This is a genomic window from Methylobacterium sp. DB0501 (genome assembly GCF_011043735.1).
Classification (GTDB): Bacteria; Pseudomonadota; Alphaproteobacteria; order Rhizobiales; family Beijerinckiaceae; genus Methylobacterium; species Methylobacterium alsaeris.
In genome coordinates this window covers 221,868-267,779 of the sequence record NZ_JAAKGV010000009.1, presented here as the reverse complement: position 1 = coordinate 267,779, position 45,912 = coordinate 221,868, and the positions used below count along the sequence as shown (strand labels likewise).

42 protein-coding genes, 1 tRNA gene and 2 rRNA genes (1 of these 45 cut by a window edge) are annotated in these 45,912 nt (G+C 69.0%); 28 read left to right on the top strand and 17 right to left on the bottom strand.

Features of this window, described 5'->3' with window-relative positions; translation table 11 throughout:
- From G4G93_RS15825 to G4G93_RS15815, 3 genes are all read left to right on the top strand, one after another.
- Positions 1-276, top strand: a 23S ribosomal RNA gene (locus G4G93_RS15825); the annotation flags it as partial.
- Between the two features lie 115 nt (positions 277-391).
- Positions 392-507 (top strand): 5S ribosomal RNA (gene rrf, locus G4G93_RS15820).
- A gap of 42 nt (positions 508-549) precedes the next feature.
- A tRNA-Met gene (locus tag G4G93_RS15815) sits at positions 550-626 on the top strand.
- A gap of 47 nt (positions 627-673) precedes the next feature.
- Here the strand turns inward: G4G93_RS15815 and G4G93_RS15810 are convergent.
- Complete coding sequence (locus G4G93_RS15810) at positions 674-1,384, bottom strand: alanyl-tRNA editing protein (protein ID WP_165085369.1); 711 nt, start codon at positions 1,382-1,384, stop codon at positions 674-676.
- Between the two features lie 147 nt (positions 1,385-1,531).
- Between G4G93_RS15810 and G4G93_RS15805 the strand changes: the two genes are divergently transcribed.
- From G4G93_RS15805 to G4G93_RS15770, 8 genes are all read left to right on the top strand, one after another.
- Entirely contained in the window at positions 1,532-2,011 is a 480-nt protein-coding gene (locus G4G93_RS15805) for a response regulator (RefSeq protein WP_048427611.1), read from the top strand.
- Positions 2,012-2,153: 142 nt separating this feature from the next.
- Positions 2,154-3,146, top strand: a complete 993-nt coding sequence (locus G4G93_RS15800; RefSeq protein WP_165085367.1) for an ABC transporter substrate-binding protein — start codon at positions 2,154-2,156, stop codon at positions 3,144-3,146.
- 49 nt (positions 3,147-3,195) lie between these two features.
- Entirely contained in the window at positions 3,196-3,978 is a 783-nt protein-coding gene (locus tag G4G93_RS15795; RefSeq protein WP_206289810.1) for an ABC transporter permease, read from the top strand.
- Positions 3,979-3,980: 2 nt separating this feature from the next.
- The gene (locus G4G93_RS15790; protein ID WP_165085364.1) at positions 3,981-4,823 is read left to right on the top strand and encodes an ABC transporter ATP-binding protein; all 843 of its coding nucleotides are present in this window, start codon (positions 3,981-3,983) and stop codon (positions 4,821-4,823) included.
- 186 nt (positions 4,824-5,009) lie between these two features.
- On the top strand, positions 5,010-6,119 hold the full coding sequence (locus G4G93_RS15785; RefSeq protein WP_165085362.1) for a Ppx/GppA phosphatase family protein: 1,110 nt from the start codon (positions 5,010-5,012) through the stop codon (positions 6,117-6,119).
- An 83-nt stretch (positions 6,120-6,202) separates the two neighbouring features.
- Positions 6,203-6,973, top strand: a complete 771-nt coding sequence (locus tag G4G93_RS15780; protein ID WP_165085361.1) for an RlmE family RNA methyltransferase — start codon at positions 6,203-6,205, stop codon at positions 6,971-6,973.
- The gene (locus G4G93_RS15775; RefSeq protein ID WP_312892025.1) at positions 6,970-7,272 is read left to right on the top strand and encodes a hypothetical protein; all 303 of its coding nucleotides are present in this window, start codon (positions 6,970-6,972) and stop codon (positions 7,270-7,272) included. Before G4G93_RS15780 ends, G4G93_RS15775 begins: the two co-directional genes overlap by 4 nt.
- A 549-nt stretch (positions 7,273-7,821) precedes the next feature.
- Positions 7,822-8,958 carry a hypothetical protein gene (locus G4G93_RS15770; protein WP_165085359.1) on the top strand — a complete coding sequence of 379 codons (1,137 nt, stop codon included), beginning with the start codon at positions 7,822-7,824 and terminating at the stop codon, positions 8,956-8,958.
- Positions 8,959-9,336: 378 nt separating this feature from the next.
- On the opposite strand, the gene recQ is transcribed toward G4G93_RS15770, so the two are convergent.
- Positions 9,337-11,181 carry a DNA helicase RecQ gene (gene recQ / locus G4G93_RS15765; RefSeq protein WP_165085357.1) on the bottom strand — a complete coding sequence of 615 codons (1,845 nt, stop codon included), beginning with the start codon at positions 11,179-11,181 and terminating at the stop codon, positions 9,337-9,339.
- Between the two features lie 87 nt (positions 11,182-11,268).
- Between recQ and G4G93_RS15760 the strand changes: the two genes are divergently transcribed.
- A complete protein-coding gene (locus G4G93_RS15760; protein WP_312892024.1) occupies positions 11,269-11,493 on the top strand; it encodes a type II toxin-antitoxin system VapB family antitoxin in 225 nt (74 codons plus the stop codon).
- Between the two features lie 251 nt (positions 11,494-11,744).
- Here the strand turns inward: G4G93_RS15760 and G4G93_RS15755 are convergent, their stop codons facing one another.
- The 9 genes from G4G93_RS15755 to queE all read right to left on the bottom strand — a co-directional run bounded on the left by G4G93_RS15755 (position 11,745) and on the right by queE (position 23,276).
- Entirely contained in the window at positions 11,745-12,881 is a 1,137-nt protein-coding gene (locus G4G93_RS15755) for a cytochrome P450 (RefSeq protein ID WP_165085355.1), read from the bottom strand.
- Positions 12,882-13,015: 134 nt separating this feature from the next.
- On the bottom strand, positions 13,016-14,725 hold the full coding sequence (locus tag G4G93_RS15750; RefSeq protein ID WP_165085354.1) for a hypothetical protein: 1,710 nt from the start codon (positions 14,723-14,725) through the stop codon (positions 13,016-13,018).
- Entirely contained in the window at positions 14,707-16,206 is a 1,500-nt protein-coding gene (locus G4G93_RS15745) for a hypothetical protein (RefSeq protein ID WP_165085353.1), read from the bottom strand. The genes G4G93_RS15750 and G4G93_RS15745 overlap by 19 nt, the downstream gene beginning before the upstream one ends.
- A 528-nt stretch (positions 16,207-16,734) precedes the next feature.
- Positions 16,735-17,886, bottom strand: coding sequence for a DNA replication/repair protein RecF (recF, locus tag G4G93_RS15740; protein ID WP_165085351.1), 1,152 nt, complete (start codon positions 17,884-17,886; stop codon positions 16,735-16,737).
- Between the two features lie 205 nt (positions 17,887-18,091).
- A complete protein-coding gene (gene dnaN, locus G4G93_RS15735; protein ID WP_048432113.1) occupies positions 18,092-19,213 on the bottom strand; it encodes a DNA polymerase III subunit beta in 1,122 nt (373 codons plus the stop codon).
- Between the two features lie 177 nt (positions 19,214-19,390).
- Entirely contained in the window at positions 19,391-20,893 is a 1,503-nt protein-coding gene (gene dnaA, locus G4G93_RS15730; RefSeq protein WP_165085350.1) for a chromosomal replication initiator protein DnaA, read from the bottom strand.
- Positions 20,894-21,394: 501 nt separating this feature from the next.
- Positions 21,395-22,105, bottom strand: a complete 711-nt coding sequence (locus G4G93_RS15725; protein WP_312892023.1) for a nucleotidyltransferase family protein — start codon at positions 22,103-22,105, stop codon at positions 21,395-21,397.
- A gap of 102 nt (positions 22,106-22,207) precedes the next feature.
- Entirely contained in the window at positions 22,208-22,564 is a 357-nt protein-coding gene (queD, locus tag G4G93_RS15720; protein ID WP_165085348.1) for a 6-carboxytetrahydropterin synthase QueD, read from the bottom strand.
- 79 nt (positions 22,565-22,643) lie between these two features.
- Entirely contained in the window at positions 22,644-23,276 is a 633-nt protein-coding gene (gene queE, locus G4G93_RS15715) for a 7-carboxy-7-deazaguanine synthase (protein WP_165085416.1), read from the bottom strand.
- 347 nt (positions 23,277-23,623) lie between these two features.
- On the opposite strand from queE, the gene G4G93_RS15710 reads away from it, so the two are divergent.
- From G4G93_RS15710 to G4G93_RS15690, 5 genes are all read left to right on the top strand, one after another.
- Positions 23,624-25,138: a D-alanyl-D-alanine carboxypeptidase family protein gene (locus tag G4G93_RS15710; protein WP_165085346.1), complete on the top strand. Its 1,515-nt coding sequence runs from the start codon at positions 23,624-23,626 to the stop codon at positions 25,136-25,138.
- 4 nt (positions 25,139-25,142) lie between these two features.
- Positions 25,143-25,370 carry a hypothetical protein gene (locus tag G4G93_RS15705; protein ID WP_165085345.1) on the top strand — a complete coding sequence of 76 codons (228 nt, stop codon included), beginning with the start codon at positions 25,143-25,145 and terminating at the stop codon, positions 25,368-25,370.
- A gap of 153 nt (positions 25,371-25,523) precedes the next feature.
- The gene (locus G4G93_RS15700; RefSeq protein WP_165085343.1) at positions 25,524-25,964 is read left to right on the top strand and encodes a hypothetical protein; all 441 of its coding nucleotides are present in this window, start codon (positions 25,524-25,526) and stop codon (positions 25,962-25,964) included.
- Complete coding sequence (locus tag G4G93_RS15695; RefSeq protein WP_165085342.1) at positions 25,961-27,052, top strand: GTP-binding protein; 1,092 nt, start codon at positions 25,961-25,963, stop codon at positions 27,050-27,052. Before G4G93_RS15700 ends, G4G93_RS15695 begins: the two co-directional genes overlap by 4 nt.
- Positions 27,053-27,193: 141 nt before the next feature.
- Positions 27,194-28,156 carry a GNAT family N-acetyltransferase gene (locus tag G4G93_RS15690; protein WP_165085341.1) on the top strand — a complete coding sequence of 321 codons (963 nt, stop codon included), beginning with the start codon at positions 27,194-27,196 and terminating at the stop codon, positions 28,154-28,156.
- 108 nt (positions 28,157-28,264) lie between these two features.
- Here G4G93_RS15690 and G4G93_RS15685 read toward each other — a convergent pair whose 3' ends face one another.
- The 5 genes from G4G93_RS15685 to G4G93_RS15665 all read right to left on the bottom strand — a co-directional run bounded on the left by G4G93_RS15685 (position 28,265) and on the right by G4G93_RS15665 (position 32,394).
- Positions 28,265-28,594 carry an HPr family phosphocarrier protein gene (locus G4G93_RS15685; RefSeq protein ID WP_165085339.1) on the bottom strand — a complete coding sequence of 110 codons (330 nt, stop codon included), beginning with the start codon at positions 28,592-28,594 and terminating at the stop codon, positions 28,265-28,267.
- Between the two features lie 235 nt (positions 28,595-28,829).
- A complete protein-coding gene (locus tag G4G93_RS15680; protein ID WP_165085414.1) occupies positions 28,830-29,231 on the bottom strand; it encodes a PTS sugar transporter subunit IIA in 402 nt (133 codons plus the stop codon).
- An 88-nt stretch (positions 29,232-29,319) separates the two neighbouring features.
- Positions 29,320-29,790, bottom strand: coding sequence for an HPr kinase/phosphatase C-terminal domain-containing protein (locus G4G93_RS15675; protein ID WP_312892021.1), 471 nt, complete (start codon positions 29,788-29,790; stop codon positions 29,320-29,322).
- Complete coding sequence (locus G4G93_RS15670; protein WP_395413662.1) at positions 29,787-31,535, bottom strand: stimulus-sensing domain-containing protein; 1,749 nt, start codon at positions 31,533-31,535, stop codon at positions 29,787-29,789. Before G4G93_RS15670 ends, G4G93_RS15675 begins: the two co-directional genes overlap by 4 nt.
- Before the next feature lie 142 nt (positions 31,536-31,677).
- The gene (locus G4G93_RS15665) at positions 31,678-32,394 is read right to left on the bottom strand and encodes a response regulator transcription factor (protein ID WP_048430384.1); all 717 of its coding nucleotides are present in this window, start codon (positions 32,392-32,394) and stop codon (positions 31,678-31,680) included.
- A gap of 388 nt (positions 32,395-32,782) precedes the next feature.
- Between G4G93_RS15665 and G4G93_RS15660 the strand changes: the two genes are divergently transcribed.
- The 5 genes from G4G93_RS15660 (at position 32,783) to G4G93_RS15640 (ending at position 40,489) form a co-directional block, all read left to right on the top strand.
- The gene (locus tag G4G93_RS15660) at positions 32,783-33,550 is read left to right on the top strand and encodes a DUF2470 domain-containing protein (protein ID WP_165085410.1); all 768 of its coding nucleotides are present in this window, start codon (positions 32,783-32,785) and stop codon (positions 33,548-33,550) included.
- A 228-nt stretch (positions 33,551-33,778) separates the two neighbouring features.
- On the top strand, positions 33,779-35,389 hold the full coding sequence (locus tag G4G93_RS15655; RefSeq protein ID WP_165085337.1) for a phosphoenolpyruvate carboxykinase: 1,611 nt from the start codon (positions 33,779-33,781) through the stop codon (positions 35,387-35,389).
- 101 nt (positions 35,390-35,490) lie between these two features.
- Entirely contained in the window at positions 35,491-36,576 is a 1,086-nt protein-coding gene (locus tag G4G93_RS15650; protein ID WP_165085336.1) for an NAD(P)/FAD-dependent oxidoreductase, read from the top strand.
- A 257-nt stretch (positions 36,577-36,833) separates the two neighbouring features.
- Entirely contained in the window at positions 36,834-38,639 is a 1,806-nt protein-coding gene (lepA, locus tag G4G93_RS15645; protein ID WP_165085334.1) for a translation elongation factor 4, read from the top strand.
- 428 nt (positions 38,640-39,067) lie between these two features.
- Positions 39,068-40,489, top strand: coding sequence for a pilus assembly protein TadG-related protein (locus G4G93_RS15640; RefSeq protein ID WP_165085333.1), 1,422 nt, complete (start codon positions 39,068-39,070; stop codon positions 40,487-40,489).
- Positions 40,490-40,579: 90 nt separating this feature from the next.
- Here G4G93_RS15640 and G4G93_RS15635 read toward each other — a convergent pair whose 3' ends face one another.
- Positions 40,580-41,017 carry a translation initiation factor 2 gene (locus G4G93_RS15635; protein ID WP_165085331.1) on the bottom strand — a complete coding sequence of 146 codons (438 nt, stop codon included), beginning with the start codon at positions 41,015-41,017 and terminating at the stop codon, positions 40,580-40,582.
- Positions 41,018-41,362: 345 nt separating this feature from the next.
- Here G4G93_RS15635 and G4G93_RS15630 point away from each other — a divergent pair, with 345 nt between their 5' ends.
- The 6 genes from G4G93_RS15630 to G4G93_RS15605 all read left to right on the top strand — a co-directional run.
- Complete coding sequence (locus G4G93_RS15630) at positions 41,363-42,658, top strand: glutamate-5-semialdehyde dehydrogenase (RefSeq protein ID WP_395411003.1); 1,296 nt, start codon at positions 41,363-41,365, stop codon at positions 42,656-42,658.
- 44 nt (positions 42,659-42,702) lie between these two features.
- Positions 42,703-43,305, top strand: coding sequence for a nicotinate-nucleotide adenylyltransferase (locus G4G93_RS15625; protein WP_165085330.1), 603 nt, complete (start codon positions 42,703-42,705; stop codon positions 43,303-43,305).
- Between the two features lie 303 nt (positions 43,306-43,608).
- Positions 43,609-43,908: a ribosome silencing factor gene (gene rsfS / locus G4G93_RS15620; RefSeq protein ID WP_395413659.1), complete on the top strand. Its 300-nt coding sequence runs from the start codon at positions 43,609-43,611 to the stop codon at positions 43,906-43,908.
- A gap of 31 nt (positions 43,909-43,939) precedes the next feature.
- A complete protein-coding gene (gene rlmH, locus G4G93_RS15615; RefSeq protein ID WP_165085327.1) occupies positions 43,940-44,428 on the top strand; it encodes a 23S rRNA (pseudouridine(1915)-N(3))-methyltransferase RlmH in 489 nt (162 codons plus the stop codon).
- Positions 44,425-45,765, top strand: coding sequence for a murein hydrolase activator EnvC family protein (locus G4G93_RS15610; protein ID WP_395410999.1), 1,341 nt, complete (start codon positions 44,425-44,427; stop codon positions 45,763-45,765). Before rlmH ends, G4G93_RS15610 begins: the two co-directional genes overlap by 4 nt.
- Positions 45,765-45,912: the 5' end (the start) of a S41 family peptidase gene (locus G4G93_RS15605; RefSeq protein ID WP_165085325.1), read on the top strand. 1,181 nt of this gene lie beyond the right edge of the window; the window shows 148 of its 1,329 coding nt (coding positions 1-148); the start codon lies at positions 45,765-45,767; its stop codon lies beyond the right edge, outside the window. The genes G4G93_RS15610 and G4G93_RS15605 overlap by 1 nt, the downstream gene beginning before the upstream one ends.

The following is a 45,912-nucleotide window of genomic DNA, read 5'->3' as shown; positions in this document are numbered from 1 at the left end:
CTATCTGCCGTGGGTGTTGGAGTTCTGAGAGGATCTGTCCCTAGTACGAGAGGACCGGGATGGACGAACCTCTGGTGGACCTGTTGTGGCGCCAGCCGCAGTGCAGGGTAGCTATGTTCGGTCGGGATAACCGCTGAAGGCATCTAAGCGGGAAACCCCCCTTGAAACGAGAACTCCCTTGAGAGCCGTGGAAGACGACCACGTGGATAGGCTGGATGTGCAAGCGCGGTAACGCGCTGAGCTGACCAGTACTAATCGCTCGATCGGCTTGATCGCTCTCATGATCCGTGTCCGGATCAGACACATGAACATGCCACACACGATGAAGACCAGGTGACCCAGCCTCGCGGCTGCCGGTCACGATGCTTGCCGAACGAACGTGCTTGGCCGGTCTGGTGGTCAGAGCGGGGTGTCTCAAACCCGATCCCATCTCGAACTCGGCCGTTAACCGCCCCAGCGCCTATGGTACTGTGTCTCAAGACACGGGAGAGTCGGTCACCGCCAGACCTGCCAAGCACGTCACATTCCCTCTTCCCGACAATACCCTGGCGCGGGGTGGAGCAGCCCGGTAGCTCGTCAGGCTCATAACCTGAAGGTCACAGGTTCAAATCCTGTCCCCGCAACCAACCATACGAAAAACCCCCGCAGGGCTCGACCTGCGGGGGTTTTTCGTTCAAGTCAGGGACAGCCGCACCCGACGATTCTGCTTGCCTTTCTTCTCGATCGCTGTGACCGTCGCCGCGCCGATCTCACCCGTGCACCGGACATGCGTGCCGCCGCAGGGCTGAAGGTCGAGGTCGTCGATTGCCACGAGCCGCACCCGCCCGCTGCCCATCGGCGGCTTCACCGACATCGTCTTGACGAGGCCCGGGTTGGCCAGGAGTTCCTCGTCGCTGATCCAACGTTCCGAAACGGCGGCGTCCTGCCCGATCATCTCGCGCAGCCGCGCCGTGACGGTCTCCTTGTCCAGCCCGGCATCCGGGATATCGAAGTCGAGCCGCCCTTCGCCGTCGCCGATCGAGCCGCCGGTTACCGGATAGGGGAGGGCCACCGAGAGCAGGTGCAAGGCGGTGTGAACCCGCATGCGAGCGTAGCGCAGCGGCCAGTCGAGCATCAGGCGGACTCGTTCGCCGGGCTCCGGCAGCGCACTCCCCGCCGCGATCCGGTGCAGGACCGTCGCCTTGTCCGCCCCGTAGACGGTGTCGAGGATCGCGATCTCGCTGCCGTCCTCCCGCAGCACTCGGCCCCGGTCACCGGGCTGGCCACCGCCTTGCGCGTAGAACAGGGTCCGGTCGAGGACGAGGCCGGTCTCGTCCGCCCCGACGATGCGGGCCTCGGCCTCGCGCAGATAGGCATCGTCGCGGAAGAGGAGTTCGGTAGGCATGAAGATCCTCGGGCATCTGGTCAGGGGGCCGGGAGAGTGGCCCGCCGCCGCGTCGCCGTCGAGGTTCTTTGCAATTAACCATTTCGGTTAGCGAAGCGGCAGGCTCGCCCCCCTAACCTGGGGCGGCGTCCCGAGATCCAGCCCGCGATGATCGCCACACCGACCTTCCCGGACCTCTCGGCCCTCGTGGTCGACGAGAGCCTCTATATCCGCCGCATCGTGCGCGACATGCTGATGCGCGTCGGCATCAAGCGGCTGCTCGAAGCCCCGGACGGCGCCGAGGCGCTGGGCGTCCTGGCGGAGAGCAAGCCCGATCTCGTCGTGCTCGACTGGGATCTCGCGATTCTCTCGGGCGAGGAGTTCATCCGCCTCGCCCGCACGCCGGCGACCTCGCCCGCCCCGACCGTCCCGATCATCCTGATGCTGGCCCAGCCGCGCCGCAACGTGGTCGACCGGGCGATCAATCTCGGCGTCAACGAGATCATCGCCAAGCCGTTCTCGCCCAAGACCCTGTGGTCGCGCCTCGACGAGGTCATCAACCGGCCGCGGCCGTTCTCGCAGGTCAAGAGCCTGCTGCGCCCTCAGCCGCGCCTCGCTGCCGCCGCTGCGGTGAAGGGCATGCTGTGACGCACGCCCCGGGTTTAATCCGCGAGTCTAAAGTCTTATCGCCGACGCCGTAATCCGCCTTCCAGCGGGCACGACCTTTGTCCAGTATCCCTCGCCAAACCGATCCGGCGCCGCGACCGGCCGGGTGGACAGGGAGTGAACCATGCTCAAGCGCCTCGCCGCAGCCGCCACGTTTCTGGCGGCCCTCGCCGGCCCGGCCGCCGCCCAGGACGTCGTCCGTCTCGGCAACCTGAAATTCGCCCATTACGGCGCCATCTCCTACATGAAGGAGATCGCCGGGAAGTATAATCTCAAGATCGACGAGAAGCAGTTCGCCAAGGGCGCCGATATCTACCCGGCGATGGCGGTCGATCAGATCGACATCGCCGCCTCGGGCGCCGACGGTGCGGTCGCGGCGCGCGGCAACGGCGTCAAGCTGCTGGTGGTCGCGGGCTTCGCCAATGGCGGCGTACGCATCCTCGGCCGGCCCGATCTCGGGGCCAAGACACTCGCCGACGTGAAGGGCAAGAAGGTCGCGGTGGTGCGCGGCGGCACCCAGGACCTGATGCTGCTGGCCGAATTGGAGAAGAACGGCCTGACCTGGTCCGAGCGGCCCGGCAAGGACGTGCAGCTCGTCTACTTCAACAACTACGCCGACCTGAACCAGGCGCTGGCGCAGAAATACGTCGACGTGATCTGCCAGAGCGAGCCGCAATCGACGCAAGCGATCTCGAACGGCTGGGGCTATGAAATCGTGAAGCCCTACGACACCCCGGTCGGCGTGCCCTACCGGCCGCTGGTCATGACCGAGAAGATGTACACCGAGAAGCCGGAAGTCGCCGCCCGCGTTCTGAAGCTGTTCGTCGAGGCGACCAAGACCTTCATCGAGAAGCCGGATCTCGCCGAGAAATACGTCCGCGAACAGGTCTTCAAGGGCCAGCTCAGCAGCAAGGATTTCCGCGACTCGATGGAGAACGCGGACTATACCTACGACATGCCGGCGGGCCATATGCAGGTCACCGCCGATCTGATGCACAAGTACGGGCTGGGCAAGATGGTCAATCCACCGAAGGGCGACGCCGAGTGGGTCAAGCTCGACCTGCTCGAGAAGGCGAAGGCCGAACTCGGTGCCAAAACCAGCACGAAGACCAACTGAGCCGGTCCGGAGCCCCTTCGTGAACCGTCTCTCCGCCTTCCGCGGCGCCCTGCTGCCGGTCGGGCTGCTGATCCTCTGGGAGATCGCCAGCCGGGCCGGCCTGTTCTCCGCCGTGGTGCTGCCGCCGCCGAGCGCGGTGGCGACGCGCTGGTTCGCCAGCCTGATCCCGGCGCTTCCCTACGATCCGTCGACCCAGAGCTACACCGCCTGGCTGGTCTCGGGCGAGCTGCCGCACGACGCGGTGGCGAGCCTGAGCCGTGTGATCGCCGGATTCGCCATCGGCGTCGGCTTGGCGCTCCCGGTCGGCCTGCTGATGGGCACGAGCGACCGGCTCTACGGCCTCGTCAACCCGCTCTTGCAGATCCTGCGGCCGATCCCGCCGATCGCCTATATCCCGCTCGCCATCGTGTGGTTCGGCCTCGGCAACCCGCCGGCCCTGTTCCTGATCGCGCTGGGCACCTTCTTCCCGGTTCTCGTCAACACGATCGCAGGGGTGCGGCAGGTCGATTCGATCTATATCCGGGCTGCCCGGAATCTCGGGGCGAATTCCTGGACGATGTTCCGGCGGGTGATCCTGCCGGCGGCGAGCCCCTTCGTGCTTGCCGGCATGCGGATCGGTATCGGCACCGCCTTCATCGTGGTGATCGTCGCCGAGATGATCGCGGTCTCCGACGGGCTCGGCTACCGCATCCTCGAGGCGCGCGAATACATGTGGTCGGACAAGATCATCGGCGGGATGCTGACGATCGGCATCCTCGGCCTCGTCATCGACGGCGCGATGTCGCGCCTGAACGATCACCTGCTGCGCTGGCACCGCGGCCTGGAGCGCTGACCATGACCGCGACCGCAACGCTCCGACGCCCCGAGCCCGTGCCGGCACCGGGCGCCGCCGAGATCGTGATCGACCACGCCTCGAAGGTGTTCGGCTCCGGCACGGGCGCCGTGGTGGCGCTCGAAGACGTCACCGCGACGATCCCGAGCGGGCAGTTCGTCTGCCTTCTCGGGCCCTCGGGCTGCGGCAAGTCCACTCTGCTCAATGCCATCGCGGGCTTCTCGCCCCTGACCACGGGGACGATCCGGATGGCCGGGCGCCCGGTCGTCGATCCGGGCCCCGATCGCGGCATGGTCTTCCAGGAATACGCCCTGTTTCCCTGGATGACGGTGGAGCAGAACATCCGCTTCGGCCTCGACATCAAGGGCGTGGGGCGGGCGGACGCCGACGCCATCGTCGGCCGCATCGCCGAAAAACTCGGCTTGTCCGACTTCCTCGGGCGCTTCCCCAAGGACCTGTCGGGCGGCATGCGCCAGCGCGTGGCCATCGCCCGTATCCTCGCCCTCGATCCGCCAGTGATGCTGATGGACGAGCCGTTCGGCGCCCTCGACGCGCTGACCCGGCGCACGCTCCAGGACGAGCTGCTGCGGATCTGGGCCGAGTATCGCAAGACCATCGTGTTCGTGACCCACTCGATCGAGGAGGCGATCTACCTCGCCGACCGCATCGTCGTGCTCACCTACCGCCCGGGCCGGATGAAGCGCGACCTGATTGTGCCGCTCCCCCGCCCGCGCGACACCGCCTCGGCCGAGTTCAACGCGCTGAAGCGCGAACTCGCCGGGCTGGTGATGGAGGAGCAGCAGCGCTTCACCCAGGCCGAACTGACCGGGTCGGCCGTCGACTGATCGCCGGCCCGCCCGCGATCGATCGGCCGCAACTCTCCCGCACACGTCCGAATCTTCACGGTGAGATGGTACCCGGCGCGGCACGATCGCTGCTTTGCGTTCGGCCCGGAGGCACGTAAGCTTCCCATCATGTGATGGACTTGTCGCCCCACGAGGGTGCGATCATGAAGGATATCGGCACCGCCGATGAGGGATGAGACGGCCGTCTCCGTGCCGGCGCGCGCCGCGGAGTATGCCGAGACAGCGCGTGCGACCGCACCTCCGCCCCGTGGGGCGGAGGATGATACGTCTCGCCGGAGCGAGCGGCGCGCCTACGCGGCGCTTGATCTCGGCACAAACAATTGCCGGCTCCTGATCGCCGAGCCGGCACCCTACGGGTTCCGGGTGATCGACGCCTTCTCGCGCATCGTGCGACTGGGTGAGGGTCTGGGGAGCACCGACCGCCTGAGCGACGACGCCATCGACCGCACGGTCGACGCGCTGGCGGTCTGCCTGGGCAAGATGCGGTCCCGTGGCGTGGTGCGGGCGAAGTCGATCGCCACCGCGGCCTGCCGGCTCGCGGTGAACGGGCCGGCCTTCGTCGACCGGGTCCACCGCGAGGTCGGGCTCGATCTCGAGGTGGTGGACCGGCGGACCGAGGCCTATCTGGCGGTGACCGGCTGCGCCGCGCTCGCCGACCGGCACGCGGAATCGGTGGTGATCTTCGATATCGGCGGCGGCTCGACCGAGATCGTCTGGCTCGACGGCTCGGCCGCGCTCGCCCGCAGCGCCGACCCGACCTTGCGCATCCGTGCCTGGGATTCGCTCCCCGTGGGGGTCGTCACCCTGGCCGAGCGCTATGGCGGGGCCGACGTCACCCGCCCGGTCTTCGAGGGCATGGTCGAGGAGGTCGCCGACCGCCTGACCAAGTTCGCGCTGATTGCAGGCGCCGCCGCGCATGCGCCGAACTTCCACCTGCTCGGCACCTCCGGCACGGTGACGACGCTCGCTGCGACCCATCTGCGCCTGCCGCGCTACGACCGGCGGCGGATCGACGGGTTGTGGATGCGCGACCGCGAGGTCACCGACGCCATCGACGGCCTGCTCTCCACCCGCCTGTCGGACCGGGCGCAGAACCCGTGCATCGGCCGCGACCGGGCCGATCTGGTGCTGGCCGGCTGCGCCATCCTGGAGGCGATCCGCCGCGCCTTCCCGTCGGAGCGCCTGCGCATCGCCGATCGCGGCCTGCGCGAGGGGCTCCTGATGAACATGATGCGCGAGGACGGAGTCTGGCGCCGTGGCGTGCGACCGGGCTGATCCCACCGCTCCGGACTTGCGCAAGCGAGCCTGGGGCGTCATTGGCCTCGAACGGTTTTTTCGGTCATCGAAGGTCAAGGCATATGAGCGATCGTCGCGGCGGCGGCGTCCGGGGAGACCTGAAGCAGCGGGTGAAGACCGGGCGCGGACGCACGGTCTCGTCCAAGATCTGGCTCGAGCGCCAGCTCAACGACCCCTACGTGGCCCGCGCCAAGCGCGAGGGCTACCGATCGCGGGCTGCCTTCAAGCTGATGGAGATCGACGAGCGCTTCCGGCTGCTGCGGCCGGGCCAGCGGGTGGTCGATCTCGGCGCCGCACCGGGCGGCTGGTCGCAGGTGGCCGCCGCCAAGGTCGGCAGCCATCCGGGCGCAGCCTCGCCGCGCGGTCGCGTGGTCGGCATCGACCTCCTGGAGATCGAGCCGATGCCCGGCGTCGATTTCGTCACCCTCGACTTCCTCGATCCGACTGCGCCGGGGCTCCTGACCGAGATGCTGGGCGGGCCGGCCGATGTCGTGATGTCGGACATGGCCGCCAACGCCACCGGCCACAAGAAGACCGATCACCTGCGCATCATGGGGCTGGCCGAGACGGCCTTGGCATTTGCCCGCGAGATCCTGGCGCCGGGCGGCACCTATCTCGCCAAGGTGCTGCAGGGCGGCACCGAGGGCGGCCTGCTCACCGACCTGAAGCGCGATTTTTCGAGCGTTCGGCACGTCAAGCCGGCGGCGAGCCGGGCCGATTCGAGCGAGCTCTACGTGCTGGCGACCGGGTATCGCGGCGCCGAGGCGACCGATGGGCCGTATCGCGAGACCGATGACGGCGACGGGGAGGACGAGGTGGGCTGGCGGCCGTGACGCCGGCGGCAGCCCTCGCCCGGGCGCGGGCGCTCCTCCTGGCGGAAGGTTTTTTCGAGGTCGGGCAGGGGACGCGGGGCGAGAGTTTCTATTTCCGCCTGCCCGATGCCGAGGGGCAGGTGCGGGTCGCGAACCATGCCCGCACGCCGAAGCAGCGGCTCAAGCATCCTGAGGTGGTGGCGAGCCTCGTGGTGACGCGGCCGTTGTCGGAAGCGGCGTTGCGGGAGCGTTTGAGCGCGACGTTGCGGGATTTTCGGGCGCGGCGGGGGCAGCCGATGATGGCGATCACGCCGCCCTGACGCCTGGGAGGTGAATGCGTTTTTCCTCCCCCGTCGAGGCTACGGCGTATACGAATTTGATTCGCGCGAACCACAGGTTGAAACAAGGTCTCGAAACACGCCTTCGAGCGGGCTGATTTCAACCTTAGCTTCAGCTTTGCCGCGCGCTGCAATGCGTTTTTCGGCGAACGACTCAAATCCGTATAGGCCGTAGCCCGTCGAGGGGAGGACCTGCGGATCTACGCCGATCCGCGTGGCTGCGTGAGCGGCCGCTTTTCCCCGTACGCCGATTTCCCACTTCACGCTCGGCCGTACGGAAAACAGGTGTTTTCCGACATCTAAGGTGGTCGGTCGGGCGTGTTGGCTAACATCTGACGCTAACGAGCGCCTCATGGGTCTACTGGCGACCCTTTGCGGACCTGCATCTTGCTAATACTTGTTCATTAGAATCAGGCTTGGTATAGATATATTATTTCATAATCTCTTCTTATGCGAAAATCATTGGTGGCTGGTTCGTAGTTTTAATGATCTCGGACACGATATATTCTAGCCGCTCACAGTGAGGACAGCATGACCGTCAATGCCGCTTACCGCGTAGGCACCGTGCCAGTTCTAATCTCCGATTTCCTTGTGACCACGGAGCCAGGGCGAGCAAGGAGCATCGATCTTCCAAGTTTTCCAAATATTAGTGAAGTAACAGACCCGCTTACGGGCGTTTCCATGGTTGGCCTACAGAGAAAATCTGCTGTCATCGGAAATAGTATTGCAATTACAGGCTCAGGAAATGCCGCTTCTATTAAACAAATAATAAATCGTCTTAGTAAATATATGCAAAAAGATGAATCTATTGACATTCTGAAAGATTACTTAGGCACACAGACAGAATTTAAAGGGGCAAGGTGCTGCATCCTTGTCGGCCACCATGTCGGACAAAAAATCAGTACATTCAGGTGGGACTCTGCGACTGGCGTATTCGCAGCGGGACTGGGTTTCGTTGAAGGTAGCGGCGCAGAAATGTTTAGAAGTGTTGTACCTTTCTTTGACCAACAGGGTGATCCGCATCCTGATTATGTGTTTGACCGATGCGTAGAAGATACCTTGCACGTCACGGCCACACTCTATGCCAACGAGATCGCTCATGGAAACACATTGGAGAGGCATTTCGGTGGTGGGTATGACGTTTTTATATACGTCGATGGCATGTTTCGTCGCATTGAAGAGGTCGTGTATCTTTTTTACCGGCTCAAAATATTAGGGCCCGACACAATGCGGGTTTATCCGCAGCCAGTTTATATCAAGAACATGTACTTTGGCGATGTTGGATTTATCATAAGCTTTCTAACTGACAGCGCAGTGCGAAGAAATGCTGAGCCTCACCAGCGAGTGGCCCGTATAGAGCCGCTGATTACGGGCAATCATCAAGTGCCCAATATACCTATCGAGTCGATATCACTGAATTCTCCTAAGATCGCTATAGGTTTTTTGGGGGAGGCAATAACAGGTGAAGAAGAGGTTTTTACGGCCGTTGTCCAAGGAGATGAAGCCAGACAATTCAACATATTTATAGGTGATAAATGGCAAGGCAAACTGCGAGAGGTACGATTTGAGTGTCCAGAAATTATCATGAACAATATTTCTCAGGCAGCCTTTCTAAAGTTCATTAGGAAAACTGCGGAAGAATTTCTGAGATCGACTGGTGTAAAATAGGTAATATATTTCCTAGAATGAAATTATCGACACACAATCACTACCCTCTACCTGAATTTGAGAGTGCAAGCAAGCTAGAGCGCTTCACGATCGCGTTGCAATCGCGAAGCTTCTCTAGGTCTTTGATTTTGCCGCATTTTCTGCGACCAACCGGTGTCCACTTGGTCGGAAAATGCTCTAGTAGGGCGATCGGTTTCCACTTCATGCGGTCATTCCGCATATCGGGCTCTGGTGTCGGAAAACATGTGTTTAACGACAGAGGCAGCAGCTAACCGCTAAGCACATCGACCGTCGCCGTAGAACACATGCGACAAACTCTGTCGGATTGAGAGGATGCGCGGAAACGCGGCGTGAGGGGTTTTCTGTGAAAAGCTCCTCTCACCCCGCCCGCTTCGCCGCATCCGCCAGAAACTCCGCCACCGCCTCGACGAAGGGCTGACCATAGGCATCCCGCTTGCGCTCGCCGACGCCGTGGACCGAGCGCAGGGCCCAGAGGTCGACGGGCTTGGAGCGGGCCATCTCGATCAGGGTGCGGTCGGGGAAGATCATGTAGGCGGCGACACCCTCCTGGCGGGCCAGCGTCGCGCGCAGGCCGCGCAGATGCTGGAACAGGGCCTCGTCGGTCTCCGACAGGCCGAGCGTGTCGTCGTCCTGGGTGGCGCGGCGGCGCTCCTTCGGGGCCTTCGGCTCGGGATCGGGGCGTAAGCGCACCGGCTCGCGGCCGAACAGGATCGCCTCGCCCTTGTCGGTGAGCGAGAGGCCGCCATAGCCGTCGCCGTTCTCCGCCACCGCGCCGGCCGCGAAGAGCTGGCGCAGGATCGCCCGCCAGGCCGCCACCGGCTTGTCGGCGCCGACCCCGAAGGTCTTGAGCTGGGCGTGACCGTTGCGGCGGATCTGCTCGCTTTCCTTGCCGTGGACGAGATCGCAGATATAGGCCGCGCCGAAGCGCTGGCCGGTGCGCACCACCGCCGAGAGCACCTTCTGGGCCGCCACCGTGCCGTCGATCAGCGAGACGCCGCCGCGGCACAGGTCGCAGCGGCCGCAAGGCTGGCTCTGCTCGCCGAAATAGCCGAGGAGCGACTGGCGACGGCAGGTCGCGCCCTCGCAGAGTGCGATCATCGCCTCGAGCTTGCGGCGCTCGACCCGGCGGCGGTCGTCCGGCACCTCCTTCTCGTCGATCTGGCGCCGGCGGAGCGCCATGTCGTCGAGGCCGTAGAGGGTGAGCGTGTCGGCCGGCAGCCCGTCGCGGCCGGCGCGGCCGATCTCCTGGTAGTAGCTCTCGATGGTCGAGGGCATGTCGGCGTGGCAGACGTAGCGCACGTCGGGCTTGTTGATGCCCATGCCGAAGGCGATGGTCGCCACCACCACGACCCCATCCTCCTGCAGGAAGGTGTCCTGGTTGCGCATTCGGACATTCTGCTCCAGGCCGGCATGGTAGGGCAGCGCGTTGAAGCCGTCCTGGTGCAGGATCTCGGCGATCTGCTCGGTGCGCTTGCGCGAGGAGCAGTAGATGATGCCGCTCTCGGCCTTGCGGGTGCGCAGGAAGCGGGAGAGCTGGCGGGTCGGATGCTCCTTCGGCGCGAAGGTCAGGCGGATGTTCGGCCGGTCGAAGGAGTGGACGAAGAGTTCCGGCTTGCGGCCGCGGGGAAACAGCCGCTCGGAGATGTCGGCCCGGGTCGCGGCATCGGCCGTCGCGGTGAGCGCCACGGTCTGCACGTCGCCGAGCGCCTCGCGGGCGCGGGCGAGGTCGCGGTATTCCGGCCGGAAGTCGTGGCCCCATTGCGAGACGCAATGCGCCTCGTCGACGGCGAGCCGCCGGACGCCGGCGCCCTGCAACGCCTCGATCAATCCCTCCATCAGGAGCCGCTCGGGCGAGACGAAGAGCAGGCGCAAGCTCCCCTGGCGGATGCCGCGCCAGGTCTCGCGGGCGCTCGCTTCCGACACCGTCGAGTTGAGGGTGCCGGCCGCGACGCCGAAGGCCTCCATCTGCTTCACCTGGTCGTGCATCAGCGCGATCAGCGGCGAGACGACGACGGTCAGAGACTGCTCCACCAGGGCGGGGAGCTGGTAGGTCATCGACTTGCCCGAGCCCGTCGGCATCACCGCGAAGACGTCGCGCCCGTCGAGAACGGCGCCGATCACCTCGGCTTGGCCGGGACGAAAATCCTCGTAGCCGAAGGTTTTTCTGAGGGCGGCGCGGGCCTCGTCGAGGCGGTCTGTCATGGTGTTCGTCCGGCTCCGCGCGGCCTTGCGACGAGGCGCGAGGCGTGTAGACATGTTGGCGACGGTGTCTACACAGGACCGCGTCCCATGTCGCTGAACATCCGCAGCCAGGAGGTGAATCGGCTGGCTGACAAATTGGCGACGATGGCGGGCGTGAGCAAGACGGAAGCCGTCCGTCTAGCCCTCGTGGCCGAGATCGCCCGTCGCGAGGAAGCCGCTCCACTCCTCGCACGCATCAAGCCGATTCAGGACGACATCGCGTCGTTTCCTCGCACCGGGTTGAGGGCGGACAAGCCTTCTTCGACGATCTGAACGGTGATTCGTAATATTCGTCGATGCCTCGGCCCTGGTCGCCATCCTGCTCAGCGAAGTCGAGGCGCACGTCCTCACGGGTGCCATCGACGACGCACGGGATCCCGTCACCTCGGCGCCCGCGATCTTCGAGGCGGTGGCCGCGGTCCAAGCGGCATACCGCTTCTGTTTGTCGGAACCGGTTTCAGCCGCACGCCGCCTCCGCCGACGCTCCGATGAGGCCGATACCGGTTGCGACGCCGCGTGCCGCGTCAGGCACCCACCGAGACCAGTAGCCGGTCGGCGAAGGCCCCGCGCTTGCGCAGGTGCCCGTCCACCCCGGGGGCCCGGCCGAGACGCCCCGCGGCGAGCAGGGGCTTCAGCATCCGGTGCAGGGTCGCATGGTTGATGAAGCGGCCGAAGCATTCGTGCAGGCCGTGGCCGAAATGGATGTATTCGTGCGGCAGCCGGTTGGGGTTGAAGACGCCCGGCTCCGGGATGCGGCTCGCATCCATCATGGCGGAGGCGAAGGCGGCGATCACCGTCGCGCCCTCGGGGATCTCCCGCTCGCGGGCGGTGCCGGCGGCGAGCGTGGCTGTCTTCAGCACCTTGCGCGGCAGGCCGGGGGCCAGCGGGTCGAAGCGCATCGCCTCGATGACGATGGCGTGGAGGTCCGCGTCGTCGCCGCGCCGCGCCGCCCGCCGCGCTCGCGCCAGCCAGTCGGGCCGGCGCAGCAGTTGCTCCATCGCCTGCGGCAGCACCATCGGCGGCTGCGGCGGCCCGCCGACGATCATGCAGAGCAGGGCGGTGCGGATCTCGACGTCGCCGTAGCCCGGCACGCCCCTGTCCTGAAGCGCGAGGCAGCGTTCGAGCACGTCGTCGACCCGGCCACGACCGGACTTCCGGGCCTCGATCACCGCGTCGATGTGGGTGCGCAAGGCCGTCGCGATCACCTGGGTCTCATTCCGCCAGGCGGCGTCCGAGACCGATCCGGTGAACTGGAACACGAACAGGCGCGTGCCCCAGGTCGCGAGGCTGCCCCGATCCGGCTCCGGCACGCCGAGATAGTCGCCGAGGAGGCCGAAGGTCACCTGGCGGACGAACGCGACGACGTCGACTTGCGGCCCCGCCCCGGCGAGCAAGGCCGCCGCCCGCGCCTCCGCGGCGTCACCCAGGCGGGCGAGGTCGCCGGGCCGCATCACCGCCTGCATCGCCGCCAGCTGCGCCCGATAGGCCGGCGAGTCGGGCAGGCCGAGGAAGAAGGGCGCCCCACCGGTGATCACCGCCAGGTTCTCGGCGTAGGGAACGCCGAAGACCGAATCGGTGGCGAAGACCTCCCGCACGTCGTCGTAGCGGGTGACGACCCAGAACGCGCCGCGGCCGGCGATCGGCGCGACGTGCCGCAGCACGCCCATCGCGAAGGGGGCGGCGGCGAGGGCCCGGTCGGCGAGCCAGCCGGCCAGGCCGCCGGGCCCCGGCCGGAAGCACTCCGTCGAGTCGAGGATGCTCTCGTGCGTGTCGAGGATGCCGTCGTGGGAACCGGTTACAGCTGCCTCAGATAGGCCAGGGCCGGCATGCTCGGCAGGAAGAAATACTCGCCGCCGCTGAACTGCACGTAGGTCTGCACCGGCACCCGGCGCCGCAGGGGCTCCTGCGGGATGGTGAAGTGGCCCGACGGCCCGACCAGCGGGTCGGATTCACCGTACAGGGTCGAGAAGGTGGTGTTCAAAAGCCAGGTCTGCTGCGTGAACTCGAACTGCCGCTCGATGTCGGTGTTGAGGCACATGAACAGCAGGCCGCGATCGGCCCCGTCGTCGACGCGCTTGTCGGCGATCTTCTCGCCGTACTTGCGGCCGCGTCGCAGGACGCGGTGGTTGTTGGCGGACTGAAGCAGCGTGTCGCGGCTGTCCCGGCTCGGATCCGGAGCCAGCCCGTCCCGCGGGAAGGAGCGGCGGACATGGCTGCCCAGCGGGCAGCCGAGGCCCTTCGGGTCGCGCTCGCGGAACAGGAAGTCGCTGTCGGGCGTGCCGTCGGGCCTCGCCGGCAGCACGCCGCCGCCGGGGCGGAGGAGGTGCCCGTCGAGGTCGCGCCCGACCGCCCGCTCCGCCAGCCACTCGGCGTCGACCGGGCCGATGCTCGGGTCCTTCGCCTTCAGCTGCGCCGCGTTGGCGTCGAAGGAGTTCCAGAACATCGCCACGTCCTGCTTCAACTCCCGCACGACGAGGTAGCTGCCGTTGATCCCGAGATCGGCGAAGCCCTCGGCCAGCGGGTGGGGCTCGAGGCCGGCCGCAACGACGCGCGCATCCTCCTTGCCCTTGTCGGGGCCGTCATCGTGGCTTTGGCTGACGAGGGGCCCGGGCGCCGGCTCGCTGTAGCCGTTCTGGTAGCCCAGCAGGATCTCGCCGAGCGGCACGCCCTGGATCGGGTCGCGCTGGGCCGGCACGCCGGCGAGCGTCACCAGACCCGATTCGTCCTCCGGGATCGGCAGCCCGTAGGGGATCGGCTGCGACAGGGCGTCGGCGAAGCCGAAATGCTCGCGGCTGAAGCCTCCCTGCTTCTCGATGTCGAGATGCAGGTCGAGCTCGCGCACGGTCTCGACCCCGACCCCGCGCAGCAGGGCCTTCACCCGGCCGGACCAGGCCTCGGCCTCCGCCTCGGTCCCGGTGTAGAGCAGCAGCAGGGCATGCACCGTGAGGGGGGTGCGGATATCCTGCTCCTTGTGCAGGTGGGGGACCGAGGTGGCGCTGACCCATTCCGGATCCTGCTGCGACGGATTCCGCAGCGGCACGTTCCCGCTCCAGCGCGGACCGCCGCCGATCACGGTGTCGAGCCAGTAATCGGTGCGGCGGTCGCCGAGCCGGCGCAGGCGGTCCTCCTGGAACATCCCCTCGCGGAACGGCCGCGAGAACGAGGCCAGCGCCCGGTCGTCGAGCCGCATGCGCTTGAGGCCGGTCCAGGTGAAGGCCAGGATCGCGGCCCGCGATCCCTTCTCCATCGGCGCGCCGTGGGTGATCTCGACCTCGGCGTCGAGGGCGTGCAGCCAAGAGCCGCCCTTTGTCCCGCCCTTGGCGCCATCCTCCGCCGCGTCCTCCCACACGAAGTCGAGGAGGAGGGCGCGGCCGAAGGGGAGATGCCCGAAGCCGCTCGCCACGATCCCCTGCGTGAGGGCGTTGATCGGCTCGGCGAGCTTCCAGTTCGGCCGGGACCCGCCCTCGCTCGCCGGTGTCGCAGGGCTCACAGGTCGGCCATCCATGCCTTCGCCTCCTCTTCGCTGATCCGGCGCTTGCGCAGGCCGTTGGCGATCCGGTGATTGCGCTCGATCTGGTCGACGGTCAGATCGGGATAGGCGCTGTACCAGAAGCGGCTGACCGCCCGGGACGCGAGCGCCCAGTTCTTGAACTGCCGCCCGTGGCTGGCTCCGTCATAGAGGAGCATGCGGGTGGGCGGGAAACCGACGCTGGAGCCCCAGGCCAGGGTGAGGCCGACATGCGCCTTCTCGATGAAGTCGTCGAGGTAGCTGCCCCAGCTGTGATCGAAGTTCGAGAAGAACAGCAGGCGGCTGCCGTTGTTGAGGAAGGCCCAGTGCGCGAAGTGCACGGTGCGCATACTGCCGAGATAGCCGGCCCGCGCATCCGGCTGGACCCGCAGCAGGAGGCCGAGGCCGTAATGGCCGGCCCGCAGGATCACCGAGCGCAGGGCGCCGGGCTTGTTCAGCACGATCGAGCCCATGTGGTTCTGGGTGATCCAGTCCTCGTGCCGGGCGATGTCGCGCAGGGTGCGCTCGCTGACCGGCGGTGCGTCCTGGCTGCTGTCGCGCAGCTCGTTGTAGCGCACGGCGTAGAGGAGCAGCGGCAGCGTCAGCACCGTGCTGAGCAGGCCCAGGAGAACGGCCCGTCCGGCGGCGAGGAGCGCCTGCGCCAGGCTCGGCTCGGGCCCGAGGCCGAACAGGAACGCCAGCGCCCGGACGGCGTGGACCGCCAGGATCGCGCCCGACAGGACGGCCACCGCCAGCACCGCGTAGACCGCGACGCCGGCGAGGAACAGCAGGACGCGCCGCGGCTCGAACAGCGTGAGCTTGACGCGGTTGACGACCGGGGGCCCGCGCACCGCCTTGCGCCGGGCGTAGAGCCGCGCGATCACCGCGGCGCCGGCGGCCATGATGATGAGATAGACCTGCCACGAGACCAGCGGGGCGAGCATCACCCCCGGCAGCGACAGGACGAGCAGGGCGAGGACCAGGAACCGGAAGAACCGGACGTAGTCCATGATCGAATCGCGGGTGCTGATCCGCCGGGGCGCCGGCTCGTCGAGCCAGGGAAACCGCGCGTCCATCGCGAGGCGAAGGCGCTTGTGGGCCTCGACGCCGGAATCCAGCCGGTAGGGGCTCGGGCCCGAGCGGATGGGATCGTCGATCTCCTCCTGCAGCGCCCGGAACAGCGCCCGCTCCTGAAGGATGCGGTCGCGGCCGAGGCCCCGGTTGCCGTGGAAGTAGACGCTCGGCTGCTGCGTCCGCGCCTCGAGGAAGGCCGCCAGCGACGCCCGGCTCCCGGGCGCCGTCACGCGGTCGTAGAGATCGCCGGTCTCGTCCCGCGGCCGCTTGCAGCAGCGAATCATCTCGCGGACCTTGTCGCCCATGGCCGCATCGAACTGCGCCCAGAACGGACCCATCTCGCCGTCGAAATTGGCCTCGATGATGAAAATCGGGTCGTACGTCGACGACGCGAAGATGCTCATCGACATGAAATGAAGTAAAGGTATTTTAGTATATATGTTATTGAAATTTGGTATTTCTGTATTACTAAGTTCGTCTTGATCGATCTTGAGTTCGTCGATGAGCGCCGATAAACGGCTGCAGCTTTGCGGCTTGACTTCAAGCGGAACGCTCAACGTGGTTTGTCGCATGATTCGGCGCCAGCCAAGATTTACCTAAACCTTAGGTATCATGGCGATGTGCGCGCCGTCACGCATTTTTTCAGGGAAATCGATTTAGCCTAACTCTGAGATCAAATAGATACGACTTTCTCCATTCAAGATCTAACACACCCGAAATCGTCGGCGAACGGACATTCAAGTCCAAATGTCGAGAGATGTCCCTCAAGGTGGACCAGCCCGCGATGCTGGCCGACGTCTGACGGCCTGCTCGCCGGCGGCGATCCCGCAGACGGGACGAAGCGGCACCACCGAGCGGGCCGGAACGACATTCCCCCGGCTCTGCGCGACGGGCATCCGGGGAAGGGCGCGGGAGTCTCTCCCGTTCGCGGCTCAGGCGGTGCCGCGCACGCCGCCGTCCGCCACCTGGACCATGTCCGCCCGCCCGCCGAGCTCACCGAACAGCAGCGGATCGGCCCCGGTCATCCAGACCTGGCCCGGCAGGGCCTCGAGGGCGTCGAACAGGCCGGCGCGGCGGCGGGGATCGAGATGGGCCGCGACCTCGTCGAGCAGCACCAGGGGAGCCAGCCCGCTCATGCCGGTGACGAGGCGGGCATGGGCGAGCACGAGGCCGATCAGCAGCGCCTTCTGCTCGCCGGTCGAGGCGGTGGCGGCGGGCACGTCCTTGGGGCCGTGGCGTACGACGAGGTCGGAGGCTTGCGGGCCGGCGAGCGTGCGGCCGGCGGCGCGATCGCGAAAGCGGTTCTGGCGCAGGGTCGCGCGGTAGCGGTCCTCGGCATCGACCGCGGGCCACACCGCCACCAGGTCGTCGATGTCGCCTTCCAGCCGCACCCCGGCCCAGGGGAAGGGCGAGGCCTCGTCTCGGGTGGACAGGATCAGGCTGTCGAGGCGCTCCACCGTCTCGCGGCGGGCCAGCGCCACCGCGACGGCGAGTTCCGCCACCTCGCGCTCGACGGCGTCGAGCCAGGGCCCGTCATCGGGCCGCTCCTCCAGGAGACGGTTGCGCGAGCGCAAGGCCCGCTCCATGGCGTTGACCCGGGCGCCGTGGCCGGCATCGACGGCCAGCACCAGGCGGTCGAGGAAGCGGCGCCGGTCGCCGGCAGGCCCGCGGAACAGCGCGTCGAGGTCGGGGGTGAGCCAGACCACCCGCATCTGCTCGGCGAAGGCGGTGGGCGAGGGAGCGGTCGCGCCGTCGATGCGGCAGAGCCGGCCGCCGCGCTCGTCGCGGCCCCGCGGCGGCTCCCAGGCGGTGCCGATGCGGTGGTCGCCGTTCGGCCCCTCCAGGGTCAGGGACACCGCGAAGCCGCCGGCCCCGCTCTCGCGTGCCATGACCGAGAAGTCGGCACGGCGCAGGCCCCGGCCGGGGGCGAACAGCGACAGGGCCTCCAGGATGTTGGTCTTGCCGGCCCCGTTCTCCCCCACCAGCGCGACGAACCGGCGGCCGACCGCGAGATCGAGGTCGGCGTGGTTGCGGAAGTCGCGGGCGATCAGACGGGTGACGCGCAAGGAGTCGGGCTCGGTCATCCCGGGGGCATATCACAGGTCGTCGCGCGAGCCGGCGCGGTCGCGGGCGTCATGCGCCGCGGCGCGGCGTCTCGGAGCGAGCGGGAACCCGGCTCCGGTCGGTCGGCCGCCGCCCATCGGATGACTGGATCCCGGGCCCCGCCCCGGGACGACGGGACGAGTCCGGTGCCGATGCGCGCGACGGTCGCCGCGCGCGATCCCGTCCTCACACCCGCATCGGCATCAGCACGTAGAGGGCCGGCGCGCCCTCGCGGTCCTGGATCACCGTCGGCGAGCCCGGATCGGCGAGGCGGAACAGGGCGGTGTCACCGTCGAGCTGGGCGGTGATGTCGAGGAGGTAGCGGGCGTTGAAGCCGATATCGAGGGGGCCGGATTCGTAATCGACGTCGAGTTCCTCGGTCGCCGAGCCCGAATCCGGGTTGTTGACCGAGAGCGACAGGCGCCCGTCGGTCATGGCGAGCTTCACCGCACGGCCGCGCTCGGACGAGATGGTCGAGACGCGGTCGACCGCCTTGGCGAACTGGTCGCGCTCCACCGTCAGGCGCTTGTCGTTGCCGGTCGGGATGACGCGCGCGTAGTCCGGGAAGGTGCCGTCGATCAGCTTCGAGATCAGGGTGACGCCCGACGAGAAGCTGAACCGCACCTTGGCCGAGGAAATCTCGACGCCGACGGTCTCGCCGCCATCCTCGACGAGCTTCTGGATCTCCGCCACGGCCTTGCGCGGCACGATGATGCCCGGCATGCCGCCGCTGCCCTCCGGCGCCTCCATCTGGACGCGGGCGAGGCGGTGGCCGTCGGTGGCCACTGCCCGCAGCTTGAGCGAGCCCTCGGCGTCGATGGTGTGGAAGAAGATGCCGTTGAGGTAGTAGCGCGTCTCCTCGGTGGAGATCGCGAACTGGGTCTTGTCGATCAGGCGCTTCAGGTCGGCGGCCGGCAGCTCGAAGCGGTGCGGCAGCTCGCCGGCGGCGAGATCGGGGAAATCCGCCTCCGGCAGGGCGCCGAGGGTGAAGCGCGAGCGGCCGGAGCGGATCAGCATCTGGCCGGTCTCGCCGCTGGTCTCGAGCGAGACCTGGGCGCCGTCGGGCAATTTCCGGACGATGTCGTAGATGACGTGGGCCGGCACCGTGATGGCGCCGCCATCGACCACGTCGGCGGGAATCGTCTCGGTCACCTCGATGTCGAGGTCGGTGGCCTTGAGCTGGAGCCCGTCCGGCCCGGAGCGCAGCAGCACGTTCGACAGGATCGGGATCGTGTTGCGCCGCTCCACGACGCGGTGCACGTGGCCGAGCGACCGAAGAAGGGCCGCGCGCTCGACGGTGACTTTCATCAGGGTGATCCGTGTCTCGAACGACCGACCGTTCAAGGCCGGCAACCGCACTCGTTGCCCCGTGCACGCACGGGACGGGAACTTTGGCGAAGGCGCTCCCCGAACGCAAGCGGGCGGGGGAGGCTCATCCACGAGCCTCCCTCATACGCCTTCCGGAGACGCGTCCGTTCCGCGGTCTCAGTCCTGGAGCATCCGCTTCAGCAGCTCGACCTCGTCGCAGAGCGCCGTGTCCTCGCCGATCGCCTTCTCGATCTTGCGCACCGCGTGCAGGACCGTGGTGTGGTCGCGTCCGCCGAAGCGCCGGCCGATCTCCGGCAGGGAGCGCAGGGTCAGCACCTTCGAGAGGTACATGGCGATCTGGCGCGGCTTGACCACCGCGGCGGTGCGGCGCTCGGAGAGGATGTCGGAGCGCGAGACGTTGTAGCGGCTCGCCACCAGCTTCTGGATGTCCTCGATCTTGACCCGCTTCGGCTCGCGGTTCTTCACGAGGTCGCGGATCGCCGTCTCGGCGGTGTCGAGGGTGACGGGCGCGCCGGTGAGCGTCGCGTGGGCGAGCAGCCGGTTGACCGCGCCCTCGAGGTCGCGGCCATTGGCGGTAATCGCCTTCGCCACGTATTCGGCGACCGCCGGGCCGACCTCGAAGGCCGGATGCGACGCCCGCACCGCCTCGAGGCGCGTTTGCAGGATCGAGGCGCGCAGGGCTTCGTCGAGGGTGCCGATCTCGACCACGAGGCCGCCGGCGAGGCGCGAGCGCACCCGCTCGTCGAGGGCCTCCAGCTCCGTCGGCGGCCGGTCGGCCGCCACCACCACCTGGCGCCCGGCATCGATGAGCGCGTTCAGGGTGTGGCCGAACTCGGCCTGGATCGAACGGCCCTGGATGAACTGCACGTCGTCGAGGATCAGGACGTCGATCGCCCGCAGCTTCTCCTTGAAGGCCAGCGCGCTCTGGGTCTTCAGGGCATTGACGAAGCCGTACATGAAGCGGTCGGCGGTGAGGTAGATCACCCGCCGTCCGGCATTCTTCACCGCGTGGCCGATGCCGTGGAGGAGGTGGGTCTTCCCCAGGCCGACGCCGGCATGGAAGTAGAGCGGGTTGTAGAGGGCCGGACCGCCGTCGTGCCGGGCGACCCGCTCGGCGGCGGCATGCGCCAGGGCGTTCGAGCGGCCGACCACGAAGCTCTCGAAGGTCAGGCGCGCATCGAGGGGAGCGCCGCCGAGATCGCCCTCGGGGGCGTGGCCACGGGCGGCGCGCTCGGGCTCGGGCAGCTCCGCCACCGGGCCGGGGGAGGCGGCCGGACGCGGGCTCGTCGCGGGCTTGGCCACAACCGGAGCGCCGGGCCGGGCCGGCGCCATCGCGCCGCGCACCCCGACCTCCAGGCTCTCGATGCCGTCGGCCTCGCTGCGGAAGGTGGCGAGCACCCGGTCGAGATAGTGCGACTCGATCCAGCTCTTGAGGAACCGGGTCGGGACGGTGAGGCGGGCGACGCCGCCGGAGACGTCCTGCAATTCGAGCCGGGCGAACCAGCTCGCGAACACGTCCTCGCCGAGTTCCGCCCGCAGGCGGCGCTTCACCCGCTGCCAGGCTCCCGCGATCTCGGCTCCTGCGGTCTCGCGGCCGTCATCGCCGTTGCCGCCGCGGCTGGAGCCGACCCCTGCCGCCAAGCTGCCGTCCACACGCATGACTGGTCCCTTCTCGGCCCGGTGGCGGCTGCCCGCTCCCGGTCCGTACGCAGATACGCTTGCCGCCCCGCGCCTCGGACGGAGGCCCGGCGGCCGGGTCGAAGGCCTGGAGAAGTCAACCGACTTCAGCCTTTTTCCCGTGGTTCACCCCGGTCTATCAACAACTGGTCTCGTTTCTCTTAAGACCCGCCGGCCTTCGAAAACCGCGAGGCGGTACCGAGGGTTGGCAGCCGCCTCCGGGCATCGGCCCAGGCGCCGCGCGCCGCGGGGCGGGTCCGGTCGATCGAGAGCGGGACGAGACCTGCGCGAAGGGCGGGTACAGGTGGAAAACTAGGCCGTCCGGGGGACGTTTCGCAACAGGAACGATTGGGCCTAAGGTAAAGCGATCCTTACGCAAGACGTCCGCCCACGCCCGATCCACAGCCTGTCCGGCAGCAAGATCCTGGAATCGTGACCGTTTCGTTGAAGTCCCGTTGATGCGTCCGGAAGATCCCTGCGGGGTCAACGGCTTGTCGAAACCGGGGAGGGTCCGGGGGACAGGCCGGTGGACAGCGCGGGCGTGTCCTTCGCGCACTTGACGGACGGATCGTCCGCCCCACCCCACGGCAGCACCGTCAGCTCGGGCCACAGGGCCCGCATCCTCGCCGCCTTCGCGGTGTAGGTCTGCGCATTGGCGAGCACCGGGTTGGGGCGCAGGACCAACCCGAACAGGTCGGCGAGGCCGAAGGGGGCGGCGATCGACAGGGTGTCGTCGGGCTCCAGCCGCACGCCGACGGCGTGGACGGCCGCCGCGTAGCGCGCGAGCGCCGCGTCGGCGTCGGGCAGGGGCGGGTAGGGAGCGCCGAAGCGGGCCTCGAACCAGAGATGGACCCGGGCCTGGTTGCGGATCTCGACCGGGCCGGGGCAGGGCGCGAGGATGGCCGCGGCGCGCCGCAGGACCGCGTCCTCGGCCTCCCAGGACGTGTCGGGGTCGAAGTAGATCAGGTCGTAGTCGCGGATGCCGTGCCCGCGGGGCCGGCCGGTCAGGACGTTCCAGACCGTCTGGTAGAGGCAGCCGGCGACGAGGCGCCATTGCGGCAGGGCGAGGGAGCGGGCCGCCTTCAGGAGGGACATCAGGTCGGGGTCGGCCCGGACGATGCCCGCGAGCCGCCGCGGGTGCTCCGCGTCGTCGGAACCCGCATGAGCGGGCGTTTCGGCCGATCGCGTGGGCACGGCGGGGCGTCCTATTCGCTCACCTCGGATGGGGTCGACGGCAGGATGCTGTCATTCTCCGACACGTCGGGCGACGCGTGCGCTCGCACCGGCATTCAGGCGTCACGCACCGGTATATTCGGCCCAGGACATCGGCGTCTCGAACACCTTGACCGAGGCGAGCAGCGGCAGGGCCGGCTTCGTCTTGTCCCAGATCCAGGCGGCGATGTGCTCGGCGGTCGGGTTCTCGAGGCCCGGCACCTCGTTGAGGCAGTAATGGTCGAGGCGTTCCAGCACCGGTGCGAAGGCGGCCTCGACGTCGAAGAAATCGACCACCCAGCCGGTCGCCGGATCGACCGGCCCGTCGAGGGTCAGCTCGACCCGGTAGGAATGGCCGTGCATGCGGTGGCAGCGATGGGTGACGGGCACGTTCGGCAGCCGGTGCGCCGCCTCGAACGTGAAGGCCTGGGTGATCTTCATCTGTGGTCGCGTCTGGGAATGAATGTGGACAGCGCCTTAGCACCGATGGGCAAGCGGGCGAACCCGCCTCGCCCCCGGCTCACGGGATGCCGATCAGCTTGTGGGTCTGCAGGCTCAGCCGCCAGCGGCCGTCGCGCAGGCAATGGGCCACCGCCGCCTCGGTATTGGCGACGCGGTCGGGCCCGTCCATCGGCTGGAGCCAGTGATGGCGGAAGTCGAGCTCGGCCAGGGCGTCCGGATCGAGGCCGGGCTGGGGGTAGACGAGCTTCAGCTCGTGCCCGCGCGTGAGCCGCAAGGGAGCGCCGGCCTTGGGGCTGACGCAGACCCAGTCGATCCCCGCCGGCGCGGCTTGCGTGCCGTTGGTCTCGACCGCGGCCTCGAAGCCCCTGGCATGCACGGCGGCGAGCAGTGCCTCGTCGAGTTGCAGGAGCGGCTCGCCGCCGGTGAACACCACGTAGCGCCGCCCCAGCGCCGCCCCCCAGCAGGCCGCGATCGCCTCGGCCAGGGCCTCGGCATTCAGAAACCGGCCGCCGCCGATGCCGTCGGTGCCGACGAAATCGGTGTCGCAGAAGCGGCAGACGGCCTCCGCGCGGTCGGCCTCGCGCCCGCTCCACAGGTTGCAGCCGGAAAAACGGCAGAACACCGAGGCGCGCCCGGCCTGGGCGCCCTCGCCCTGGAGGGTGTGGAAAATCTCCTTGACGGCGTAGCTCATGATGTCGGTCGTCGGGCGCCGCCGGTCGGCGTCGCGCACGTTGCTCCCTGTCGTCTCGTGGTCGTCCTGCCGTGTCAGATGGGGATCGCGCCGGCAAGCGCACCGGGCGCGGGTCCGGTCCGCGCCTGTGGACGGGGCGGGGATGGCAGCGCCGCCATGCTCCCGCCACGGATGGCGCGTTCATGAGAGCATCGCGCGGCGCTGTCAAAAGCTTCGCCGTTGCCCTACAATCTAAGGACGGTCCGCCGTGCGGTGCCGGGGGCGGCGCGACCGGGCGGCCTCCACCGGGAGCCGGACGGTCGCGAGGGGCGCCGCGGGCGGCACCGGCACGACGGGAACTCATCCGAATGTTGACACGTGCGCTCCTGCCGCGCCTCGCCGGACGCCTCCTCGGCCTCGGCGCCTGCTTGGCCGCTGGGTCTCTCGCGGCCGGACCGGCGGGGGCCGTCACCGCACCGATGCTGGTCGTCGACGTCGATTCCGGCAAGGTGATCTACAGCCAGGGCGCCACCGATCCGTGGTACCCGGCCTCGATCACCAAGCTGATGACGACCTACGTCGCCCTCGACATGGTGCGCCAGGGCCGGGCCTCGATGGACCAGCTGCTCACCATCTCGGAGGTCGCCGCGGCCGAGCCGCCCTCCAAGATGGGCTTCAAGCCCGGCACCCAGCTCACCCTCGACAACGCCCTCAAGATCATCATGGTGAAGTCGGCCAACGACGTCGCCTGGGCGATCGGCGAGAATCTGGGCGGCTCGATCGACGGCTTCGCCGCCCTGATGAACGAGACCGCGCAGCGCCTCGGGATGCGCGACAGCCACTGGTACAACCCCAACGGCCTGCCGGACGCCCGGCAATGGACCTCGGCCCGGGACATGGCCGTGCTCGGCCGGGCGCTCCTGCGCGACTTCCCCGAGAACCGCGACCTGTTCTCGATCTCGGCGATCCAGTTCGGCCGCGCCGTGATGCCGAACCACAACGGGCTGCTGGGCCGCTATGCCGGCGTCGACGGGATGAAGACCGGCTTCATCTGCTCGGGCGGCTTCAACGTGGTGGCGAGCGCCAACCGCAACGGCCGGCGCATCCTCACCGTGGTGATGGGGCAGGCGAGCGCCCGCGAGCGCGACCTGAAGGCCGCCGACCTGTTCGATTACGGCTTCGGCCAGTCGGGGTTCAGCTTCGGCGGCCAGACCCTCAACGACCTGCCGACCTCGGGCATCGCCGCGCCGCCCGACATGCGGCCCTATATCTGCGACAAGCGCCGGCCGATGCCGGCCGATTCGGATTCCTCCGCGGTGACGGCCGGGGCCGCCGCCGGCGGCAACGCCGACAACGCCAACGCCCAGCTGATGGCCGCCGGCGCACCGCCCTCCTCGGCGCTCGCCTTCGCCACCATGAACAGCGCGGCCCTGCGCAACCGCGCCCTGCCGCCCCGGGCGCCGCTGCAGCCGGTGCTGGTCTGGACCGGCCGCGACCCGGCCGAGAGCGCCATCGCGGCGAACGACGACGCAGCGCCGGCCAAGCCCGCCGCGGCCAAGCCCGCCGCCCGGGTGAAGGTCGCCAAGCCCGTGCCGCCGAAGCCCGCCCCGAGCCGCAGCATCGCCGCCACCGGCGCGACCGTGCCGCAGCCGAAGCTCCTCGCCCGCCACAAGGGCGCGACGCCGGCCACGGCCTCCGCCTTCGCCTCCACCGGTCCGGCCACCGCGGTGATCGCCGAGCCGAAGGGGCACAAGGCGACGGCGACGCCCGCGGCGAAGCCGGCCGCCAAGACCGCCAAGCCGGCGGCAAAGCCCGCGCAGAAGGCCGAAGCCAGGCCCGTGACGAAACCGGCCGTCAAATCGGCCCGCAAGAAGGACGAGTGAGCCGGTGGCCGAGGCGGCGCCGGTCTTCTGCCCGGACGGTGCCCTGGCCTATCGCCGCAGCCGGACCGTTTTCGTGCCGGGGCAGGGCCTCGCCCTCGACGATGCCTATCGCCTCGCGCGCTTGCCCCCGGTGGCGCCCGACCATCCGGGCGTGATCCCCGCGAAGGACGGCCGGGACTACGTGCGCGGGCATCATCCCCGGGTCGTCTCGCTGGTGCTGCCGGTGCCGTAGGCGCGGCTGGCCGCCGCCCCGGCCCATGCCGCGCGGGAGCTGCGCGGTGCGCCCTTCGCGCGCACGATCGCCTGGGAGGTCGCCGCGCGCCGCGCGGACCGCCTGCACGCGACCCGGTGCGGCTCCCTGGCGACCGGGCCCGATGCGGTGCCGGTGGTGATCACTCGGGAGCAGCAGGCTGCGCTCGCCGCCCTCGGCCCGTTCACCTTCGAGCTGCGCGGCCTGTTCTCGGGCACCGTCAATGTCGGCCGGCCTTACCTGCGGGTCTATCCCGAATGCCGCGACGGGGTCGACGTGCTGGCCGAGATCCAGGGCATCATGGTCCGGCCGGAGACGAGGCTCTACCTCGTCGGCCTCCGTAACCTCACCGACGACCTCGACTCTGCGGAGACCGCAACGTTGGCCGCGTTGATCGAACGCCGGTGGGACCGGCCGGTCCTGCGCCTCCCGCTCGATGCCCTGCGGCTGCTCTGGGCGACCGACGACCGCATGCTCGACGGCGGCGTGCTCGCAACGGTGTGCACGACCGGGATTGACGTCCGGCGCCCCGATGCGCAGTTCGCCGGGACCAGCCCGACGAGAACCGTGCCATGATAGACACCCCCGGCCGCCCCGCACCGATCCCGCTCACGGTCCTCACCGGCTTTCTCGGGGCCGGCAAGACCACGCTGCTCAACCGGCTGCTGCGGGCGCCGGAGCTCGCCGACACGGTGGTGATCGTCAACGAGTTCGGCGAGGTCGGGCTCGACCACCTGCTGATCGAGACGGTGGACGAGGGGATGATCCTGCTCGGGGCCGGGTGCTTGTGCTGCACGGTGCGCGGCGACCTGATCGCGACCCTCGAGGACCTGCTGCGCAAGCGCGACAACGGGCGGATCCAGCCGTTCCGCCGGGTGGTGATCGAGACCACCGGCCTCGCCGACCCGGCGCCGATCCTGCACGCGCTGCTCTACCACCCCTACGTGGCGATGCGGTACGCGCTCCAGGGCGTGGTCACGGTGGTCGACGCGGTCAACGGCGCGGGCACGCTCGATGCACATCCGGAAGCCCTGCGCCAGGTCGCGGTGGCGGACCGGCTGGTGCTGACCAAGACCGACCTCGCCGGGGACGAGGGCGACGCCGTGCGCGCCCGGCTCGGCCGGATCAATCCCGGCGCACCGGTTCTCACGCCGGACACCCCGGCCGACGACCTGCTGGCCGGGCTGTTCGACCTCGACGGCAAGGTCGCCGACGTGCGGGCCTGGCTCGGGGACGAAGCCGGGCATCACGACCACCATCATCACGCTCATCACCATCACGACGTGAACCGGCACGATGCGGCGATCCGGGCCTTCCATCTGGTCAGCGATGCGCCGGTGCCGCGGGCGGCGTTCGAGATGTTCCTCGACCTGCTGCGCTCGGCCCACGGCCCGAAGCTCTTGCGCCTCAAGGGCTTGGTGGCACTCGCCGACGATCCGGGCCGCCCGGTGGTGGTGCACGGGGTCCAGCACGTCGTCCATACGCCCGCGACCCTGCCTGCCTGGCCCGACGGCGACACCCGCTCGCGGCTGGTGCTGATCATGCGCGACCTCGACCCCGCTTTCGTGCGCCGGTTGTGGGACGCGTTCCTGGGCCGGCCCACCGTCGACGCGCCGGACGCCGCGGCACTGACCGGCAATCCGCTGGCGATCCCGGGCGGCTGATCGCCGGGGCCGGCCCGCCTCCGCAGGCGGGGCCGGGGAGACAGGATTCGGGGCACAGGATTTGAAACGCCTCGTCCGGAACGGCCACTGGGGCCGCGCCCCTGTCCCGTTCCGGGACGGGTGATCCGGAACGAGGCGGCGATGAGCACTCCCTTCACGCTGATCGAGGGCGGCCTGACCGGCGCGGTGACCCTGCGGGCGGAACTGCGCCATCCCTCCTCGCTGCGGGAGGCGGAGGTCGAGGCCTGGCGCAGCCTGATGGGCCGGGCGCTGGAGCCGAGCGTCTACGCCGATCCGGACTTCACCCTGACGATGACGCAGCACCTCGCGGACGGTCAGACCCTGGCCCTGCTGCTGGTCTGGCAGGACGGCCTGCGCGCCCCGATCCTGCGCGGCGTGCTGCCGCTGCGCCTGCCGGTGCGCCAGGGCCTGGCCGGCCGGGCGCAGCTGTGGCGCCTGCCGCTCGCCGGCACTGCCGAGGCGGCGGTCGATGCCGGCCACGCGGGCGCAGTCCTGCGCGCCGCCCTCGATCACCTGCGCCAGTCTCCGCTGCGCCTCGTCGACCTGCTCTGGCCGGACCTGCGACCGGATTCGGGCCTCGCGGTCGCCCTCGGCGAGGCCGCGGGCAGCTCGGGGCGGCGCCTCGCGGTGGCGGAGCAGGCCGCCTCGGCGGCCCCCGCGCCGGTGCCCCTGACCCTGCCGGCCGGCCGTACCTCGCTGGAGCGGGTGCGCGATCCGGTGCGGCTGCGCGACGCCGTCGAGCATTTCCTGGTGCTGGATGCCCGGCGCGGCCCGCAGAGCCTGCTCGCCGATCCGGCATCCGCGACGGCGTTCCGGGTGGTGACGCGGCGGTTCGCCCACCGGCGGCAAGCCTGCGTCGACCTGGTGCGGCGGGACGGGGAGGTGGTGGCGGCGGCGGTCCATCTCGCCACCGGGCGGCACGACACGATCTGGCGCCAGGCCGGCCTGTACCTGGCCGAGGCCCCGGTGCATGGGCCGGTGCCCGCTCGCATCGAAGCGGTGGTGACCGTGGAGGCGGAAGGGCGCGCACGGCCGCCGCGGGAGCGGACGTCCCTGCGCCAGCTCCTCCGTCTGCGGGCGTGAGACGACGTTCGGAAGATCCCTTCCGGACGTCGTCTCATCAGCCCGTGCGGCGTCTGAGCGAAGCCGAAATCCGCATTGCGACGCAATCGGTCGGATGTCGTATGACGCCTACTCGTCCTCGCCGAACCGGTTGGCGAGGAGGGCGCTGATCGCCTCCATGCAGGCATCCTGGTCTGGGCCGAGCGCCGTGACCCGGATGCTGGTGCCCTGCGCGGCCCCGAGGGTGAGCAGGCCCATGATCGAGCGCCCGCCCACCGTCTCGCCGCCCCGGCTCACCGTGACCTCGGAACCGAACTTCTCCACCATCTGCACGAACTTGGCCGAGGCCCGGGCATGCAGGCCGCGCCGGTTGATGATCGGTAGGTCGCGGGCGCTGGCACCCTCGGGCACCGGGGGAAGGTCGCCATCCTCGTCGTCGGTGTCGGTGAAAGGCGTCATCGGCGGGGCACCTGCTCGGATCCGGTTCGGACCGTCATGGACGGTCGTCCGGCTCTCGCGCGCATCGGGAGGGCTCGGCCCGTAGCGTAACCGGGCGGAGGCAGAAAGCTAGGGCGAAGGGCGCAGGAATCGAGGGGGAGACCATCGAGGGAGCCGACCATCGCGGGCGAGACCCTGCCGATGGCGGGATCGTCACGCCCGCCCGGTTGGCCCGCCCATCTATCGACCTGCCCGCCTACTTGCCCGCGAGGACCCGCGAGGCGACGTTGATGTACTTACGCCCCGCCTCCTGGGCGTGGAGCACCGCATCGCTCAGGCTCTCCTCGTCGCGCACGCTGGCGAGCTTGATCAGCATCGGCAGGTTGATGCCGGCGACCACCTCGACCGAGCCGCCGTTCATGCAGGAGAGCGCGAGGTTCGACGGCGTTCCACCGAACATGTCGGTCAGCACGACGACTCCGTCACCGGAATTCACCCGGCACACCGCCGACATGATGTCCTTGCGACGGACCTCCATGTCATCCTCGGGGCCGATGGTGATCGTCTCGAGCTGATCCTGCGGCCCCACGACGTGCTCCAGCGCGGCCTTGAATTCCGTCGCAAGCAGGCCGTGGGTGACGAGCACCATTCCAATCATCGACACGAGTTCCGACGCCCCGTTGGAGCCGAGCCGCCATTTTGTGCAGCGCAAAGGCGAGCGCAAGAGCAATGCGGGGAAATCCGCATCAATCGGTCATCATCATGACACGGAGGCGGCGCCAGCGCCACAGCACCGTTCCGGCCAGGCCAGGCCCCGGCGGAAGAAAGATTCTGGGCAGGCGCGTGCCACCGAGAAGAACGGTCTCCCCGGCCTCTTCGGGCATCCGTAGGGCGTGCGGGGTCAGGTCGACGACGAGGCGCAGGACCGCCGAAGGCATCGTCGGCTCAACGGCTTGCAGGCCGAGGCCGCGGATCTCCAGGAGGCCCGCGAGAGCCGGGTGGGCGGCCGCGACCAGGCGCCCATGCCGTTGCGTCAGCGCCACACGGTCGTCGCCGACGAGGGCGGCGAAGACGCCCGAGATAGAGCCGAGCCCGATCAGGTCACGCACCAGGGTCGATTTGCCGCTCCCCGACGCGCCGCGGATCAGGATCCCGTCCTCGCCCAGCACCACGCAGCTGGCATGGATCGCGGGACTCGGACCGCGGGCACGTCTCACCGGTTCTGGGCCGGGATGCGGACGATGAAGCGCGCCCCGAGCAGGGTCGGCTCGCCGTCCTCGCCCGGCGGGCCGAGGCGGTTCTCGGCCCGGATCGTCCCGCGATGAGCCTGGACGATCTGGCGCGAGATCGACAGGCCGAGGCCGGAATTCTGGCCGAAGCCCTGCTCAGGCCGATCGGTGTAGAAGCGCTCGAAGATCCGCTCCAGGGCATGGGGCGGGATGCCCGGGCCGTCATCCTCCACGGTCAGCTCGACGGCGTTGCGCCGCCGCCGCAGGGCCACCCGGACGCTCGCGCCCTTCGGCGAGAACGAGCGGGCATTGTCGAGGAGGTTGTTGACGACCTGACCGAGCCGGCTGTCATGCCCGAGGATCGCGAACGGATCCTCGACCCCGGCCGGCCCCGGCTCGACGGAGAGGTCGATGAGGGCATCGCCCCGGCGCCGGCGCTCGTTGGCAACCGACACCACCGTGGTGATCAGCTTCCTGAGGTCGACCCGGCCGGCCTCGGCGCGCGCCAGCTCGGCATCGAGGCGCGACGCGTCGGCGATGTCGCTGATCAGCCGGTCGAGGCGCTTCACGTCGTGCTGGATGACCTGCATCAGCCGGCCGCGGGACTCGTCGGTCTTGGCGAGCGGCAAAGTCTCGACGGCGCTGCGCAGCGAGGTGAGGGGGTTCTTCAGCTCGTGCGAGACGTCGGCGGCGAAATTCTCGATCGCGTCGAGGCGGCGATAGAGCGCCTGGGTCATGTCGCGCAAGGCCCCCGAGAGGTGGCCGATCTCGTCGGTGCGCCGGGTGAAGTCGGGGATCTCCTGGCGCGACTTGATGCCGGTGCGCACCCGCTCGGCGGCCTGTGCCAGGCGCCCGACCGGGCCGACGATCTGGCCGGCGACCAGCATCGACAGGACCACCATCACGAGCGCCGCGATGATGAAGACCTGGAGCAGGGAGAACCGCTCGGCCGCGATGATCTTGTCGATGTCGCCTTCCTGGGTCGAGAGCAGCAGGGCGCCCCGGACGGTACGGCCGCGCTGGATCGGCACGGCCACCGACACGATGGTCTCGCCCGGACCGTTGCGGCGCACCAGGGTGCCGCGGGATCCGGCGAGCGCCCGCTGGACCTCCGGCAGGGTGCGCCCGTCCGCCGGGCCCGGCTCGTCGGCCACGGAGGGGCGGCCGAGGCCCGGCACGTGCGTGCGCACGGCGTTCCAGGCCTGCTCGATCAGGCTCGGACGCTCCTTGTGGGCGGCGGGCGGGTCGCGGCTGAGGTCGCCCCGGATGTAGAGCCCGCGCGAATCGATCAGCATCGTGCCGTCGCGGTCGTAGACCCGGGCACGGGTGCCGGTCGGCGTGATCAGGCGGCGCAGGAGCGGGGCCACCCGCTCCGGGTTGAGCGAGAATTCGAGGCCCGACGGCGCCTCGTCGCCGAAGCCGCCGCCCTCGCCGGCCTGGAGCTGGAGCAGGCGATCGGGATCGATGGTGATCGCATCGGTATCGACGGTCGCCGAGGCGGCGATGGCGCCCGCGATGATGTCGCCTTGCGTCAGCAGGCTCTGCACCCGGGCCTCGATCAGGCCCTGGCGGAACTGGTTGAGGTAGAGGAAGCCGATCAGGAGCGCGATCAGCCCGGCGAGGTTCAGGACCACGATGCGCCGGGTCAGGCTCGAGGCGAAGCGCTCGGCGATCCAGCTCCGGACCGTCCGCCAGCCGAACGGCTCGCGCGCGGCCTCCGCGTCCGGGTCGATCTCGCTCGACGGTTTCGGGACGGACCCGTCCGGCAGCCGGCCCACGCCGCGGAAGTACCGGCCCGTGCCGCCCAGAAGGCGGCGCACGGGGCCGAGGCTCGATCCCTCGCTCACGCGGGCAAATCTCTGAGGGTCAAGTGTCTTACATTTCCTTGAAGCGATAGCCGACGCCGTACAGGGTCTCGATCATGTCGAAGCTGTTGTCGGTGACCTTGAACTTCTTGCGCAGGCGCTTGATGTGGCTGTCGATGGTGCGGTCGTCGACGTAGACCTGATCGTCGTAGGCCGCATCCATCAGGGCGTTGCGGCTCTTCACGACGCCCGGGCGCTGGGCCAGCGCCTGGAGGATCAGGAACTCGGTCACGGTCAGCGTCACCGGCTCGCCCTTCCAGGTGCAGGTGTGGCGCTCCGGGTCCATCATCAGCTGGCCGCGCTCCAGCGAGCGGGCGGCCGCGGCTTCCGCCTCCCGGGCCGAGGCGCCGGGGCCGGCCTCCTTGGCGGCGAAGCGGCGCAGGACCGCCTTCACCCGCTCGACCAGCAGGCGCTGCGAGAACGGCTTCCGGATGAAGTCGTCGGCGCCCATCTTGAGGCCGAACAGCTCGTCGATCTCCTCGTCCTTCGAAGTGAGGAAGATCACCGGCAGGTCGGATTTCTGGCGCAGGCGGCGCAACAGCTCCATCCCGTCCATGCGCGGCATCTTGATGTCGAAGATCGCGAGGTCGGGCGGCGAGTGCTTCAGGCCGTCGAGGGCGGAGGCGCCGTCGGTGTAGGTCTGGATCCTGTACCCCTCGGTCTCCAGGGCGATCGACACGGAGGTCAGGATGTTGCGGTCGTCATCGACGAGGGCGATGGTCGGCATGGGCATTCCCTGGGGCGCGGGTCTCGCCCGCAGGACATACCGGCCCTGCTGAACGCCACCCGACTAGAACCGGTTCCGGACCCGGCAGATCTCGGGCCGCGCGGCCCTCGATCCAAAAAGGCTGGACAGTGGCCGCGACGCCACGATCTCGACTCCCTTAAGGCCATCCCGCCAAAAAAGCGAGCACCCGTGGCGAGGCCGCCACAGGTTGAGGCGGCCGAGGCGTCGGGCCCGCGGCGTCGCGCGGCCTGGACGGTCCTGCGCACCGACGCCAAGGTAAGTCGCGAAACGCGCGAGGCGAGGGGTGAACCGCATGGTCGAGAACGGCTTTGTCGAGGACGGCTTACCGGCGAAAGGCCAACCCGGGAACGCCTTGCCCGGGAACGCCCTGCCCGAGGCGGACAGGAGGCAGGCCGCGCCGCTGCCGGCCGCGGAGGCGCCGTTCGATGCGATCGGGCTCGCCAAGTCGCTCCTGCGAAAAGTGCGCGCGGGCGCGCTCGCGACCCTGGAGCGGGACGGGGGCGCGCCGTTCGCGTCGCTGGTCACCGTGGCGACCGACCATGACGGGACGCCGCTCATGCTGCTCTCCCGCCTCTCGGCCCACACCCTCAACCTCGAGGCCGATCCGCGCTGCTCCATCCTCCTCTCCCAGGGCGGCAAGGGCGATCCGCTCGCCCATCCGCGCCTGACCGTGGCCGGCCGCGCGGAGCGCAGCGCCGAGCCGCAGGTGCGGGCGCGCTTCCTCGCCCGCCATCCGAAAGCTGCGCTCTACGCCGACTTCCCGGACTTCGCCTTCTTCCGGCTCGAAGTGAGGGCCGGGCACCTCAACGGCGGATTCGCGAAGGCCGCGACGCTGACCGGGCCGGAACTCCTCACCGACCTCGCCGGGCTCGAGGCGCTGGCCGAATCCGAGCCCGGCGCCGTCGTCCACATGAACGAGGACCATCTCGACGCCGTCGCCCTCTACGCGACGCGGCTCGCCGGCGAGGAACCCGGGCCGTGGCGCCTCACCGGCTTCGACCCGGAGGGCCTCGACCTGATGGCCGGCGAGCGTACCGCCCGGGTCGCCTTCCCGCAGCGGCTGGCGGATCCGGCGGCCCTGCGTTCGACCCTGGTGGCGATGGCGGCGCAGGCCCGTGCCGTCCCCGATCCATGACATAAAGTCCAGCTTGTCACTGCCGAAATGAGCGAATTCGATTGAACCGTGAAGTTTCGCCACCTACTAAAGCTGCCCACCGAGGCGCCTTGATCGGCCTCGGCGCGAAGGTGCGCGACCTGCTAGCACAGTACGGTCACCGCACCCGATGCGAGGGTTAAGTCAATCGGCCCGATCCGGACCGGCTGCCGGCCGTGTATCCCGAGGTCGGCGCCAGGAGGAACAGGCGTGAACGACATCGGCGTATTCAACGAGGCGTTCGGCGCCGCCAAGATCGGCCTCCGCAACCTCAAGCGCGTCAACTGGAACATGGAGGCCCCGAGCCTCTACGAGCATGCATTACAGCGCGGCGAGGCGCAGCTGGCCGCCGGCGGCGCCCTGGTGGCCGAGACCGGCATCCATACCGGCCGCTCGCCGAAGGACAAATTCGTGGTCCGCGACGCCGACACCGAGAACGAGGTGTGGTGGGAGAATAACGGCGGCATCACCCGGCCCCAGTTCGAGACGCTGCTGGAGGACTTCCTGGCCCATGCCGAGGGCAAGGAACTGTTCGCCCAGGATCTCGTCGGCGGCGCCGAGGTCGGCCACCGGGTCCGCACCCGGGTCTTCACCGAATATGCCTGGCACTCGCTGTTCATCCGCAACCTGCTGATCCGCCCGGAGCGCGAGACCCTCGCGACCTTCGAGCCGGAACTGACCATCATCGACCTACCGAGCTTCCGCGCCGACCCAGCCCGGCACGGCTGCCGCAGCGAGACCGTCATCGCGGTCGATTTCTCGCGCAAGATCGTGCTGATCGGCGGCACGTCCTATGCCGGCGAGATGAAGAAGTCGGTCTTTACGTACCTGAACTACGTGCTGCCCAAGGCCGGCGTGATGCCGATGCACTGCTCGGCCAATGTGGGCCACGAGGGCGACTCGGCCCTGTTCTTCGGCCTGTCGGGCACCGGCAAGACCACGCTGTCGTCCGATCCGAACCGCGTGCTGCTCGGCGACGACGAGCACGGCTGGAGCCCGAAGGGCATCTTCAACTTCGAGGGCGGCTGCTACGCCAAGACCATCCGCCTGTCGAAGGAGGCCGAGCCCGAGATCTACTCCACCACCGAGCGCTTCGGCACGGTGATGGAGAACGTCGTCATCGATCCGGTCACCCGCCAGCCGGATTTCGACGACGCCTCGCGCACCGAGAACACCCGCTGCGCCTACCCGCTGCCCTTCATCAGCAATTCGAGCGCCACGGGCCAGGCCGGGCACCCGAAGAACATCGTCATGCTGACCTGCGACGCCTTCGGGGTGCTGCCCCCGATCGCCAAGCTGACCGGCGCCGAGGCGATGTACCACTTCCTCTCGGGCTACACCGCCAAGGTGGCCGGCACCGAGAAGGGGCTGAAGGGTCCGGAGGCGACCTTCTCGACCTGCTTCGGCGCCCCGTTCATGCCGCGCCACCCGTCGGTCTACGGCAACCTGCTGCGCGACCTGATCGCCCGCCACCACGTCGATTGCTGGCTCGTCAACACCGGCTGGACCGGCGGCGGCGTCGGCACCGGCCGTCGCATGCCGATCCGGGTCACCCGCCGGCTGCTGACCGCGGCCCTCGACGGCTCCCTCGCCAAGGCGGATTTCCGCCGCGACCCGTATTTCGGCTTCGCGGTCCCGACCTCGGTGCCGGGCGTCGAGCCGCACATCCTGTACCCGGTCAAGACCTGGCAGGACAAGGCTGCCTTCGCCGAGACGGCCAAGAGCCTGGTCGAGATGTTCCAGAAGAACTTCAAGCGCTTCGAGGCCCATGTCGACGCCGACGTGCGCGCCGCCGAGCCGACCATGTCGATCGCGGCCTGATTCTTTCAGGTTTCGATCATAAGAGGGCCCTTCTCCCCGGAGAGGGGCCCTTTTTCGTCGTACAAGCCTCGAACGAAGACACGGAGAGGGAGGAGCGACCGATGATGGTGCTCGTCGTCGGTGCCGGGGTGGTCGGCCTCGCGATCGGTCGGGAACTGGCCCTGCGCGGCCACGAGGTGATCGTGGCGGAAGCGGAGGGCGGCATCGGCACCGGCGTGTCGTCGCGCAATTCCGAGGTGATCCATGCCGGGATGTACTATCCCGGCGGATCGCTCAGGGCGCGCCACTGCGTCGAGGGACGGCGCCGGCTCTATGCGTTCTGCCGGAGCCACGGCGTGCCCCATGCCAGGATCGGCAAGCTGATCGTCGCGGCGACCGAGCCCGAGGGCGCCAAGATCGCGGCGATCCACGCGCAAGGGATCGAGAACGGCGTCGAGGGCCTGTCGCTCATCGACGGCGTGGAAGCGCAGCGGCTCGAGCCGAACCTGACCTGCAACGCCGCGCTTCTCTCGACCGAAACCGGCATCGTCGACAGCCACGCCCTGATGCTGGCGCTCCAGGGCGACATCGAGGGGGCGGGGGGCGCACTCGCCTTCCATACCGCCATCGACCGCCTGACCCGCTCGCCCGAGGGCTGGGTCGCGCGGTTCGGGGACGACGCGCTCACGGTCGATGCGGTCGTCAACGCGGCGAGCTTCGGGGCGCAGACGCTCGCCCGGGCGACCGAGGGCTATCCGGAGGCGCGGGTGCCGCGCCTCGTGCTCGCCAAGGGCAACTATTTCGGCTGCACCGGCCGCCCGGCCTTCGCGCGGCTGATCTACCCGGCCCCCGTCGAGGGCGGATTGGGCATCCATCTCACCCTCGACCTGGCCGGGCGGATGCGCTTCGGCCCCGACGTCGAGTGGATCGACGCCCCCGACTACGAGGTCGATCCCGCCCGCGGCGCCCTGTTCTACGCCGCCATACGCCGCTACTGGCCCGGCCTCCCGGACGGCGCGCTGGTGCCCGACTACGCCGGCATCCGCCCGAAACTGTCCGGCCCGGGGGAGGGGGCCGCCGACTTCCTCATCGACGGACCGGCCGAGCATGGATTGCCGGGGCTGGTGCATCTCTTCGGCATCGAGAGCCCGGGTCTGACGTCGAGCCTGTCGCTGGCGGAGGAGGTGGCGGACCGGTTGGGGGCGTAGACCTCATTCGACTTCTCCAGCTCTCGTACCCTCCATCGTCATTCGGGGCTCCGCTTTCGCGGCTCCGGAATCACGCGGTGGGTGTCACCTCAGGTCGAGAGCCGACCGCCACCGACCATCCACCCCCATCAAGAATCGCGTGCGTCCGGCCGCCGTCTTGGCGCGGCGGGGTGCCGCTGCTATCTCCCGTCGACCCATTCCTTCACCGCCGTGCGCCCCGCGCATCGCCGCGCCTGCGCGCCGGAGACAGCCACACGATGACCGCGTCCCCCATCGACAACATCCGCAACTTCTCGATCGTCGCCCATATCGACCACGGCAAGTCGACCCTGGCCGACCGGCTGATCCAGATCACCGGGGCGGTGGCGGCGCGCGACATGAGCGAGCAGATGCTCGACTCGATGGACATCGAGAAGGAGCGCGGCATCACCATCAAGGCGCAGACCGTGCGCCTGGAATACAAGGCGCAGGACGGGCGCGACTACATCCTCAACCTGATGGACACTCCCGGCCACGTCGATTTCGCCTACGAGGTCTCGCGATCGCTGGCCGCCTGCGAGGGCTCGCTCCTCGTCGTCGACGCCTCTCAGGGCGTCGAGGCCCAGACGCTCGCCAACGTCTACCAGGCGCTGGACGCCAACCACGAGATCGTCCCGGTCCTCAACAAGATCGACCTGCCGGCGGCCGAGCCCGACCGGGTCAAGGAGCAGATCGAGGAGGTGATCGGCATCGACGCCAAGGACGCGGTGCCGATCTCGGCCAAGACCGGCCTCAACATCGAGGCGGTGCTGGAGGCGATCGTCACACGCCTGCCGCCGCCGAAGGGGGACCGCGCCGCACCGCTCAAGGCCCTGCTGGTCGATTCCTGGTACGACGTCTATCTCGGCGTCGTCGTGCTGGTGCGCATCGTCGACGGCGTGCTCAAGAAGGGCATGACGATCCGCATGATGGGGGCGGACGCGGCCCACGGCGTCGAGCGCCTCGGCGTGTTCCGGCCGAAGATGCAGGACGTCTCCGAGCTCGGACCCGGCGAGGTGGGCTTCTTCACCGGCTCGATCAAGGAGGTCGCCGATACCCGCGTCGGCGACACCATCACCGAGGATAAGCGCAAGACCAAGGAGGCGATGCCGGGCTTCAAGCCGGTGCAGCCGGTGGTGTTCTGCGGCCTGTTCCCGGTCGATGCCGCCGACTTCGAGTCCTTGCGCGGCGCGATGGGCAAGCTCCGGCTCAACGACGCCTCGTTCTCCTACGAGATGGAGACGTCCGCCGCGCTCGGCTTCGGCTTCCGCTGCGGCTTCCTCGGGCTGCTTCATCTGGAAATCATCCAGGAGCGGCTGGAGCGCGAGTTCAACCTCGACCTGATCTCGACCGCGCCGAGCGTCGTCTATCATCTCAACATGTCCGACGGGGAGAAGCGCGAGCTGCACAACCCGGCCGACATGCCCGACGTGATGAAGATCGACACGATCGAGGAGCCGTGGATCCGCGCCACCATCATGACGCCGGACGAGTATCTCGGCGGCGTCCTCAAGCTGTGCCAGGACCGGCGCGGCACGCAGATCGACCTCAATTACGTCGGCAAACGCGCCATGGTCGTCTACGACCTTCCTCTTAACGAAGTTGTGTTCGACTTCTACGATCGGCTGAAGTCGATCTCGAAAGGTTATGCCTCGTTCGACTACCACATCTCGGATTACCGCGAGGGTGATCTAGTGAAGATGTCGATTCTGGTGAATGCCGAACCGGTCGACGCGCTCTCCATGCTGGTCCACCGCACCCGGGCCGAGAGCCGCGGTCGGGCGATGTGCGAGAAGCTGAAGGACCTGATCCCGCGCCACCTGTTCCAGATCCCGGTCCAGGCGGCGATCGGCGGCAAGATCATCGCCCGCGAGACCATCCGGGCCCTGTCGAAGGACGTCACCGCCAAGTGCTACGGCGGTGACATCTCCCGCAAGCGCAAGCTCCTCGACAAGCAGAAGGAGGGCAAGAAGCGCATGCGGCAGTTCGGCAAGGTCGAGATCCCGCAGGAGGCGTTCATCGCCGCCCTCAAGATGGACAGCTGAACCGGCGACATCACAGGACCGTCGAGACAAGGACAACGCCGCCGGTCATGCCGGCGGCGTTGTCGCGTCGAGGTAGCACCGTGGCAGAACCGTCAATTGATAGCGACGGTCGTTAGAAAACGACGTTTGGTTCCGGTCTCGAGTTTTCCCCGAGCCCAACGTCCCGAACTTCCAGGTTTCGCATCGGAGAGTTCGAGAGAGATCAATGGCCCCCGTCGATCGCGGGCCTGCCCAAGATCGACGTCGATGCGTCGGCATCCTGGACCGTCGGTATGAAAGTGCCGGAACGCGGCGTGACGGGAAACAGCTCGATCCGCCCGTCATCAAGCTCACCGTAATATAACTGTCCTCGCGTCATATGACGCAACGTCACGTTAACCCGGTCCGGCCATCGTCCTCCGATCGCGGACAGGGAGTCGTCGGGACCGATGATCGGGCGGGGTGCTGGGGGATGGACCCACTTTTCGGCCGATCGCTCCGGCGGCGTCGCCCTCATCTTCGCCCTCGTCGCCCCGGTCGTCCTCGGCGTGGTCGGCCTCGCGGTCGATTACGCGACATGGACGATGCAGCGGGGGACGCTGCAGCAGGCGGCCGATGCAGCGGCCCTCGCCGTGGTTTCCGACCTTCAGGTCGCCGGCGCGAACGCGCAGCGGATGCAGTCCCTGGCGGATGCCTACGTGAAGAGCAACGTGAAGCTGCAGCGCGGCGACGGGGCGGTCCAGGTCACCGTGACGCCGGTGGCCCGGGAGCGTGCAGGCGGACGCTTCGTGCCCGCCGATCCGTCCAACGGACGGACGCCCTCCGCCGTCACCGTCTCCTTGAGCCAGCGCAAATTCGCGATCATGAGCCGGCTGGTCACGCCGCAGCTCACCGATCTCACCGCGACGGCCACGGCCGAGACGGTCGGCTCCGCCAAGCTCTGCATCGTCGCGCTCGCCTCGACCGGCCAGAGCGTGCTCCACCTCGAATCGAGGGCCAGGATCGAGGCCGGCGACTGTGCGGTCTATTCCCTGTCCTCGCATGCCAGGGGGCTCGAAGGCGACGATTCGAGCCTCATCCAGGCCAGCACGACCTGCACGGTCGGCGGCTACAAGGGACGGGCAGCCAACTTCAAGCCGCTCCCCGTCACGGGCTGCCCGACCATCAAGGACCCGATGGCCGAGCGGCCGGCGCCGCCCGTGGAAAGCTGCCGCTACAACGACCTGAAGCTCCGCGGTGGAACCCACGCGCTCGATCCCGGGACGTATTGCGGCGGCTTGATGATCGAGGACGGCGCCGAAGTCAGGCTCAATCCGGGCATCCACGTCATGAAGGACGGCCCCCTGGTCGTCGGTCCGCCCCAGCAGGCCGTCATGGCCGACCAGATCTGCGATACCTCCTCGACGTCATCGCAATGCAGAACGGCCGCGAACGTCAAAACGATCGGCTCCCTGAAGGGCGATGGAGTCGGTATCTATTTTACCGGCAACTACAGAAACAGCCGTCTTCAGAGCACCGGCCCGCTTCTGTTCCTGCCAAATTCGGTCGTCGAGCTCATCGCACCGCGAACCGGGCCGATGGCCGGCGTAATCTTCTTCGAAGATCGGGCGTCCCAGGAGGGACAGCGCTACGACATCATGAGCGACGCCGCCCGGCGCCTGGTCGGCACCATCTACCTGCCGCGGGGCATCTTCAGGGTCCGGTCGCGCCAGGTCGTCGCCGACCAGTCGGAATACACCGCGATCGTCGCCAACAAGATCTTCCTCGACAAGGAACCCCGGCTCGTCATCAACACCCGCTACGGCGCCACCGACGTCCCGGTCCCCAAGGGCCTCGGGCCGACGAGCGGAGCGGTCGGGCTGGCGAACTGACGGCGAGACGTCGCGAACCCGAAGGTCGCGACGCGAGGAGAATCCGGGACGGCGGGCACCCGGTCCGGGCGCCGCACCGTCCGTCCATCGTCACATGCCCGGCTGGTTGGGCGCCGGACCGCGGCGGCGGGGGCCCGGGTTGCCGGCCGGCCGCATCGTGGCGATCACCGGGTTCGGCTCGTGGTCCAGGGCGGCACCCGTATAGGCATCGACGCCCACGCCGATCAGGCCGCCGGCCAGCACGTTGCCGGCGACGCTCGCCGCACCGCGGCCGGCGACCTTCGTCCGCACCGGAATCGATTCCGGGTGATAGCCGGGCTTGGTGAAGGTCGCGACGAACTCGTCCGAGCGATCGACTTCGAGGGTGCAGGGCGTGATCGGACAAGCGTACTTCTTGTCCGTGGTCATCGCTGCCCCGGACGGGACCGACACGAAGGAGACCTGCTCCGTCGTGCCCCGCACGATGCTGCCGCACGCGCCGAGACCGACCGCCATGAGAGCGGCTGCGCTGATCGTCTTGATCGACATGATTCCCCCAGATCGCCTCTCCGGACGACGACCTCGACTGATAGAACGAGAATGGATGCGATCAAGAGCGCTTCCCGCCTCTTCACAGGAAGGTGGAAAGAGTTGCGGATTTAACACACGGTTTGCCGGACATGATTTTCGGTTGATCTTTGATCTAACACAAGACCCCCTTGCTTTCACTGCGGCATCGCAGGATCGGAAGCGTCCCGTTCACGCCCGGACGGCGGGCCCGTCGCCGCGGCTCCGCTTCGCCGGCCGCCACCCCTTTCGCCCGCCCGCCCGGCATGGCATGACGGTGCCCCTCCGAGACCATGGGCCGCTCGATGCGGCCGGGATGAGACGACCGTGTCCGTGCTGAGCCTGAAGCCCCAGCCCCGCCAAGATGACGTCGATGCGCTGATGCGCGAGATCGGCCGGCGCGCCCGCGCTGCCGCCCGTCGGATGGCGGTGGTCCCAGGCCCGGTGAAGGACGCGGCTCTGCGCGAGGCCGCGTCCTGCCTGCGGGCGGCGAGCGCGTCGGTGCTGGCGGCGAATGCCGCCGACCTCGACGAGGCCCGGGCCAAGGGCCTGCCCGCCGCCAGCCTCGACCGCCTGGCCCTGAACCCGACCCGGATCGAGGCGATCGCCGAGGCGCTGGAGAGCATCGCCGGCCTGCCCGATCCGGTCGGGCGGGTGCTGGCCACCTACGAGCGGCCGAACGGCCTCGTGATCGAGCGGGTGGCGACGCCGCTCGGCGTCGTCGGGGTGATCTTCGAGAGCCGCCCCAACGTGACGGCGGATGCCGGCGCGCTCTGCCTCAAGGCCGGCAACGCCGCGATCCTGCGCGCCGGCTCCGAGAGCCACCGCAGCGCCACCGCCATCGCCGGCGCGATGGTCGAGGGCCTGACCCGCCACGGCCTGCCGGCAGACGCGATCCAGCTCGTGCCGACGAAGGACCGGGCCGCCGTCGGCGCCATGCTCACCGGCCTCGACGGCGCCATCGACGTGATCGTGCCACGCGGCGGCAAGAGCCTCGTCGCACGGGTGCAGGACGAGGCGCGAGTGCCGGTCTTCGCCCACCTGGAGGGGATCTGCCATGTCTTCGTCCACGAAGGGGCCGACCTCGCCATGGCTCGCTCGATCGTGCGCAACAGCAAGATGCGCCGCACCGGCATCTGCGGCGCCGCCGAGACCCTGCTGGTCGACCGCGCCTGCGCGGGCACCCACCTCGCGCCCCTGGTGACCGACCTCCTGGAGGCCGGCTGCGCGGTGCGCGGCGACGGGGCGGCGCAGGCGGTCGACCCGCGGGTGACGGCGGCGACCGAGGAGGATTGGCGCACCGAGTACCTCGACGCGATCATCTCCGTGCGGGTGGTGGACGGGCTGGAGGCCGCGATCGACCATATCGAGACCTACGGCTCGCACCACACCGAGTCGATCCTGACCGAGGATCGGGCCGCCGCCGAGCGCTTCCTGGCCGAGGTCGATTCGGCGATCGTCGTCCACAACGCCTCGACCCAGTTCGCCGATGGCGGCGAGTTCGGCTTCGGCGCCGAGATCGGTATCGCCACCGGGCGGATGCATGCCCGCGGCCCGGTCGGCGTCGAGCAGCTCACCACCTTCAAGTACCGGGTCCGCGGCACCGGGCAGATCCGCCCGTGACCGCCTGACCGGAAGGGACGGCAGGTCTCGGATCGGATGCTCGCGTGATCCTGCGCCTGCCGCCCCTCGCGCCGGGCCTGCGGGTCGGCCTCTACGGCGGCTCGTTCAACCCGGCCCATGCCGGCCACCGGCATGTCAGCCGGCTGGCGCTTCGCCGCCTCGCCCTCGACCGGGTGTGGTGGCTGGTAAGCCCCGGCAACCCGCTGAAGGACCGGAGCGGCCTGCCCGACGCGGCGGCGCGGGCTGCGGCGGCCCGGAACGTGGCGGCCAATCCCCGGATCGCCGTGACCGATTTCGAGGCCGGGTTGGGCGTGCGCTACACCGTCGAGACCCTGCACTGGCTGACGGTCCGTCACCCGGACATCCGCTTCGTCTGGATCATGGGCGCCGACAGCCTGGCGAGCTTCCACCGCTGGCGCGGCTGGCGCGAGATCGCCGCCCGGATGCCCGTCGCGGTGATCGACCGGCCGGGCTACACCCTGAAGGCCATGGCCTCGCCCGCCGCCCGGGCGCTCGCGGCCTCGCGCATCGACGAATCCGCCGCCGCCACCCTGGCCGACCGGGCGCCGCCGGCCTGGGTGTTCCTGCATGGGCCGCGCAACAGCCTGTCCTCGACGGCCCTGCGCGCCGCGAAAATCCCATCTTGACCGCAGATTGCCAGGGATTCGTGACCAGGATTCGCGTGAGCCCAGCTTGAAAATCCGCCATCGGTTCGCCACTGTGTTCGGCCAATGGCATCGGCACCGCGCATGCCGCGGGCAACATCGTCTCGTGGCGCCACCGGGCGCCTTCATCGACAGGGGTCGGCACTGAACGACGCAATCTCTCACGAAGCTCAGGACAACGAGCTTCCCGCTGACGCCCAGGCACAGGAATCCCGGCAGGAATCCGGGACCGTGGCGCCCGAGGCCGCGGACATGAGGTCGGTTGCCCTCGCCTGCCTCGAGGACATGAAGGCCGAGGACACCGTCGAGATCGATCTCGTCGGCCGGACCTCGCTTGCCGACGCGATGATCATCACCTCCGGCCGCTCCCAGCGCCATGTCGGCTCGATCGCCGACAAGGTGATCCAGGAATTCAAGGCCCGGGGCTTCGGCAATCCCCGGGTCGAGGGCCTGCCGGCCTGCGACTGGGTGCTGATCGACGCGGGCGACCTCCTGGTCCACGTGTTCCGGCCCGAGGTGCGGCACTTCTACAACCTCGAGAAGATCTGGGGCGCCGACCGCCCGGCCGACCGTCTCGCCGGCTAGCGCCGTCCTACCAGGGAACGGACACGCCGCCATGCGGCTCGCCCTCGTCGCGGTGGGTCGCCTCAAGCGCGGCCCCGAGCGCGATCTCGCCGAGGAATATCGCGGCCGTGCCGACGCGCTCGGCCGCGGTCTCGGCTTCGCCGCCGTGCAGCTGACCGAGATCCCGGAGAGCCGAGCCCGGCGCGCGCCGGACCGCTGCACCGAGGAGGCGGGCGCGATCCTGGCGGCGATCCCGCCCGGTGCCGCGACGCTCGTCCTCGACGAGGGCGGACGCGCCGTGACGAGCCTTGACTTCGCCGCGCAGGTCGGCGCCTGGCGCGACGGCGGCCGGCCCGGTCTCGCCATCGTGATTGGCGGGGCCGACGGGCTCGACCCTAGTGTCAGGGCCAGGGCCGACCTCATTTTCGCCTTCGGCGCCGCCACATTGCCGCACGGACTCGTCCGTGTCCTGGCCCTCGAGCAGCTCTACCGGGCCATGACGATCCTCTCCGGCCATCCCTATCACCGCGGCGCCCCGTGACCCGAGCGCTCCTCCCTGCATTCCTGCCCGCCATCCTGCCCGCCTTGCTGACGGCGGCCTTCGCCGTGTCCGCGAGCGCCCAGCCGGCGCCCGATCCGGCGGCCGACGCCGTGGCGAAAGCGCAAGCCGAGAAAGATCGGAAGGCCGAGAGCCTGCGGGCGCTCGAGAGCGCGCTCGCCACGAGCAACGAGACCCGCGCCAAGCTCGAACGCGAGGTGGCAGAGATCAAGGGCGACGGCGCGAAGCTGAACCAGGCCCTCATCGACGCCGCCCGCAAGGCGCAGGACGCGGAAGACCGCATCTCCGAGCTCGAGGCCCGGCTCCAGACCATGGCGGGCAGCGAGACGGCGCTCCGCCGCTCGCTGGAGGCCCGACGCGGCGTCATCGCCGAGGTCCTGGCCGCCCTCCAGCGCATGGGCCGGCGCCCGCCGCCGGCGGTGCTGGTGCGGCCCGAGGACGTCCTGGCGGCGATCCGCACCTCGATGCTGCTCGGCGCCGTGGTGCCGGAGTTGCAGGGCGAGGCCGAGACCCTGGCCGGCGACCTCGCCGAACTGGTGCGCCTGCGCGGCCTGATCGCCACCGACCAGGAGACCCTGCGCGGCGACATCAAGGGCTGGGCCGCCGAGCGCCAGCGCCTCACCGCCCTCATCGCCGCCCGCCAGTCCCGCCTCGGCGAGGCCGAGAGCGGCCTCACCGCCGAGCGCGAGCGCGCCAACGGCCTCGCCGGTCAGGCCCGATCGCTCAAGGACCTGGTCGACCGCCTCGACGGCGACCTCGCGAATGCCCGCCGCGCCGCCGGCGCCGCCAAGGAAGCGGCGGAGGCCGAGAGCCGCGAGACCCGCGAGCGCTTCGCCGCAGCCGCCCTGCGCGATCCCGCGCGGCTCGCCCCGAAGATGCCCTTCGCCCAGGTACGCGGCCTCGTGCCGCGACCGGCGAGCGGCGAGGTGGTGCGGACCTTCGGCAGCTCCGACGGGGCGGGGGGGACGAGCCGCGGCATATCGCTCATGACACGCCCACGCGGCGTCGTTTCCTCTCCGGCCGACGGCTGGGTGGCTTACGCGGGGGCGTTCCGCTCCTACGGTCGTCTCTTGATCATCAACGCGGGCGACGGCTACTATCTCCTCCTGGCGGGCATGGACCAGATCAACGTCGAGGTCGGTCAGTTCGTGCTCGCGGGGGAGCCGGTCGCCGTGATGGGAGACTCGGGCTCCGCACCTTCGGCGGGAGCCGGTGGGCGGAACGATCCCGTCCTGTACGTCGAGTTCAAAAAAGACGGTGGCTCCATCGACCCGGATCCTTGGTGGGCCAAAGGGTCAAGCGAGAAGGTTCGCGGATAATGCGCAAAGTTTCCCTCGTCCTGTTCGGAGCCATCCTGGGCGCCGGGACGGCCACGGTGGCGACCCAGACCCACCTGCTCTCGAGCACGAGCGCCGTCGCCGCCTCGGCCGAGACCTATCGCCAGCTCAGCCTGTTCGGCGACGTCT

Coding starts and splice junctions, on each gene's coding strand:
- G4G93_RS15810 (WP_165085369.1), bottom strand. CDS start 1,384: ATGCCTACCGAACTCCTCTTCCGCGACGATGCCTATCTGCGCGAGGCC.
- G4G93_RS15805 (WP_048427611.1), top strand. CDS start 1,532: ATGATCGCCACACCGACCTTCCCGGACCTCTCGGCCCTCGTGGTCGAC.
- G4G93_RS15800 (WP_165085367.1), top strand. CDS start 2,154: ATGCTCAAGCGCCTCGCCGCAGCCGCCACGTTTCTGGCGGCCCTCGCC.
- G4G93_RS15790 (WP_165085364.1), top strand. CDS start 3,981: ATGACCGCGACCGCAACGCTCCGACGCCCCGAGCCCGTGCCGGCACCG.
- G4G93_RS15785 (WP_165085362.1), top strand. CDS start 5,010: ATGAGGGATGAGACGGCCGTCTCCGTGCCGGCGCGCGCCGCGGAGTAT.
- G4G93_RS15780 (WP_165085361.1), top strand. CDS start 6,203: ATGAGCGATCGTCGCGGCGGCGGCGTCCGGGGAGACCTGAAGCAGCGG.
- G4G93_RS15770 (WP_165085359.1), top strand. CDS start 7,822: ATGACCGTCAATGCCGCTTACCGCGTAGGCACCGTGCCAGTTCTAATC.
- recQ (WP_165085357.1), bottom strand. CDS start 11,181: ATGACAGACCGCCTCGACGAGGCCCGCGCCGCCCTCAGAAAAACCTTC.
- G4G93_RS15760 (WP_312892024.1), top strand. CDS start 11,269: ATGTCGCTGAACATCCGCAGCCAGGAGGTGAATCGGCTGGCTGACAAA.
- G4G93_RS15750 (WP_165085354.1), bottom strand. CDS start 14,725: ATGGATGGCCGACCTGTGAGCCCTGCGACACCGGCGAGCGAGGGCGGG.
- G4G93_RS15745 (WP_165085353.1), bottom strand. CDS start 16,206: ATGAGCATCTTCGCGTCGTCGACGTACGACCCGATTTTCATCATCGAG.
- recF (WP_165085351.1), bottom strand. CDS start 17,886: ATGACCGAGCCCGACTCCTTGCGCGTCACCCGTCTGATCGCCCGCGAC.
- dnaN (WP_048432113.1), bottom strand. CDS start 19,213: ATGAAAGTCACCGTCGAGCGCGCGGCCCTTCTTCGGTCGCTCGGCCAC.
- dnaA (WP_165085350.1), bottom strand. CDS start 20,893: ATGCGTGTGGACGGCAGCTTGGCGGCAGGGGTCGGCTCCAGCCGCGGC.
- queD (WP_165085348.1), bottom strand. CDS start 22,564: ATGAAGATCACCCAGGCCTTCACGTTCGAGGCGGCGCACCGGCTGCCG.
- queE (WP_165085416.1), bottom strand. CDS start 23,276: ATGAGCTACGCCGTCAAGGAGATTTTCCACACCCTCCAGGGCGAGGGC.
- G4G93_RS15710 (WP_165085346.1), top strand. CDS start 23,624: ATGTTGACACGTGCGCTCCTGCCGCGCCTCGCCGGACGCCTCCTCGGC.
- G4G93_RS15695 (WP_165085342.1), top strand. CDS start 25,961: ATGATAGACACCCCCGGCCGCCCCGCACCGATCCCGCTCACGGTCCTC.
- G4G93_RS15690 (WP_165085341.1), top strand. CDS start 27,194: ATGAGCACTCCCTTCACGCTGATCGAGGGCGGCCTGACCGGCGCGGTG.
- G4G93_RS15685 (WP_165085339.1), bottom strand. CDS start 28,594: ATGACGCCTTTCACCGACACCGACGACGAGGATGGCGACCTTCCCCCG.
- G4G93_RS15680 (WP_165085414.1), bottom strand. CDS start 29,231: ATGATTGGAATGGTGCTCGTCACCCACGGCCTGCTTGCGACGGAATTC.
- G4G93_RS15665 (WP_048430384.1), bottom strand. CDS start 32,394: ATGCCGACCATCGCCCTCGTCGATGACGACCGCAACATCCTGACCTCC.
- G4G93_RS15650 (WP_165085336.1), top strand. CDS start 35,491: ATGATGGTGCTCGTCGTCGGTGCCGGGGTGGTCGGCCTCGCGATCGGT.
- lepA (WP_165085334.1), top strand. CDS start 36,834: ATGACCGCGTCCCCCATCGACAACATCCGCAACTTCTCGATCGTCGCC.
- G4G93_RS15640 (WP_165085333.1), top strand. CDS start 39,068: ATGATCGGGCGGGGTGCTGGGGGATGGACCCACTTTTCGGCCGATCGC.
- G4G93_RS15635 (WP_165085331.1), bottom strand. CDS start 41,017: ATGTCGATCAAGACGATCAGCGCAGCCGCTCTCATGGCGGTCGGTCTC.
- rsfS (WP_395413659.1), top strand. CDS start 43,609: ATGAAGGCCGAGGACACCGTCGAGATCGATCTCGTCGGCCGGACCTCG.
- rlmH (WP_165085327.1), top strand. CDS start 43,940: ATGCGGCTCGCCCTCGTCGCGGTGGGTCGCCTCAAGCGCGGCCCCGAG.